At 66.6% G+C, this 57,671-nt stretch carries 50 protein-coding genes (2 of these 50 cut by a window edge); 22 read left to right on the top strand and 28 right to left on the bottom strand.

The window, feature by feature from the left end; all coding sequences use genetic code 11:
• From EU805_RS03925 to EU805_RS03915, 3 genes are all read right to left on the bottom strand, one after another.
• A protein-coding gene (locus EU805_RS03925; RefSeq protein ID WP_207208074.1) for a carbohydrate ABC transporter permease crosses the window boundary here: on the bottom strand, nt 1-375 show its 5' portion. The gene continues 474 nt to the left of window position 1, outside the view; only the first 375 of its 849 coding nucleotides appear in the window; its start codon is at nt 373-375; the stop codon falls past the left edge of the window.
• 168 nt (nt 376-543) lie between these two features.
• Nucleotides 544-1,794 (bottom strand): ABC transporter substrate-binding protein, encoded by a 1,251-nt coding sequence (locus tag EU805_RS03920; protein ID WP_242494046.1) that lies wholly within the window; start codon nt 1,792-1,794, stop codon nt 544-546.
• A 188-nt stretch (nt 1,795-1,982) separates the two neighbouring features.
• Nucleotides 1,983-3,617: a glycoside hydrolase family 43 protein gene (locus EU805_RS03915; protein WP_242494045.1), complete on the bottom strand. Its 1,635-nt coding sequence runs from the start codon at nt 3,615-3,617 to the stop codon at nt 1,983-1,985.
• A gap of 134 nt (nt 3,618-3,751) precedes the next feature.
• Here EU805_RS03915 and EU805_RS03910 point away from each other — a divergent pair, with 134 nt between their 5' ends.
• The gene (locus EU805_RS03910) at nt 3,752-4,801 is read left to right on the top strand and encodes a LacI family DNA-binding transcriptional regulator (protein WP_129762613.1); all 1,050 of its coding nucleotides are present in this window, start codon (nt 3,752-3,754) and stop codon (nt 4,799-4,801) included.
• The gene (gene xylA, locus EU805_RS03905; RefSeq protein ID WP_129762612.1) at nt 4,798-6,102 is read left to right on the top strand and encodes a xylose isomerase; all 1,305 of its coding nucleotides are present in this window, start codon (nt 4,798-4,800) and stop codon (nt 6,100-6,102) included. The genes EU805_RS03910 and xylA overlap by 4 nt, the downstream gene beginning before the upstream one ends.
• Before the next feature lie 142 nt (nt 6,103-6,244).
• Here xylA and EU805_RS03900 read toward each other — a convergent pair whose 3' ends face one another.
• A complete protein-coding gene (locus EU805_RS03900; protein ID WP_129762611.1) occupies nt 6,245-7,165 on the bottom strand; it encodes a LysR family transcriptional regulator in 921 nt (306 codons plus the stop codon).
• 126 nt (nt 7,166-7,291) lie between these two features.
• On the opposite strand from EU805_RS03900, the gene chvE reads away from it, so the two are divergent.
• The 7 genes from chvE to EU805_RS03865 all read left to right on the top strand — a co-directional run bounded on the left by chvE (nt 7,292) and on the right by EU805_RS03865 (nt 16,387).
• On the top strand, nt 7,292-8,347 hold the full coding sequence (gene chvE, locus EU805_RS03895; RefSeq protein WP_129762610.1) for a multiple monosaccharide ABC transporter substrate-binding protein: 1,056 nt from the start codon (nt 7,292-7,294) through the stop codon (nt 8,345-8,347).
• A 143-nt stretch (nt 8,348-8,490) separates the two neighbouring features.
• A complete protein-coding gene (mmsA, locus tag EU805_RS03890; protein WP_129762737.1) occupies nt 8,491-9,993 on the top strand; it encodes a multiple monosaccharide ABC transporter ATP-binding protein in 1,503 nt (500 codons plus the stop codon).
• Between the two features lie 15 nt (nt 9,994-10,008).
• A complete protein-coding gene (mmsB, locus tag EU805_RS03885) occupies nt 10,009-11,241 on the top strand; it encodes a multiple monosaccharide ABC transporter permease (RefSeq protein WP_129762609.1) in 1,233 nt (410 codons plus the stop codon).
• Between the two features lie 5 nt (nt 11,242-11,246).
• Nucleotides 11,247-12,989 carry an L-arabinonate dehydratase gene (gene araD, locus EU805_RS03880; protein ID WP_129762608.1) on the top strand — a complete coding sequence of 581 codons (1,743 nt, stop codon included), beginning with the start codon at nt 11,247-11,249 and terminating at the stop codon, nt 12,987-12,989.
• Entirely contained in the window at nt 12,989-13,912 is a 924-nt protein-coding gene (locus tag EU805_RS03875) for a Gfo/Idh/MocA family protein (RefSeq protein ID WP_129762607.1), read from the top strand. Before araD ends, EU805_RS03875 begins: the two co-directional genes overlap by 1 nt.
• 35 nt (nt 13,913-13,947) lie before the next feature.
• A complete protein-coding gene (locus EU805_RS03870) occupies nt 13,948-14,865 on the top strand; it encodes a dihydrodipicolinate synthase family protein (protein ID WP_129762606.1) in 918 nt (305 codons plus the stop codon).
• A 10-nt stretch (nt 14,866-14,875) separates the two neighbouring features.
• Complete coding sequence (locus tag EU805_RS03865; RefSeq protein WP_129762605.1) at nt 14,876-16,387, top strand: aldehyde dehydrogenase (NADP(+)); 1,512 nt, start codon at nt 14,876-14,878, stop codon at nt 16,385-16,387.
• Between the two features lie 95 nt (nt 16,388-16,482).
• Here the strand turns inward: EU805_RS03865 and EU805_RS03860 are convergent, their stop codons facing one another.
• The 7 genes from EU805_RS03860 to EU805_RS03830 form a co-directional block, all read right to left on the bottom strand.
• A complete protein-coding gene (locus EU805_RS03860) occupies nt 16,483-17,553 on the bottom strand; it encodes an ABC transporter ATP-binding protein (RefSeq protein ID WP_129762604.1) in 1,071 nt (356 codons plus the stop codon).
• Nucleotides 17,554-17,583: 30 nt separating this feature from the next.
• Entirely contained in the window at nt 17,584-18,426 is an 843-nt protein-coding gene (locus EU805_RS03855) for a carbohydrate ABC transporter permease (RefSeq protein ID WP_129762603.1), read from the bottom strand.
• Nucleotides 18,423-19,304, bottom strand: a complete 882-nt coding sequence (locus EU805_RS03850) for a carbohydrate ABC transporter permease (protein WP_129762602.1) — start codon at nt 19,302-19,304, stop codon at nt 18,423-18,425. The genes EU805_RS03855 and EU805_RS03850 overlap by 4 nt, the downstream gene beginning before the upstream one ends.
• A gap of 62 nt (nt 19,305-19,366) precedes the next feature.
• Nucleotides 19,367-20,623 carry an extracellular solute-binding protein gene (locus EU805_RS03845; protein WP_129762601.1) on the bottom strand — a complete coding sequence of 419 codons (1,257 nt, stop codon included), beginning with the start codon at nt 20,621-20,623 and terminating at the stop codon, nt 19,367-19,369.
• Nucleotides 20,624-20,733: 110 nt separating this feature from the next.
• Nucleotides 20,734-22,242, bottom strand: a complete 1,509-nt coding sequence (locus tag EU805_RS03840; protein WP_129762600.1) for an alpha-N-arabinofuranosidase — start codon at nt 22,240-22,242, stop codon at nt 20,734-20,736.
• Nucleotides 22,243-22,332: 90 nt separating this feature from the next.
• The gene (locus EU805_RS03835; RefSeq protein WP_129762599.1) at nt 22,333-23,256 is read right to left on the bottom strand and encodes a transcriptional regulator; all 924 of its coding nucleotides are present in this window, start codon (nt 23,254-23,256) and stop codon (nt 22,333-22,335) included.
• 246 nt (nt 23,257-23,502) lie between these two features.
• Nucleotides 23,503-23,901 (bottom strand): helix-turn-helix domain-containing protein, encoded by a 399-nt coding sequence (locus EU805_RS03830; RefSeq protein ID WP_129762598.1) that lies wholly within the window; start codon nt 23,899-23,901, stop codon nt 23,503-23,505.
• Between the two features lie 77 nt (nt 23,902-23,978).
• On the opposite strand from EU805_RS03830, the gene EU805_RS03825 reads away from it, so the two are divergent.
• Entirely contained in the window at nt 23,979-24,824 is an 846-nt protein-coding gene (locus tag EU805_RS03825) for an SDR family oxidoreductase (RefSeq protein WP_129762597.1), read from the top strand.
• 192 nt (nt 24,825-25,016) lie between these two features.
• On the opposite strand, the gene EU805_RS03820 is transcribed toward EU805_RS03825, so the two are convergent.
• The 10 genes from EU805_RS03820 to EU805_RS03775 all read right to left on the bottom strand — a co-directional run bounded on the left by EU805_RS03820 (nt 25,017) and on the right by EU805_RS03775 (nt 35,771).
• Nucleotides 25,017-26,168, bottom strand: a complete 1,152-nt coding sequence (locus tag EU805_RS03820; protein ID WP_129762596.1) for an ABC transporter ATP-binding protein — start codon at nt 26,166-26,168, stop codon at nt 25,017-25,019.
• 84 nt (nt 26,169-26,252) lie between these two features.
• Nucleotides 26,253-27,470, bottom strand: coding sequence for an ABC transporter substrate-binding protein (locus EU805_RS03815; protein WP_129762595.1), 1,218 nt, complete (start codon nt 27,468-27,470; stop codon nt 26,253-26,255).
• A gap of 27 nt (nt 27,471-27,497) precedes the next feature.
• A complete protein-coding gene (locus EU805_RS03810; protein ID WP_255465841.1) occupies nt 27,498-28,415 on the bottom strand; it encodes a carbohydrate ABC transporter permease in 918 nt (305 codons plus the stop codon).
• Between the two features lie 7 nt (nt 28,416-28,422).
• A complete protein-coding gene (locus tag EU805_RS03805) occupies nt 28,423-29,307 on the bottom strand; it encodes a carbohydrate ABC transporter permease (RefSeq protein WP_129762594.1) in 885 nt (294 codons plus the stop codon).
• Complete coding sequence (locus tag EU805_RS03800) at nt 29,304-30,467, bottom strand: Gfo/Idh/MocA family protein (RefSeq protein WP_129762593.1); 1,164 nt, start codon at nt 30,465-30,467, stop codon at nt 29,304-29,306. Before EU805_RS03800 ends, EU805_RS03805 begins: the two co-directional genes overlap by 4 nt.
• Before the next feature lie 155 nt (nt 30,468-30,622).
• Nucleotides 30,623-31,531 (bottom strand): ROK family protein, encoded by a 909-nt coding sequence (locus tag EU805_RS03795; RefSeq protein ID WP_129762592.1) that lies wholly within the window; start codon nt 31,529-31,531, stop codon nt 30,623-30,625.
• Entirely contained in the window at nt 31,528-32,667 is a 1,140-nt protein-coding gene (nagA, locus tag EU805_RS03790) for an N-acetylglucosamine-6-phosphate deacetylase (RefSeq protein WP_129762591.1), read from the bottom strand. The genes EU805_RS03795 and nagA overlap by 4 nt, the downstream gene beginning before the upstream one ends.
• 8 nt (nt 32,668-32,675) lie before the next feature.
• On the bottom strand, nt 32,676-33,764 hold the full coding sequence (locus EU805_RS03785; RefSeq protein ID WP_129762590.1) for a D-TA family PLP-dependent enzyme: 1,089 nt from the start codon (nt 33,762-33,764) through the stop codon (nt 32,676-32,678).
• A gap of 1 nt (nt 33,765) precedes the next feature.
• Nucleotides 33,766-35,262, bottom strand: coding sequence for a M81 family metallopeptidase (locus EU805_RS03780; protein ID WP_129762589.1), 1,497 nt, complete (start codon nt 35,260-35,262; stop codon nt 33,766-33,768).
• A gap of 2 nt (nt 35,263-35,264) precedes the next feature.
• Nucleotides 35,265-35,771, bottom strand: coding sequence for a hypothetical protein (locus EU805_RS03775; RefSeq protein WP_129762588.1), 507 nt, complete (start codon nt 35,769-35,771; stop codon nt 35,265-35,267).
• 141 nt (nt 35,772-35,912) lie between these two features.
• On the opposite strand from EU805_RS03775, the gene EU805_RS03770 reads away from it, so the two are divergent.
• From EU805_RS03770 to EU805_RS03745, 6 genes are all read left to right on the top strand, one after another.
• Nucleotides 35,913-36,827 (top strand): MurR/RpiR family transcriptional regulator, encoded by a 915-nt coding sequence (locus tag EU805_RS03770; RefSeq protein WP_129762587.1) that lies wholly within the window; start codon nt 35,913-35,915, stop codon nt 36,825-36,827.
• Nucleotides 36,828-36,896: 69 nt separating this feature from the next.
• Nucleotides 36,897-37,670, top strand: coding sequence for an SDR family oxidoreductase (locus EU805_RS03765; RefSeq protein ID WP_129762586.1), 774 nt, complete (start codon nt 36,897-36,899; stop codon nt 37,668-37,670).
• Between the two features lie 12 nt (nt 37,671-37,682).
• Nucleotides 37,683-39,584 carry a beta-N-acetylhexosaminidase gene (locus tag EU805_RS03760; RefSeq protein WP_129762585.1) on the top strand — a complete coding sequence of 634 codons (1,902 nt, stop codon included), beginning with the start codon at nt 37,683-37,685 and terminating at the stop codon, nt 39,582-39,584.
• 16 nt (nt 39,585-39,600) lie between these two features.
• A complete protein-coding gene (locus EU805_RS03755; protein ID WP_129762584.1) occupies nt 39,601-41,034 on the top strand; it encodes a M81 family metallopeptidase in 1,434 nt (477 codons plus the stop codon).
• Nucleotides 41,035-41,037: 3 nt separating this feature from the next.
• A complete protein-coding gene (locus tag EU805_RS03750) occupies nt 41,038-42,246 on the top strand; it encodes an MFS transporter (protein ID WP_129762583.1) in 1,209 nt (402 codons plus the stop codon).
• Complete coding sequence (locus EU805_RS03745; protein WP_129762582.1) at nt 42,243-42,983, top strand: copper homeostasis protein CutC; 741 nt, start codon at nt 42,243-42,245, stop codon at nt 42,981-42,983. The genes EU805_RS03750 and EU805_RS03745 overlap by 4 nt, the downstream gene beginning before the upstream one ends.
• Here the strand turns inward: EU805_RS03745 and nagB are convergent.
• The 5 genes from nagB to EU805_RS03720 all read right to left on the bottom strand — a co-directional run bounded on the left by nagB (nt 42,953) and on the right by EU805_RS03720 (nt 49,032).
• Nucleotides 42,953-43,765, bottom strand: coding sequence for a glucosamine-6-phosphate deaminase (gene nagB, locus EU805_RS03740; RefSeq protein ID WP_242494044.1), 813 nt, complete (start codon nt 43,763-43,765; stop codon nt 42,953-42,955). The two genes, EU805_RS03745 and nagB, sit on opposite strands and share 31 nt — an antisense overlap.
• Nucleotides 43,740-44,132, bottom strand: a complete 393-nt coding sequence (locus EU805_RS03735; RefSeq protein WP_129762581.1) for a RidA family protein — start codon at nt 44,130-44,132, stop codon at nt 43,740-43,742. The genes nagB and EU805_RS03735 overlap by 26 nt, the downstream gene beginning before the upstream one ends.
• Before the next feature lie 129 nt (nt 44,133-44,261).
• Nucleotides 44,262-45,968, bottom strand: coding sequence for a SulP family inorganic anion transporter (locus tag EU805_RS03730; RefSeq protein ID WP_129762580.1), 1,707 nt, complete (start codon nt 45,966-45,968; stop codon nt 44,262-44,264).
• Nucleotides 45,969-46,088: 120 nt separating this feature from the next.
• Nucleotides 46,089-47,966 carry a glucose/sorbosone family PQQ-dependent dehydrogenase gene (locus tag EU805_RS03725; RefSeq protein WP_129762579.1) on the bottom strand — a complete coding sequence of 626 codons (1,878 nt, stop codon included), beginning with the start codon at nt 47,964-47,966 and terminating at the stop codon, nt 46,089-46,091.
• Between the two features lie 190 nt (nt 47,967-48,156).
• Nucleotides 48,157-49,032, bottom strand: coding sequence for a LysR family transcriptional regulator (locus tag EU805_RS03720; protein WP_129762578.1), 876 nt, complete (start codon nt 49,030-49,032; stop codon nt 48,157-48,159).
• A gap of 138 nt (nt 49,033-49,170) precedes the next feature.
• Here EU805_RS03720 and EU805_RS03715 point away from each other — a divergent pair, with 138 nt between their 5' ends.
• The 6 genes from EU805_RS03715 to EU805_RS03690 are packed head-to-tail and all read left to right on the top strand — an operon-like array spanning nt 49,171 to nt 56,170.
• Nucleotides 49,171-50,118 (top strand): tripartite tricarboxylate transporter substrate binding protein, encoded by a 948-nt coding sequence (locus tag EU805_RS03715; protein ID WP_129762577.1) that lies wholly within the window; start codon nt 49,171-49,173, stop codon nt 50,116-50,118.
• Between the two features lie 57 nt (nt 50,119-50,175).
• Complete coding sequence (locus EU805_RS03710) at nt 50,176-50,643, top strand: tripartite tricarboxylate transporter TctB family protein (RefSeq protein WP_129762576.1); 468 nt, start codon at nt 50,176-50,178, stop codon at nt 50,641-50,643.
• 12 nt (nt 50,644-50,655) lie between these two features.
• Complete coding sequence (locus tag EU805_RS03705) at nt 50,656-52,203, top strand: tripartite tricarboxylate transporter permease (RefSeq protein WP_129762575.1); 1,548 nt, start codon at nt 50,656-50,658, stop codon at nt 52,201-52,203.
• Complete coding sequence (metC, locus tag EU805_RS03700) at nt 52,203-53,351, top strand: cystathionine beta-lyase (RefSeq protein WP_129762734.1); 1,149 nt, start codon at nt 52,203-52,205, stop codon at nt 53,349-53,351. The genes EU805_RS03705 and metC overlap by 1 nt, the downstream gene beginning before the upstream one ends.
• A 31-nt stretch (nt 53,352-53,382) precedes the next feature.
• Entirely contained in the window at nt 53,383-54,771 is a 1,389-nt protein-coding gene (gene purB, locus EU805_RS03695; RefSeq protein ID WP_207208059.1) for an adenylosuccinate lyase, read from the top strand.
• Nucleotides 54,772-54,793: 22 nt separating this feature from the next.
• The gene (locus EU805_RS03690) at nt 54,794-56,170 is read left to right on the top strand and encodes an MmgE/PrpD family protein (RefSeq protein WP_129762574.1); all 1,377 of its coding nucleotides are present in this window, start codon (nt 54,794-54,796) and stop codon (nt 56,168-56,170) included.
• 33 nt (nt 56,171-56,203) lie between these two features.
• On the opposite strand, the gene EU805_RS03685 is transcribed toward EU805_RS03690, so the two are convergent.
• Together EU805_RS03685 and EU805_RS03680 are read right to left on the bottom strand one after the other, a co-directional pair.
• The gene (locus EU805_RS03685) at nt 56,204-57,322 is read right to left on the bottom strand and encodes a TonB family protein (protein WP_129762573.1); all 1,119 of its coding nucleotides are present in this window, start codon (nt 57,320-57,322) and stop codon (nt 56,204-56,206) included.
• Nucleotides 57,319-57,671, bottom strand: the 3' portion of a protein-coding gene (locus tag EU805_RS03680; protein WP_129762572.1) for a biopolymer transporter ExbD. It continues 22 nt past the right edge of the window; the window shows 353 of its 375 coding nt (coding positions 23-375); the start codon falls outside the window, past its right edge; the stop codon is at nt 57,319-57,321. Before EU805_RS03680 ends, EU805_RS03685 begins: the two co-directional genes overlap by 4 nt.

Raw genomic sequence — 57,671 nt, 5'->3', positions numbered from 1 at the left:
GCCCTGAAGTCCGAAGTCGGGGTTCAGGATCCACTGCCACGCGAGGCCCGTCACGATGAACGACAGCGCGAACGGATAGAGGAAGATCGAGCGGAACACCGCCTCGCCGCGGATCTTGCGGTCCAGAAGGGCGGCCAGCACGAAGGCGATCACCAGCGTCAGGACCAGCGAGCAGACCCCGTAGATGGCGAGGTTCTTGATCGACACGATCCAGCGCGAGGTGGTCCAGAGCCGTTCGTATTGCGCCAACCCCACGAAGTCCGTGCGTGGCAGCAGGCTGGAACTGGTGAAGGAATAGAAGACCGTCCAGGCGGTGCCGCCGACGAAGACCACGAGGGCCGTGAAGATCATCGGGAGTGAGGCAAGCTTGGCCATCGGGTTGCGGAAGATCCGCGATGGGCGCGTCGATTTTTCGCGCCGGCCGTCCGCGGCCCCGCGCGCGCGGTCTTGTTCAATTGCAGTCATCGCGTCGGTCCCTCCCCGGATCGGCCATGCATCAGGATCGGGCCGGGGACGTTCCCCGGCCCGCCGTGTCCGAGGGGATTAATCCGCCTGGCCGACGAGGTCGGCGTAGCGCTGCTGGGCGTCGGCCGCACTCATGTCACCGGCCCAGAACTCGGCCATCAGGTCCTCGATCTGGGTCTGGATGTCGGCCGAGAAGTTGATGTCGCCCGACGGCAGGATGTTGCCATCGCCCAGGATCTCCAGTCCCTTCTGCATGCAGGCGTTGGCGGTCGACATGTCCACGTCGCCCCGCACCGGCAGGGACCCCTTGGCGAGGTTGAAGGCCACCTGCGTCTCGGGGCTCATCAGGGTGGAGGCAAGCTCCATCTGGGCTGCCTTCACGGCCTCGTCCTCGACCAGCGGGAAGTAGAAGGCGTCACCGCCGGTATCCAGCACCGCGTTCAGGCCCAGGCCGGGCAGGCATTCGTAGTCCTCGCCCGCCGTCTCTCCGGCGACGGCGAATTCACCCTGCGCCCAGTCACCCATGATCTGGGCACCGGCGCTGTCCGTGATCACCATGTTGGTGGCCTGGTTCCAGTCCTGCACGTTCGAGCCGCGAGCGAATTCGCGCGCGTTGGCCACGGCTTCCCAGACGGCGGTGTACTCGGGGCCCATCGCCACCTCGGTGTCCTTGTCGACGTTCACCGCGCGCCAAGCGTCAAGGCCAGCCACGCCGATGGCGATCGCGCCGAAGGCCAGTGACTGCTGCCAGCCCTGCTGCCCCATGGCGAGCGGTTGCAGCCCCGCTTCGCGCAGTTGCGGGGCGGTTTCGACGAATTCGTCCCAGTTGTTCGGCACGTCGAGGCCCGCGCTCTCGTAGGCATCGCGGCTGAGCCAGAGCCACTGGGCCGAGTGGATGTTCACGGGTGCGCAGTAGATGCGGCCGTCCAGCGTGCAGGCATCCAGCAACGAGGTCGGGTTCACGAAATCGCGCCAGCCTTCCTCCTCGGCCAGGTCGGTGAGGTCGGTCATCAATCCGGCCTCGATCAGCTCGGCGGCCTGCTGGCCGTGGTTGAGCTGCGTGGCCCCCATCGGATCACCGCCGATGATGCGGCTGATGATGATCGGGCGCGCGGTCCCGCCGGAACCGGCGATGGCCCCGTCGACCCAGGTGTTGTCGGTGTTGGCCTCGAACTCTTCGGCCAGGCGGCTGACGGCGGCGGCCTCGCCGCCGGAGGTCCACCAGTGCGTGACCTCGAGTTCGGTCCCGCCCTCCGATTGGGCGAAGGCTATGGAGCCCGCCAGGATCGTGGCCGTGCTGGCCATCAGGATCGTTTTCAGGTTGTTCATCTCAATTCCTCCCAGAAGCCGCATCCGCGGCAGATGATCGTGATTTCGGCCGCCCCTCCCAAGGCGACCCTTCCCTCGCCGACCGCAACGGACCGGCGAGACCCCCTGGATGTTTGCGCAAACGCAACCGCAAGTAAACGGGCATCTGCGCGGATCGGCGGGGGAACCGATGAGGTGCGCGCCGGATCCTAGCCGGGCGTCGCGCGATAACTGAAGCGGTCGAAGTCGGCGTGCCGCCCTCGACCGGATGTGTCATGGGCGCATAGACCGATGAAGGCGCCCGTGAAGTTGTTGCCTGCCCCGTCGGCCGATTCGTCCGAGATCGCGGACTGGTCGAGCGTGACGCCCGCGTCGGTCCAATCGCCGTCCTGGACGCGGTAGCGAAACCGCAGCCGCGCGCCGTCGACATCGCAGCCAAGGTCGATGGGGGCCTTGCCTGGCAGGGCAATGGGATCGATCACGCGGGTCATGGTCCGGTCCGGCCAGTCGGCAGGACAGCTGTAGACGGTCAGCACCCGTGCGCCCGCTTCGTCCGCGGTGACGGCGAGATAATGGAACTTGTGACCCGAATACCAACTGATCAGCCCCGCGAACTGCTGGTAGTCACCGGGGCTCACGTCGATCCGCGTTTCGGCCCGGCAGGACATCGCGTCCTGCCGGCGCGCGACGAGCGCGTGCTCGAACGTGGAACCCGGACTTTCACGCCCGAAGATGCGCAGATGACCAGGCCGCGCGTCGAGGGAGAATACCCGCTCAGGTTGTGGTGTGCGCAGCCACTGGAACTCCGGCGGAAGACCTGCGTCGAACGTCCGGTGACCGGAGATCGGCTCGACCGGGGCTTCCGGCAGCTCGGGTCCGTCGATCTCGGCAGCGGGGGCCACGCCGCCGTGGGCGAGGCGAGGGAACGCGCCCGGCTCCCAGACGAGCCGCTGGATCGCGGTCTCGCGCCCCAGAGGCGAGCGGCAGTGGTCTCTCTTGGCGGCCCCCACCGGCAGGTTCCGCGTCTCCGGCAGCGGGCGGGAGCACAAGTGCACCATGAAAAGGGATCCGTCGCCCATCTCGACGATGTCGGCGTGGCCCGCGCGTTGCAGCAGATGCTCCGGCCCGGTGTCCTTGGCGGTCAGCATGTGCTTGATCGGATCGGTCTCGTAAGGGCCGAACAGATCGCGCGACCGCGCCATCGTCACCGCGTGATCGAACTCGGTCCCGCCTTCGGCGGTGAGCAAATAGTAGAAGCCGTCGCGACGGTAGAGGTGCGGCCCCTCGACCAGGCCGAGATCGGTGCCGCAGTAGATGTTGCGGATTTTACCGATGAGCCGGGCTTCGCCTACATCGTATTCTTGGATCACGATGCCGCCGAAGCGGTCGGCCCCGGTCTGGTTGTGGTCCCAGATCATGTTCACCAGCCACTTGCGCCCGTCCTCGTCGTGAAAGAGCGAGGCGTCGAAGCCGCTGGCGTTCAGGTAGACAGGTTCGGACCACGGGCCTTCGACGGAGGGCGCCGTGGTAAGGTAGTTCCTGCAATCCTTGAAGGCCCCGTCGCGGCGCTTCATGTCGCTGTAGACCAGCCAGAACCGCCCGTCCGCGTAAGTCAGGCAAGGGGCCCAGACACCGCCCGAGTCGGGATTGCCCCGCATGTCCAGCAGCGAGGCCCGGTCGAGCGGCCGCGCCGCCAGTTCCCAGTTCTTGAGATCCCGCGACCGGTGGATCTGAACCCCCGGATACCACTCGAAGGTGGAGGTCGCGATGAACACTTCTTCGCCCACGCGGACGATGGACGGATCGGGGTTGAACCCCGGCAGAATCGGATTGCTGATCCTCAAGAACTGGCCCCTCCCGGTCAGTGCGTCCGCCGCCGTTCCGGTCGGAACATCGAAGGCCGCAGAAAATTGATAGACGTCTATCAAAGCTTCTGTCAACATGGTTCGACCGCAGCCGATCGCGCGATGGAGGACACATGAGACCACCGACGCTACAGGACGTCGCCGATCGGGCGGGGGTTTCCTACGCGACGGCGGACCGCGTCCTGAATGGGCGTGCCCGGGTCTCCGCTCGCAGTACCGACCGGGTTCAGGCGGCGGTCGCGGAACTGGGCTACACCCGCAACGTGGCCGCGGCGAACCTGTCGAAGGGACGGGTCTATCGGTTCGCCTTCGTGCTTCCCACGGGTCGCAATGCCTTCTTCCAGCGGATGCGCACGCTGATCGCCGCACGGGCCGCGCGCGCGGCCGCGACCAACGTGCAGCTTGAGGTGTTGGAAGTCGCGGCCTTCGATGCAGCCAGCCTGGCCGCCGGGCTCGATGCGCTGTCGCACGGGCCGGTGGACGGGATCGCCGTGGTCGGCCTCGATGGTCCGGAACTCGCAGCCCCCCTGGAGGCGCTGGCAGCACGCGGCGTTCCAGTCGTCTCGCTCGTCTCGCCCCTGCCCCGGTCCAGTGCGGCCCCTTTCGTGGGCATCGACAACGCCGTCGCCGGACGCTCCGCCGCGCGGCTCGTGGGCCTGTCGCACAGACGCGGCCCGGGCCGCGTGCTGCCGGTCGTCGGTGCGCTGAATGCCCCCGACCACGCCGAACGGCTCGCGGGTTTTCGCGCGGTCCTGGCTGACGATTTTCCCGGCGTTGCGGTGCTGCCGATCATAGAGGGACGCGACGACGCCGAAACGGTCGACAGGCGCGTGGCCCAGGCGCTCGACGCGGATCCCGGCATCACCGCCATCTACAACGCGGGCGCGGGCAACAGCGGGTTGGCCCGCGCGCTGGACCGCCGCCCGTCGCGGCCGTTCTGCATCGTGCACGAACTCGTCGCGCATTCGCGCGCGGCCCTCGAACGCGACACCTTCGACGTGGTCATCGACCAGCGCCCCGAGGTCGAGATCGCGACCGCCCTGAAACTCTTGCGCCGCATGAGCGACCGGATGGACCTTTCGCCACCGCCGCCGATCTGCCCGACGATCGTCCTGCGCGACACGCTTCCCCCAGAACACCCACCGAGAGAGAGCACTCCATGACCACCTTCTTCGACGACATCGCCCAGGTCACCTACAAGGGCCCCGAGAGCGACGACCCGCTCGCCTTCCGTCACTACGACCCCACGGAGGTCGTGATGGGCAAGACCATGGAGGAGCACCTGCGCTTTGCCGTGGCCTGGTGGCATTCCTTCGCCTGGGAAGGCGGCGACCCCTTCGGCGGCCCCACGTTCGAGCGGCCCTGGCATCCGCAGGACGACATGGGCCGGGCCAAGATGAAGGCCGATGTCGCCTTCGAGATGTTCGACATCCTGCAGGCCCCGTTCTTCTGCTGGCACGACACCGACCTGCGGCCCGACCAGGGCGATTACGCGGGCAATCTCGCCACGCTGGAAGAGATCACCGACTACATCGGCACCAAGATGGACTCCGCGCGCACCAAGCTGCTGTGGGGGACGGCCAACATGTTCTCGCACCGGCGCTGGATGGCGGGGGCCGCGACGAACCCCGATCCGGACGTCTTCGCCTTCGCCGCCGCGACCGTGAAGGGCTGTATGGACGCCACCCACAAGCTCGGCGGCCAGAACTACGTGCTCTGGGGCGGGCGTGAGGGCTACGAGACGCTTCTGAACACCGACATGGGCCGCGAGCTGGACCACATGGGCCGCTTCCTGTCGATGGTCGTGGACTACAAGCACAAGATCGGCTTCGAGGGGCAGATCCTGGTGGAGCCGAAGCCGCAGGAGCCTTCCAAGCACCAGTACGACTTCGACGCGGCCACCTGCATCGGCTTCTTGCGCAAGTACGGGCTGGAGAACGAGGTGAAGCTGAACCTCGAACAGGGGCACGCGATCCTGGCGGGCCACAGCTTCGAGCACGAGATCGCGGTCGCCTGCGCCGACGGCATGCTGGGCTCGATCGACATGAACCGCAACGACTACCAGTCGGGCTGGGACACGGACCAGTTCCCCAACAACACCCCCGAAGTGGCGCTTTGCTACTATCACATCCTCAAGGCCGGCGGTTTGGGCAAGGGCGGCACCAACTTCGACGCCAAGCTGCGGCGCCAGTCCATCGACCCGGTCGACCTGATCGCGGCGCACGCGGGCGGCATGGACATCTGCGCGCGCGGGTTGAAGGCCGCCGCCGCCATGCTCGAGGACGGCGGGCTGGAGACGGCCCTGACCGACCGCTACGCCGGTTGGGACAGCGCCGAGGCGAAGTCCATGCTGGACAGCGACCTGGGAGCGATCCAGTCGCGCGTGCTGAACGACGGCGTGAACCCCGCGCCTCGCTCCGGCGCGCAGGAACGGCTGGAAAACTGGGTCAACCGCTTCGTCTGATCCCGGCGTCCGCAACGCCCGGTTGCCTTGCCCCTCCCCCATCGGGGCGGTCTTCGCGACCGGGCCGCCGTCCAACTGGCGGGCCCCCCTGTTGGTCGACATGAAATGCGCAGAGGCACCGCGGGCCACGCGGTGCCGGACTCTACAGCCGGCGCAGCACCGCTTCCAGCAGCCGCCCGGCAATGGGGGTCAGGCTGCGGTCCGGGGCCTGCAGGACGAGGAAGGGCGAAACGGTGATCTCCTCCTCGAGCTCGATGATCCCCAGTTCCGAATTGCCGCGCGAGAGCATCTCGGCCACCTCCCGGGTCTGTGGTGCGATGGCATGCGAACTGGTGACAATGCTGAGTGCGGCCAGCAGAGAAGAGCTGTTGGTGACACGGCCCGGCATCGGCAGGCCGCTTTCCAGGAACCGCCGGTCGACCGCGGTGCGGATCGGCGATCCGGGTTCCTGGATGACGTATTCGAACGCCAACGTCTCGGCCAGCGTCACCCTTCGTCCGGCCAGCGGGTGATCGGCGCGCGCCAGAAGTCGTATCCGCTCGGCGCGGCCGGGATGGGCCCGCAGCGACCGTGGATTGCGGCCAGCCCCGATGCGGGCGAGGACGAAGTCGAAGCGGCCTTCCTCGAGCCCGCGCAGCAACACGACGGAGGGGGCGACCTCGATTGTCGGCTGGATGTCGGGGGCGCTTTCGCGCACCTCTTGCAAGGCGGGCACCAGCGCCTTGACCAGCGGCCCGGTCACCGACCCCACCCGGACCGCGCCCGCCTGACCACCCTGCAACTTGGCCAAGTTGTCCGAAAGGGCATCGACCTCCGCCAGGATCACGCGCGCGTGCCGCAGGAAGGCCACCCCGAGCGGCGTGGTGGCCATGCCTCGCGGAAGACGGTCGAAGAGCGCGCCGCCGATCTCGGTCTCGATCTCTGACAACAGGCGCGACGCCGCCGGTTGCGACATGGCCACCGTCTCGGCGGCGGTCTGAAGCTTGCCGGTGTCCTCGATGGCGCGGATCAGGCGCAGGTGACTGGGCTTGAGACGGTTTGCGAAGGGGAACGCGACGGACATGCAGGAACCATACCGACTTTGCTATGCATGTGAAGCTTTTTCGCATTGGAATGGTATGACGTGATAGATTACCCACGGCCCACGGATTTGCGGCGGAGGACGACCGCAGACATGTGGAGGAAAAACATGACCCTTAGATCAATTCTCGTGAGCACGGCGCTCGTCTCGACCCTGGCGACCGGCGCTGTCGCCGATGGCCTCGTCGGGATCGCCATGCCCACCAAGTCTTCGGCGCGCTGGATCTCGGACGGTGAATCGATGGTCCGCCAGTTCGAGGAAGCCGGCTACGACACCATCCTGCAGTACGCGGAAGACGACATCCCCAACCAGCTGGCGCAGATCGAGAACATGATCACCAACGGCGTCGACGCGCTGGTGATCGCGGCCATCGACGGCACCACCCTGTCCAACGCGCTGGAGAACGCCAGCTATGCCGGCATCGAGGTCATTGCCTACGACCGCCTGATCCGCGACAGCGAGCATGTCAGCTACTACGCCACCTTCGACAACTTCCAGGTCGGCGTGCAGCAGGCCGAGACACTGGTCGCGGGCCTCGAGGAACGCTTCCCCGATGCCGAGACCTGGAACGTCGAGCTGTTCGGCGGCTCGCCCGACGACAACAACGCCTACTTCTTCTACGACGGCGCGATGTCGGTGCTCCAGCCTCTGATCGACGACGGCAGCGTGACCATCGTTTCCGGCCAGCAGGGCATGGACACCGTGGGCACCCTGCGCTGGGACGGTGCGGTGGCACAGGCCCGCATGGATAACCTTCTGTCCGCGCATTACACCAACGAACAGGTCCACGGCGTGCTGTCGCCCTACGACGGCCTGTCCATCGGCATCCTGTCGTCGCTGAAGGGCGTGGGCTACGGCTCAGGCGACATGCCGATGCCGATCGTGACCGGGCAGGACGCGGAAGTCCCCTCGGTCAAGTCGATCCTCGCCGGTGAGCAGTACTCGACCATCTTCAAGGACACCCGCGAACTGGCCCGCGTCACCGTGGGCATGGTCGAGGCGGTGCTGGAAGACGGCGAGCCCGAGATCAACGACACCGAGACCTACGACAACGGCGTCAAGGTCGTGCCCTCCTACCTGCTGGAGCCGCTGAAGGTGACGGAAGAGAACTGGGAAGAGCGCCTGATCGACACGGGCTACTACACGATGGACCAGATCCAGTAAGACCGGACTGCGGCGCAGCCCTGCGCCGCACCCCACCGGCGGGCTGGGCCGATCGGTCGGCCCGGCCCGCCGCCCCGACGGCATGTTCGCCGTCTTTCCATGAGACAAGTCAGGATGTTGCCGTGCAGGACACTCTGCTGGAGATGCGCTCCATCACCAAGACCTTTCCGGGCGTCAAGGCGCTCGACGAGGTATCGCTCAAGGTCCGCACCGGCGAGATCCACGCGATCTGCGGGGAGAACGGCGCCGGCAAGTCGACCCTTATGAAGGTGCTGTCCGGCGTCTATCCCGCCGGCACCTACGAGGGCGAGATCCACTACGACGGCGGCCTGGCCCAATTCCGCGACATCGCCGACAGCGAGCGCAGCGGCATCATCATCATCCACCAGGAACTGGCGCTGGTCCCGCTTCTGTCGATCGCCGAAAACCTCTTTCTGGGCAACGAGAACGCCGGGCGCGGCATCATCGACTGGCACGAGACCAACCAGCGCGCCGAGGGCCTGCTGCGCAAGGTCGGCCTGTCGGACGCGCCCACCACGCTGGTCGACAAGCTGGGCGTCGGCAAGCAGCAGCTGGTCGAGATCGCCAAGGCGCTGGCCAAGGACGTGCGGCTGCTGATCCTGGACGAGCCCACCGCGGCCCTGTCGGAAAGCGATAGCCAGACGCTGCTGGACCTGATGCTAGAGCTCAAGGCGCAGGGGATGACGCAGATCATCATCAGTCACAAGCTCAACGAGATCCGCCGCATCGCCGATACCGTCACCGTGATCCGCGACGGCCAGTCGGTCTCCAGCTTCGACACGGCGGGCGATGGCATCACCGAGGACCGGATCGTGCGCGACATGGTCGGCCGGTCGATGGAAAACCGCTATCCCGCCCGCACGCCCAAGATCGGCGAGCGCATCATGAAAGTCTCCGACTGGTCGGTGCACCATCCCGAACACGCCAACCGCCGCGTGATCCACGGCGTCGACTTCGACGTCCGCGCCGGAGAGGTCGTGGGCATCGCGGGCCTGATGGGCGCGGGACGGACCGAGCTTGCGATGTCGATCTTCGGCCGGTCCTGGGGTCAGGGCATCAGCGGCCAGGTCGAGATGCGTGGCAAACCGGTCGACGTCTCGACCGTGACGCGGGCCATCGACAACGGGCTGGCCTACGTGACCGAGGACCGCAAGAGCCTGGGCCTGATCCTCGACGACACGATCCAGCGCAACATCACGCTGGCCAACCTGGGCGAGGTCTCGAACGGGGTCGTGCTGAACGAACACGCCGAAACCGCCGTGGCGGAGAAATACCGCACCGATCTCGCGATCCGCACGCCGGGGGTCTTCCAGAAGGTGGGCAACCTGTCGGGCGGCAACCAGCAGAAGGTCGTGCTGTCGAAATGGCTCTTCGCCGGGCCCGAGGTGCTAATCCTCGACGAGCCCACGCGCGGCATCGACGTCGGTGCGAAATACGAAATCTACGGCCTGATCAACGATCTGGCCGCGGCCGGAAAGGGCGTGGTCATGATCTCGTCCGAGATGCCGGAACTTCTGGGCATGTGCGACCGCATCTACGTCATGAACGAAGGCGCCTTCGTCGGCGAGATGCCGGTGGCCGAAGCCAGCCAGGAGCGGATCATGTCGCTCATCGTCAATCACTAAGGGGAGGCCCACGGCATGACCATCGCCGAAGAGAAACTGGAAAGCCCGGAACAGGGGCGTGGCGGCGTCGGTGCCTATCTGGCCGCCAACTTACGCGAATACGGGCTGCTGTTCGCGCTCATCGCCATCATGGCGTTCTTCCAGATCGTCACCGACGGCACGCTGCTGCGGCCGATCAACGTGACGAACCTTCTGTTGCAGAACAGCTATATCGTCATCATGGCGCTGGGGATGCTGATCGTCATCGTCGCAGGCCACATCGACCTGTCGGTGGGGTCGGTGATGGGCTTCGTCGGTGCTCTGGCGGCGGTCATGGTGGTGAACCTGGGCTACTCGATCGGCGTGACGATGATCGCCTCGATCGCCGTCGGCGCGCTCATCGGCGGCGCGCAGGGCTATTGGATCGCCTACTGGAAGATCCCGTCGTTCATCGTCACCCTGGCGGGCATGCTGGTGTTCCGGGGTCTGTCGCTGTGGCTGCTGGCGGGCCAATCGGTCGGCCCCTTCCCGCGCGAGTTCCAGATCATCGCCACCGGCTTCGTCCCAGACCTGCTGCCGGGCGGCGCCGCCCTGGCCGAGTTGATCGACGTGCGCAATCTCAACGTGCTGGCCTTGTGCACGGGCATCGTCGCCGCCGTCTGGGTCGTCTGGTCGGGCCTGAAGCAACGCAACCGCAACAAGTCCTACGGGATCGAGGACGAGCCCCGCGCCTTCTTCGTGGCCCGGATCGCCGTCATCTCGCTGACGCTGGTCTTCATCCTCTACAAGCTGTCCACCTTCCGCGGCCTGCCCAACGTGCTGATCACCATGGGCGTGCTGACGGTGATCTACGCCTTCCTGACCGAGCGGACCGTACTGGGCCGGCGCATCTACGCGCTGGGCGGTAACGAGAAGGCCGCGAAGCTCTCGGGCATCAAGACCGAGCGCCTGACGTTCCTGGCCTTCGTCAACATGGGCATCCTCGCGGCCATCGCGGGACTGGTCTTCGCCGCGCGCCTCAACACCGCGACACCCAAGGCGGGCTTCGCGCTTGAACTCGACGTGATCGCCGCCGTCTTCATCGGCGGGGCGTCCATGTCGGGCGGCGTGGGCAAGATCGTCGGCGCGGTCGTGGGCGCCTTCCTCATGGGCGTGCTCAACAACGGCATGTCGATCATGGGGATCGGCATCGACTACCAGCAGATGATCAAGGGCCTCGTGCTGCTCGCCGCGGTCATCTTCGACGTCTACAACAAGCAGAAGGGCTGACCGTCATGGCATTCAAACCCGCCGAATGGCCCCGAAAGCTGCGGTCGCAGGACTGGTACGAGGGCGCCAGCCGCGACACGATCTACCACCGAGGCTGGATGAAGAACCAGGGCTACCCGCACGACATGTTCGACGGGCGTCCCATCATCGGCATCCTGAACACCTGGTCGGACCTCACCCCCTGCAACGGTCACCTGCGCGAGCTGGCCGAGAAGGTGAAGACCGGTATCCTCGAAGCGGGCGGTTTCCCGGTCGAGGTCCCGGCTTTCTCGGCCTCCGAGAACACCTTCCGCCCCACCGCGATGATGTTCCGCAACCTCGCCGCCATGGCGACCGAGGAGGCGATCCGCGGTCAGCCGATGGACGGCTGCGTGCTGCTGGTGGGCTGCGACAAGACCACGCCCAGCCTGATGATGGCCGCGGCGTCCTGCGACCTGCCGTCGATCGTCGTGACTGGCGGGCCGATGCTGAACGGCTACTTCCGCGGCGAGCGGGTCGGCTCCGGCACGCACCTCTGGAAATTCTCGGAAGCCGTGAAGGCCGGCGAGATGAGCCAGGAGGACTTCCTGGAAGCCGAGGCTTCCATGTCGCGCTCGACCGGCACCTGCAACACGATGGGCACCGCCAGCACCATGGCCAGCATGGCCGAGGCGCTTGGCATGTCCCTGTCGGGCAACGCCGCCATCCCGGCCGTCGACAGCCGCCGCCGGGTGATGGCGCAGATGTCGGGGCGCCGGATCGTGCAGATGGTCAAGGACGACCTCAAGCCGTCCGATGTGATGACCAAACAGGCGTTCGAGAACGCGATCCGCACCAACGCCGCCATCGGCGGGTCGACCAACGCCGTCGTCCACCTGCTGGCCATGGCTGGCCGCGTCGGGCTCGACCTGACGCTGGACGACTGGGACCGCTGCGGGCGCGACGTGCCAACGATCGTGAACCTGATGCCGTCGGGCAAGTACCTGATGGAGGAATTCTTCTACGCGGGCGGCCTTCCGGTCGTCCTCAAGCGTCTGGGCGATGCGGAGCTTCTGCACAAGGACGCGTTGACCGTCTCGGGCGGGCCGATCTGGGACGAGGTGAAGGACGTCCAGAACCACAACGAGGACGTGATCCTGCCCGCCGACAAGGCGCTGACCCAGTCGGGCGGCATCGTCGTGGTCCGCGGCAACCTCGCCCCCAACGGCGCGGTGCTGAAACCTTCCGCCGCGACGCCCGCGCTGATGCAGCACAAGGGTCGTGCGGTCGTCTTCGAGGATATCGACGACTACAAGGCGCGCATCAACGACGACGCGCTCGACATCGACGAGACCTGCATCATGGTGCTGAAGAACTGCGGCCCCAAGGGTTATCCCGGCATGGCCGAGGTGGGCAACATGGGGCTACCGCCCAAGGTGCTCAGAAAGGGGATCACCGACATGATCCGCATCTCGGACGCGCGTATGTCGGGGACCGCCTACGGGACGGTCGTGCTGCACACCTCGCCAGAGGCGGCCGCCGGCGGCCCGCTGGCCGTGGTGCGCTCGGGCGACATGATCGAGCTCGACGTCGCGAACCGCCGCCTGCACCTGGACATTCCGGACGCGGAACTGGCCGAACGGCTGGCCGCCTGGACACCGATGCACGAGGTCGCGACCTCGGGCTACCTGATGCTGCACCAGACCCACGTCGAAGGGGCCGACACCGGCGCCGACCTCGACTTCCTCAAGGGCTGCCGCGGCGCGCCCGTCGGAAAGGACAGCCATTGATGAAGATCGCGCTCGTCGGAATCGGCAAGATCGCGCTGGATCAGCATATCCCCGCGATCTCGGACAGCTCCGCCTGGGACCTCGCCGCGACGGTCAGCCGTCACGGCTCCGTCGACGGGGTGGAGGCCTTCACCGATCTGGACCAGATGCTGGAAAAGCGGCCCGATATCCGCGTCGTCTCGCTTTGCCTGCCGCCGGTGCCCCGCTTCGCCTACGCGATGCAGGCGCTCGAGGCGGGCCGTCACGTCATGCTCGAAAAGCCGCCCGGTGCGACGCTGGCCGAATGTCACGCACTCACCGCCAGGGCGCAGGCCGACGGGCTGTCGCTTTACGCCACATGGCATTCCCGGCAGGCCGACATGGTCGGCTCGGCGAAGGCGTGGCTGGCCGACAAGCGGCTGACCCGGCTGCACATCACCTGGAAGGAGGACGTCCGTCGCTGGCACCCCGGCCAGGAATGGGTCTGGGAGCCCGGCGGGATGGGCGTCTTCGATCCCGGCATCAACGCCCTGTCCATCGTGACCGAGATCCTGCCCCACCCGATCCATGTCAGCGACGCCCTGCTCAAGGTGCCAGAAAACCGGCAGACCCCGATCGCGGCCGAACTTCGCTTCTTTCACCCGCAGGGCGCGCAGGTGTCGGCAGACTTCGACTGGCGGCAGGAGGGCGACCAGACCTGGACCATCGAGGCCGAGACCGACGCAGGCACACTCACGCTGAGCGATGGTGGGGCCACCCTGCAGATCGACGGGAAGACCTCCGGCACGGCGGCCCCCCTGGGCGGCGAATACCCCCGACTTTACGCGCAGATGTCGGAGCTCGTCGAAGGCGGCGGCATCGACATGGACCTTTCCCCGATGACACTGGTCGCCGACGCCTGCACCCTCGGCCGCAGAGAGATCGTGGCCCCCTTCCAATTCTGACCCTGGCTGATGCGGCCCGACCGCAAGGAGAGATTATGAAAAGCCCCCTGACCGGCATCCTGCCCGTCGCCCCCACGCCGTTCCACGACGACGGGGCGGTCGACAAAGACGGCATGCGCCGCGTCCTCGATTGCATGATCGACCAGGGCGTGGACGCGATCTGCATCCTGGCGAACTACTCCGAGCAGTTCGTGCTGTCGGATTCCGAACGCGAGACCCTGACGAAGCTTTCGCTGGAACACGTGGCGGGCCGGGTGCCCGTCATCGTGACCACCAGCCATTTCAGCACCCAGGTCGCCGTCGATCGGGCCCGTACGGCCCAGTCCATGGGGGCCGCGATGCTGATGATGATGCCGCCCTATCACGGCGTGGGCCTCGCACCGCCCGAGCAGGGCATCTTCGAGCACTTCGAGGCCGTCTCGAACGCGATCGACATTCCCATCATGGTGCAGGACGCGCCGCTCTCGGGTGTCACCCTGTCGGTGCCGCTGCTCGCGCGCATGGCGAAGGAGATCGAGAACGTCAGCTACTTCAAGATGGAATCCCCCTTCGCCGCCGACAAGCTGGCGCAGCTTATCGACGCGGCGGGCGATCACATCGCGGGGCCCTTCGACGGGGAAGAAGCGGTCACGCTGCTGGCCGACCTGGATGCGGGCTGCACGGGGACCATGACATCCGCCCTGCAACCGGAACTGATCCGGCCGATCGTGGTTGACTACCTTGACGGGAACATGGATGCGGCACTCGCGGGCTGGCGCGACGCCCTGCCGCTGATCAATCACGAGAACCGCCAATGCGGCCTGCGAGCCGCCAAGGTGGTGATGAAGGAAGGCGGGGTGATCGGATCCGACCACGTGCGCCATCCGCTGAAACCCATGACGGCGCGCACCCGCGAGCGGTTGCTGCAACTGGCGGCCGAACGCGACGTGATCGCACTGCGCTGGGGCAAGTAAAGGACCTGACATGACATACCAACCACACGGCAAGCACCTCATCGCGGGCGACTGGGTCGCGAGCGATCAGACATTCACCTCCCAGCCCGTGACGGGCGACGGCCAATCCTATTCCTCGGGCGGCGCGTCCGAGGTCGACCGGGCCGTCCAGGCCGCGGAAGAGGCCTTCACGACCTACGGCTGGACCACGCGCGAAGACCGCGCCGTCTTTCTGGAAACCATCGCCGACGAGATCGAGGCCCGCGGCGAGGACATCACCCGCCTCGGCACCGCCGAGACCGGCCTGCCCGAGGGGCGCCTGCAAGGCGAGCGGGGCCGCACGACCGGCCAGTTGCGCATGTTCGCGGATCACATTCGCAAGGGTGACTACCTCGACCGGCGTCACGACGAAGCGCTGCCGGATCGTGCCCCCCTGCCCCGCCCCGACCTGAAGATGGTGCAACGCCCGATCGGCCCGGTCGCGGTCTTCGGCGCGTCGAACTTCCCGCTGGCCTTCTCCACCGCGGGGGGCGACACGGCCTCGGCGCTGGCGGCCGGTTGCCCGGTCGTGGTCAAGGGCCACCCCGCGCACCCCGCCACCGGCGAGATCGTGGCCGATGCGATCCACGCGGCGATCCAGAAGTGCGGTCTGCCTGCGGGCACCTTCTCGCTGATCCAGGGCACCAGCCACGAGTTGGGCAGCGCGCTGGTCCAGCACCCGCTGATCCAGGCCGTGGGTTTCACCGGCTCGCTGGGTGCCGGCCGCGCGCTCTACGATCTGTGCGCCGCACGTCCGACGCCGATCCCCTTCTTCGGGGAGCTCGGCTCGATCAACCCGGTTTTCGCGATGCCCGCCGCGCTGTCGAACCGCGCCGCCGAAATGGGGGAAGGCTGGGCCGGGTCGCTGACCATGGGCGTTGGCCAGTTCTGCACCAACCCCGGCATCGTTGTTGCCCCGAAGGGTGCCGATCTTGACACCTTCACCAAGGCCGCCACCGACGCGCTGACGGGTTCCGATGCCGCGGTCATGCTGACCGAGGGTATCGCCGATGCCTACAGCAAGGGCGTCTCCAGGGTGGCCTCCGCCGCGGGGGTGGAGGAACTGGTGTCCGGCTCCGGCGCGGGCCGCAACGCCACACCCGCCGTCTACCGCGTCAGTGCCGAGGACTGGTTGGGCAACGAGGATCTGGCCGAGGAGGTCTTCGGTCCCATGGGCCTTATCGTCACCACCGACGGCCCCGACCAGATGCTGGAGGTCGCGCGCAAGCTGGACGGTCAGCTGACGGTCACGCTGCAGATGGACGAAGGCGACACCGACACGGCGAAACCCTTCGTCCCGGTGCTGGAGCGCAAGGCCGGCCGCCTGCTGGTCAACGGCTTCCCCACGGGTGTCGAGGTCGCGGACGCGATGGTCCACGGCGGACCCTACCCGGCCTCGACCAACTTCGGCGCGACCTCGGTCGGCACGCTGGCGATCCGCCGCTTCACGCGGCCCGTCAGCTACCAGAACATGCCGGACGCGCTTCTGCCCAGCGACCTGTAAGGCAAGCCGTCGGCAAGAATGAAAGCGCCGCCCCTCGGGGCGGCGCTTTTCGCATGGGTGGTTTGACAAGGCATGCGTCGGCCGAAACGCCAGACCTACCTGGCGTGATGCGCCATGCCGTCGTCGTCGAAGAGGTGCAGCTGACTGGTGTCGAACTTCAGGTGAACGGTGTCGCCGGGACGGACCTCGGACAGGCCGCCGTCCAATGCGATCAGTTCGGTTCCGTCGTCGAGGTGCAGATGGACCAGCGTCCGGTCGCCCAGACGCTCGACCACGGTGGCCTTGCCGGACGTGTCGGCCGGCGAGGGTGTGACCTGGATGGCTTCGGGGCGGATCCCGAGTTCATAGGCGCCCGGCGGCAGATCGACCTGCAAGGCTATTCGCGCGCCGTTGCCCAGGGTCGAGACCTGTTCGGCGCCCCGGCCCGACAGGTCTGCCTTCAGGAAGTTCATCCCAGGGCTGCCCACGAAAGCCGCCACGAAACGCGACGCGGGCTTGAGGTAGACCTCCATCGGAGATCCGATCTGTTCGATCCGGCAGTTGTTCAAGATCACGATGCGGTCGGCCAGCGTCATCGCCTCGGTCTGGTCGTGGGTCACGTAGATCATGGTCGATTTCATGTTCTGGTGCAGCTCTGCCAGCTCCACCCGCGTGCGGACCCGCAAGGCCGCGTCGAGGTTCGAAAGCGGCTCGTCGAAGAGGAAGGCGGCAGGTTCCTTGACGATCGCGCGCCCGATGGCGACCCGCTGGCGTTGCCCCCCTGACAATTGCGCAGGCCGCCGGTCCAGAAGGGCGTCCATTTCGAGGATGCGGGCGGCAGTCTGCACGCGCTCCTCGATCTTGTCCTTGTCCATCCGTATGTTCCGCAGCCCGAAGGCCATGTTGTCGCGCACGGTCATGTGCGGATAGAGCGCATAGTTCTGGAACACCATGGCCACGTCCCGCTGACCCGGTGCAAGATGCTCGGATCGTTTTCCGCCGATCGTCAGTGTGCCCTCGTCGATCGTCTCGAGCCCCGCGATCATCCGCAGCAGCGTCGACTTCCCGGACCCCGACGGCCCGAGGAAGACGACGAATTCTCCCGACTTCACCTCGAGCGAGATGCGGTCGATGACCTTCACCCCGCCGAACGACTTGGTCACGGAGTTGAGAGCGATATCAGACATGGTCTGCCCCTTTGATCGTCCTGCAGGCGGTCATCCCTTGATCCCCGCGCTCAGCGTGATGGCCTGCGTCACCTTGCGCTGGAACAGCAGGTACGCCAGCGCCACCGGGAAGCCCGCCAGAACCGCGGCCGAGAGCTGCCGGGCGTAGTAGACCCCGAAGGCATCGAAGACCTGCGTGATGCCGACGGTGATCGTCATCATCTCGGTCTTGGTGACGGCGAGGAATGGCCACAGGAAGGCGTTCCACGCCCAGATGAAGGTGACGATGGACAGGGCCGTGGTGACGCCCCAGTTCATCGGGATGTAGATCCGGAACAGCACGTTCCATTCGCTGGCGTTGTCCATGGCGGCGGCTTCCCGGAAGTCCTTGGGGACCTGGTCGAAGAACTGCTTGTAGACGATGATGATGACCGGGTGGATCAACTGCGGCAGGATGATCCCGGCCCAACTGTTCAAGAGCCCCATGTCCGCCATCAGCACGAAGTGGTTGATGATCAGCACCTGCGTGGGGACCATGAAGCTGGCCAGGATCAGCCACCACAGGATCGTCCGGCCCGGAAACCGCAATTGCGACAGCGCGTAGCCCGCGAAAAGCGACGTGGTCACCGTCACCACCGTCACCCCCAGCGACGTCACGATGGAGTTGAGATACCATGCTCCGATCTGCGTCTCGGTCAGGGCGAACCAGTAGTGCCGGAAGGTCAGCGTGTCGGGCCAAAGCTCGATGAAGGGGCGGACGACCTCGTTCTCGGGCTTGAGGGAACTGACGATGCCCCAGTAGAGCGGGAAGGCCCAGAGCACCGCGATGACCACGGTCAGGACGGTCGTGATGCCGCCGATCCAGTTCACGCGCCTGACTGTTTTCGGGGTCATTTGTTGCGCTCCGACAGTCGCATGAGCTGGAAGTTCAGGGCCGCGATGATGATGACCATGATGAACAGCACGACGGCGATGGCCGCGGCCCGCCCGCCCTGGTTGTTCACGAAGGCGCGTTGGAAGATGTAGTAGACCATCACCAGGTTGTCGTTCGGCCGCCCGCCCTGGCTGAACAGGTAGACCTGGTCGAAGATCTTGAGCTGCAGGATCAGCTGGATCGTCAGCACCAGCGCCGTGATCGGCCACAGCAGCGGCCAGGTCAGGTGGCGGAAGGTGCGCCAGCGCGAGGTGTTGTCGAGCGACGCGGCCTCGTAGATCTCTTGCGGGATCGCACGCAGGCCCGCGAGGAACAGCAGCACCGAGAAACCGCAGGTCCACCAGATCGTGACGAAGGCCACCGCCGGCATGAAGAAGGTGCTTGTCTGGAAGACGGGAACCCGTTCGAGGCCCAATGCATCGAGCAGGTGCATCGCGATGCCGAACTGGAAGTTCATCGTCCAGTCCCAGATCCGGAACACGACCGAGACGGGCAGGATGTAGGGCAGGAAGAACAGCGCCAACACAAGCGACTGCAACCGTCCCGACAGGCGCGTCACCCCCAGCGAGATGGCGAGCGCCACCAATGTGCCCGGAATGACCGTGAGCGCCACGAAATAGGCCGTGTTCCAGAAGGCGGTGTTGAAGCGGCGGTCACGCGGCAGGCGCTCGTAGTTCTCCGTTCCGACGAAGTCGCCGGTGCCGATCAACGGGGCATCCTGGAAGGACAGGATGAACATGTCGACCGTGGGATAGACGAAGATCAGCCCGTAGATCGCCACGAAGGGGGCGACGAGGATATAGGCGATCAGCCATTCCTTCTTCGTATTGCGCAGCACGACATGGCCCTCTTGCCAGGTTTGGACCGGGGCGGGCGCGGGCCCGCCCCGACCGCATCAGCTTACATGTCGTTGAGTTCGTAGGTGATCTCTTCCACCGCCTCGGACGGGTCCATTTCGCCGTTCAAGGTCGGGACGAAGTAGGTCGACATCACGTCGAAGATCGGTCCGGCGACACCGGCCAGCGGCGTCTTGGGATCGTAGATCATGTTCTCCGTCAGGGACGAGTAGGTCGCGTTGGGCTCCATCGCCTGGTATTCATCCGTGCCCTGAACGCTGTTGTTGGCCGGGATATGGCCGGCCGTCGCCCAGAACAGCGAATTGTTCGAGAACCACGACATCACCTCAAGCACCGCGGCGCGCTTTTCCTCGGACATGTCGTTGCCCGCGGGGATCGCGAAGACGTGGCTGTCGGAATAGGTCGCGGGCTGATCGAAGATGACCGGCAGTTCGACCGCGCCCCAGTTGAACAGGTTCCCCTCGGCTTCGAGGTCGATCATCGTGGGCACTTCCCAGACGCCGTTGATCATCATCCCGGCTTCGCCGTTGGTGAAGAGCGCCACGGTTGCGGGGTAGTCCGTGTAGGTCGACTGGAACCCCGCGTTGGTCCATTCCTGCAGGACGGTCAGCGCGTTCTCCAGCTTTTGGGGGTTGTCGCCGGCCAGAAATTCGCCATCGGTCATCAACTCGCCGCCCTGCTGACCCATCAGCGAATAGATCGTGCGGAACATGAAGTTGCCGTCCGCCGTGACCGAGGCGAGCGGGAAGTTGACCGAGCCGCTGTCCTGCAGCGCCTGCAGCGTCTGCGTGAAGCCTTCGCGGGAGTCGAGCCCCATCGGCAGGCCGTCCTCGGTCAGGCGACCGGCCTCTTCCAGTGCGTCCTTGTTGTAATAGAGCACGATCGGATGCGTATCGAGCGGCATGCCGTATTGCGCGCCGTCGGCCGAGACCGCGTCCCAGATCGACGGCGCGAAATCGTCCTCCCCAAGGCCCATCGTCTCGAAATCCGCGGGTGTCAGCTCCTGCAGCAAGCCCTGATCGATGGCCAAGGGGATGCGGCTGGAATGATAGGTCATGATGTCGGGGGCTTCGCCAACGGCGACGGATGTCTGCACCTTGGTGTAATAGGGAACGCCCCACTCCAGGGTGGTCGCGTCGATCACGATCTCCCCTTCGTGGGCCGCGTTGAAGTCTTCGATCATCTGCTTCATGCGCACGCCGTCGCCGCCCGCCAGGAAATCCCACCAGACCACGGTTTCCTGAGCCTGCGCGGCGGATGCCACCACGGATGCGGTCGCGATTGCCAAGAACTTGTTCATTGTAATTCCTCCAGGTTGGCGGCCCCTCCAGACCGCGTGAAAAAGGTACAGGACCAGTCGATTCGCGCCAACGAAATACTGATACGTACCCAAAAGACCGGTACGCCGTGTCAGAGGTGGACCCGGAACATCGAATAGCTGTAGGGCGGCAAGGTCAGCGTCAGCTTGCCGTCCTCCAACCGCGCCCCGTCGCCCGTCCGCGGCGACACGGTGTCAGGCGCCTCTTGCGTGTTCGTCGCCTCCAGATCGTCGTGCTTGATCAGCGTATGTTCGACCGACCCGACCGCGCCGAAGCCCTCGATCGCGACGTCGACCTCCAGCGCCTCTTCGCCGTGGCGATTGACGGCGAAGAATGTCAGCGCCCCCTCCTCCGTATCGTGCACGCCCGAGATATCGAGGTAGGAGACGTTGTCGGACACGTCGGAGCCGTAACCCGCGCAGTCCACGTCCAGCCGCAGCGCCGTGCCACGCCCGTGGGCGGATGCGAACTTGAACGGCCAGAAGATCGTCTGCCGCCAGGCGTCGCCGTTGGGTGCCGTCATGATCGGCGCGATCACGTTCACCAGCTGCGCGATGCAGGCCACGCGCACCACGTCGGAGCGGCGAATGAAGGTGTTCAGGATGCAGCCCACCTGCAGCACGTCCTCGAAATTGTAGACGTCCTCCAGCAGCGGCGGCGCGAAGGGCCAGTCCCACTTGGACAGCTTCTCCATGTCGTCCTTGCGGTTGTGGTACCAGACGTTCCACTCGTCGAAGGAGATCTTCACATCGTGCTTGGCGCGCTTCTTGCCCTTGATGAAGTCGATCGTGCCCGCGATCGTACCGATGTAGCGATCCAGTTTCTCGGGCAGGGCCAGGTATTCTGCGGTGTTCTTCTCGTAGTTCTCGAAATACATGTGCAGCGAGATCAGGTCGACGTTCTCGTAGGTGTGCTCCAGCACCGTCGCTTCCCACTGGGGATAGGTGTCCATGCCGGGGCCGGAGGAGCCGCAGACCACCAGTTCCAGGTCGCTCTGGTAGCCTCGCATGGCCTTGGCGACTTCGTTTGCAAGGTGGCCGTACTCCTCCGCCGACTTGTGGCCAACCTGCCAGGGGCCGTCCATCTCGTTGCCCAGGCACCAGGTTTTCACCCCCCAGGGCGCGGCACGACCGTTCTGCTTGCGCAGGTCCGACCAGTAGGTCCCGCCGGGATGGTTCACGTATTCCAGGAAGGCCCGCGCTTCATCCAGCCCGCGGGAGCCGAGGTTCACGGCCAGCATCATCTCGGTATTGGCCCGTTCGGCCCAATCGGCGAATTCGTGTATGCCGACCTGGTTGGATTCGCTGGTGCGCCAGGCAAGATCGAGGCGCACGGGACGGTCTTCCTTCGGGCCGATCCCGTCCTCCCAATTGTAAGCGGAGACGAAGTTGCCGCCCGGATAGCGGCAGATCGGCGTATCCAGTTCGCGGACCAGGTTCAGGACGTCCTGTCGCATGCCCGTGCCGTCGGCCGTCGGATGACCGGGCTCATGGATGCCGGTGTAGACAGCCCGCCCCATGTGTTCGAGGAACGAACCGTAAAGCCGCTTGTCGATTTCCGAAATCGTATAGCGCGCATGCGCGGTGACCTTGGCCTTCATGACCCCCTCCCCATTCGTATCCGGGTATCAGGTTCATACCGGATTTATGGGTACCGTCACGGATTGATGCCCCCCTGTCAATGGGCAAGATCACGTCCGAAGACGCATCACGATGTCCTGGTCGTAGTTGCCGAATCCTCGGCCGAAGATATTCATGCCGCCGGGATGATCGGCGTCGTCGCGCACCCCGATGCGCATGCGGATGGACCGGTGATTGTCCAGCGCCAGATCGCCCAGCGTCACCTCGGACACGCGGACCCCGTCGACGAAGCTTCCCATCCCGTTGATGCGCCAGTTCTTGAGCTTGCCGTATTGCGACCCGCTCAGCTTCCACCAGTCGGGCGTGTAGACGCCGCGCTTGTCCCCGAAGTCCCCGGGCGATGTCCAGGTGGCCACGTCGATCCCGTTGACCGCCAGCGAGATGTCGGACGGCCAGTCGGCGCTGGTCCCAGGCACCTCCGACGACAGTTCCAGGGAAAATTCGAGTGCCTTGGGCTTCTGATTCAACAACTTGAGATTGTTCGGGAACTGATATTCCACGAAGCCGCGCGTGAACCACAAGAGCCCCGCCTTCATGCGATCCGGCTCGAGGAAGGTGTCGGGCACGTCCAGAAGTCCGATGACGCCGTCGGGGCCGCACAACCCACAGGGCGCCGAAACCTCGCACCGGGTATAGAGCCCGATCGGCATGGAAACCTCCATTCCGTCGTCTTCGCCTTCGACCGGCGCATCCTTGAAGCCGATGAGGATTTCCGAAAACACCGACTCGCAGATCTTCTGACTGCCCTTGCGAGCCTTTTCGGTCCGGGTCCGGACCAGGTTCACCTTCTCGAGGATCTGCAGGTTCGAGGAGATCGTCGACTGCGGCAGATCCAGTTCTTCCGCGACCCGGTTGACGTTGAGCGGGCCCTTCGCCTCCAGCAGGCGGATGATCTGCACACGCACCTTGCTGGCCAACCCCTTGATGACATCGAGTTGGTCCAGGGGATCGACGACCAGAAATTTATTCGACATGAAACCGCCCGCAAGCTTGCTGAATGCGACATACGTATCAATAAATCGGGTATGAAAAAACCGGAATCTCCAAACGGACGCCCTGGAAGGCCGACAAATGGTGATGCTTATCCCCAAGAGGCGACCGCTTTCGGCCCATGATCAACCCAAGGGGCAAGCATCGTAATACCTTGCGCATTACTGCTGCGACCACGAATCCAGAACCCGGACCGGCGGCCCGGACCACGGCGCGTCCCTCAGCGCGCTCTAGTCGGTCGCGGTTCGGCCTTGCAGAAGGCGCGGCAGGCTCTCCTCGATCCAGTCGGCAAGAACGCCCAGCTTACCCGCCGCCTCTTCGCCCAGCGGGGTGAGGCGGTATCTCACGTGCGGCGGGACTGTCTCATGAGAGATACGCGCCACCAGACCGTCGGCGGTCAGTTGCTTCAAGGTCTGAGACAGCATCCGCTCGCTGATACCGCCGATCCTACGACGCAGGGCTCCGAACCGCTGCGGCTCCGGCCCGAGGGCGAAGAGCGTCAATCCGCCCCAGCGGCTGGTCATATGGGTCAGGATCTGCCGGGAGGGACATTTCGGCGAAAGAAGATCGCCGCGGGAAAATGCGGGCGGCTCGTCGATCCGCCCACCGGGCTTTGCACCTTTTTCCATACTTACCCTTTCGTGCGTACTTCCAAAACGGTCGCGGCTCTTTTAGCTCCGTCAGCAGACAGACGAAAGGACAAACCATGACACTCGCAATCACCGGCGCGACCGGACAACTCGGACGGCTCGTCTTGCAAAAGCTTCGCGACCGGGGCGCGCAGACGCCCGTCGTGGCGCTCGTGCGCGATACCGAGAAGGCGCAGGATCTTTCGGTCGAGACGCGCCATTTCGACTACGATAAGCCCGACACCCTGGCGCCCGCGCTCGACGGGGTCGACACGCTCCTGCTCATCTCCGGCAGCGAGATCGGCCAACGCGAAACCCAGCACCGCCACGTCATCGACGCGGCCAAGGCCGCCGGCGTACGTCACGTCATCTACACCAGCGTCCTGCATGCCGACACCTCGCCGCTGGACCTGGCCGCCGAACATCGCGCGACCGAGTCCATGCTGGCCGACAGCGGCCTGACCGTCACGCTGCTGCGCAACGGCTGGTACACCGAGAATTACACCGGATCAGTGCCTCCGGCCGTCGAGAACGGTGCCTTCATCGGGGCTGCGGGGGATGCGAAACTCTCGACCGCCAGCCGCGAGGATTTCGCCGAGGCCGCCGGCGTGGTGGCAACGGATCCCGGCCTTGAAGGCCGGACCTTCGAGCTGGCAGGCGACCGGGCCTACACCCTGACGGAACTGGCTGCAGAAATCTCGCGCCAGACCGGCAAGGATATCCCTTACGTCGACATGACGGAGGATGAATATGCAAACGCCCTGCGCGACGCCGGTCTGCCCGGGCCGGTCGCCGGGATGATCGCCGGTGCGGACACCGCGGCCGCAAAGGGCGCCTTGCACGACGAAAGCGGAACGCTCTCGCACCTCATCGGTCGCCCGACGACGCCGATGTCGGCCTCGGTCAAGGACGCATTGTCCTGACACCGAACATGGCTTGCCCCGCTTCGCGCCCGAGCGATCCAAGCGGGGCGGGCCGAAGACAGGATCTGTCTCGACAGGCCTGATATTTGCGCGTCGGCAAGACTCGGGACGACCGCCGCCGGCACCTGCGATGACCGGGAATACCGGCACGCGTTCGTCTTGAAAGGCGGGGCGGCAGGCCCAGCCCTCTACTCAGGCCGTCGGGCGCTCGATCTGAAGCGCCGGGGCCCCGAGGTCCGCCGTATTCGCACGCCGCGGCAGCGCCCGGCCGTCGGAATCGAAGAGGTGGCAATCGGCGGTCGAGAAGGTCACGTCGATCGGGGTTTCCGCCGGAACGGTTTGCGTGCCCGGCAGGACGAAGCAGAACGTCTCCTCCCGGTCGGGCAGCGGTGCGTAGCCGATGGTATTCTGACCGAGATATTCCATCACCGAGGGGGTTACGGTCATCGACGCGTTCCCGCCGCCGAGGGTGATATGCTCTGGCCGGACGCCCAGCGTAAGCGGCGCACCGGCAAGCTGCGACCGCCGGCTGGGCGGGGCCTCGACCTCGACATGCAGGCGTTGGCCGTTGAAATCGACCGTCACGCCCGTGTCCGTCACCTCCTTGCAGGTGACGGGCAGGAAATTCATGCGCGGGTTGCCGATGAAGCCCGCGACGAAGGTGTTCTGCGGCTTGTGGTAAAGCTCGAGCGGCGCACCGACCTGGGCGATGTCGCCTGCGTTCAGCACGACGATGCGGTTGGCCATCGTCATCGCCTCGATCTGGTCGTGCGTGACGTAGATCATCGTGGCGCCAAGCTGCTTGTGCAGGCGTGTAAGCTCGATGCGCATGTCGGCGCGCAGGGCCGCGTCGAGGTTCGACAATGGCTCGTCGAACAGGAAGATCTCTGGTTCGCGCACGATGGCCCGGCCGATCGCGACCCGCTGACGCTGGCCACCCGACAGGTTGCCGGGGCGCTGGTCGAGCCGGTTCTCCAGGTGCAGGATTTGGGCCGCGGATTCGACCTTGGACTTGATCTCGGACGCGGGCGCGCCTTCGACGCGGAGGGGAAAGGCGATGTTCTCGAAGACGGACATGTGCGGGTAGAGCGCGTAGGACTGGAACACCATGGCGATGCCGCGGTCGACGGGCGCCAGGTCGTTGACCCGCTTGCCGTCGATGACGATGTCGCCGTCCGTGGTGTGTTCCAGCCCCGCGATCATGCGCAACAAGGTGGACTTGCCGCAACCCGACGGCCCGACGAAGACCATGAATTCACCTTCGTGGACGTCAAGCGACACGTCCTTCACGACCTCGAAGGTCCCGAACGTCTTCGTGATCTGCTTGAGGGATAGCTGGCCCAAGGCGGGTCTCCTGCGAAATTCTGGGTATGGCCGCGATGGGCAGTTGAAGGCGTGCCCGACCCCGGGGGCCGGGCACGCTTGGTCTTACTTGTACTCTTCGAGTTCCCCGGCGGCGTCGGACAACGCCTCCTGCGGCTCGGCCGCGCCGGTCACGACCGATTGCACCATCTCGATCATGACATTCTGGAAGCCCTTGTAGTCGGTGAACAGCGGCTCGGGTCCGCCAAACTCGATGCCGTCGATGAACGGCTGCCAGTACGGCCCGGCCGCCAGCATGTCGTCCACGGCCTGACCCGGACGCAGCGGCGTCAGACTGGCCGCACCGCCCGCTTCATAAGCTTCCTGTACTTCGGGCGAGGTGATGAACTTGGCGAATTCGATCGCCTTGTCCTCGACCCCGGTGCCGTCGAAGATCGCGAGGCTGTCGGTGATCAACAGCGTGCCCGGACCTTCGGCATCGGGGCCCAGCGGCAGATCGGCCACACCCCAGTCGATGTCGGTGTCCTCCAGCAGGAAGGCCGCCCCGACGGAGGTCTGGATCATGCCCACGGACCCGTCGAGGAAGATGGCACGCATCTCGTTCTGCTCGTAGGCGGTGGCGCCTTCGACCGAATAGGGCGTGATGTCCTGGTAGGCCTCAAGGGCGGCCAGCACTTCGGGGCTGTCCATGACGATGTTGCCGTCGGCGTCGATGATCTGACCGTTGTTGGTGTACACCCAATGCAGGAACTGGTGCATGGTGTTGTCCATTGTCTTCGCCGGAAGACCGTAACCCGCCTTGTCGGTGTTCTCGGTGATCTGACGGGCGAAGTCGATCGTCTCTTCCCAGGTGGCGGGCGGCGTTTCGGGGTCGAGGCCGGCTTCCTCGAAGATGCCCTTGTTCCAGTAGAACGCCTTGGTCGAGAAGGCGATCGGCACGCCCCACTGGGTGCCTTCGAAGGTCACCGTCTCGACGATGTTGGGGTAGTACTCAGCCTGCTCCTCCTCGGACATCGGCACCGGCACGATCAGCTCGTTCAGGGCGAATTCCTTGAGCGTGCGCGAGCCCACGTAGGCCATGGCGACGGGGCTGCCCGCGGCGGCCAGCGTGGTGGCCTTGTCCTGGCACTGGGCCCAGCCGACGACCTCGGGGGTGACGGTCCAGCCTTCGTTCTCGGCTTCCCATTCGGCGATGTACTGCTCGTGCACCGGGTCGATGCTGTCGCCGCAGTAGATCCAGCTGATGTCCTCGGCGAAGGCGGGCAGCGCCGTCGTCGAGGCCAGCATCACGCCGATCAGGCTTTTCTGGACGGGTGTGGTCATGTCGAACTCTCCTTGTTGGATGGTTTGTTATTTTATCGCCCCGGCGGTCAGCCCGCCGACGAGATAGCGTTGCAGGAAGAAGATGATGACCAGCGCGGGGGCGATCCCCACGAAGCTGGCCGCCATCAATTCGTTCCAGACGACCTCCTGCCGGCCGAAGAAGGCGAAGAGCCCCACCGGCAACGGCATGAATTCCGTTTTCGAGTTGAACGTCAGCGCGAAGATGAACTGCTGCGCATAGGCGCCGATGAAGGTCATGATCGCCACCACGATGATGCCCGGGCGCGCCAGAGGCAGGATCACCCGGCGGAAGGTGTAGAACTGCGACGCGCCGTCCATGTAGGCCGCCTCGTTCAGCTCGGGCGGGATCCGCATCATGTAGGTGCGCAACAGCCAGATCGCCGAGGGGATCAGGAAGGCCGCCCCGGGGATGATCATCGCCCAGTAGGTGTTCAGGATCCCCAGCGTGCGCATCAGCCGGAAGAGCGGGATCAGCAGCACCGCGCCCGAGAACATCGACACCGCGAGGAACGCCCCCAGCAACAGCGGCATGCCCTTGAAGCTGAACCGCGCGAAGGCATAGGCCGCCGGCACCACGAGGACCAGCACGATGAGCGTCGCCGCCGTCGCGATCAGCAGCGAGTTGAAGATGTAGAGCGCGAAGTAGGGGATCCGATCCCACATGGTCACATAGGCCTCGAACGAGGCGTTCTCCGGCCAGAAGTTGTAGGGCGTGGAGAAGAGCTGCGACAGCGGCTTGAGGCTGACCAGGAACCCTTCGACGAAGGGGGCCAGCATGAAGGCCAGGAAGACGAAGATCCCAAGGTAGATCAGCACGACCTCGAACCAGGTGTAGCGGTCCATCATGGCGCTCGTCCGGGTCCGCTTCGAGAAGGGATTGGCCAGTGTCAGGATGCGGGTGGCACGGCGGGCTGGGTTCATCATGGCGGGCTCAGACCTTTTCCTGGCGGGACAGTTTGCGGGTCATGCGGAAGTAGGCGATGCAGAACAGCGACAGGAAGATGCAGATCACGACGGCCCGTGCGGCGCCCTGCCCGTATTTCTTCGACCCGATCGCGGTCTGGTAGGTGTCGATGATCATCGTCGTGGTCGATCCCGAGGGGCCGCCCTGCGTGAGGATCCAGATGATGTCGAAACTGTTGAACGTGGCGATCAGCGACAACATCGACATGGTGATGATCGCGGGCGCCATCAGTGGCAGCGTGATCCGGCGGAAGCGGTACCAGCGGCTTGCTCCATCAGTCCAGGCGGCCTCGTAGAGGTCGCGGGGAATGGCCTGGATCGCGGCCAGGAAATAGATCGTGACCATCGGCACGCCGATCCAGACATCGGTAACGATCGTCGCCCAGTAGGCGGTGTTGCCGTAGGCTAGGAAGGCCACGGGTCCGTCGACGAAGCCGAACCGCTGCAACAGGCCGGAGATCATCCCGAACTGGCCGTTGTACATCCAGCCCCACATGAAGATGCCGATCGCCATGGGCACGATCCACGGCGGCATCGTCAGGATCCGAAAGAGGTTCCGCCCCGGCACCGCGCAGTTCAGCAAGACCGCGCCGAACATGCCGATCACCATCTTCAGCAGGACCGAGAAGAACGTCCAGGTGAAGGTGCGCAGGATGATCTCCGCGAAGTCGCGGTCGAAGATCCGGGTGTAGTTCTCCCATCCGACGTAATTCACCGTCTTGCGCAACGAGGCATCGGTGAACGACAGCCGGACGGTCTCGACCAGCGGCCAGGCCACAATGACCAGCACGTAGAGGATCGCCGGCGCCAGAAGCGCCCAGGCGAAATACCATGCGGCGCGCGATTGGGTCATGCGACGGCTCCCTTGCGGGTCAGCGCCTCGTCGTAGCGGTCCCAGATCGGGCGCATGTCGATCACCTGCCGGCTGCGCCGCGCATCGTCCATCGTCAGCGCGAGGATACCGGCCTCGAGCGCGTCGAGCGGCGAGACCGGCAGCGGTCCATCCTTCATGACGTGTGCCACGACCTCGGCGGCCATCGTCTCGTCCGCGCCGTAGTGCTGGGAAAGGGCGGTGGCCTGGTAGGTCTTGTCGATGGTGGTCGCCTCCGTCAGAACATCGGTGACCTTGAAGTCCGCCCTGATGAAGTCGCCTTCCGCCTGGCCCTTGGTGCCGAAGACGGCGAAGCGGCGAAACTGGTCGGGCGCATTCAGGTTGGTGTGGAAGTTCATGCCGACACCATTGGCGTATTCGATGATCGCCACCTGGTAGTCGATGATGTCCCCGTCATTGTCGAAGACCTTGTCCGACCCGTTCCAGCCCGAAGGTTTGCGGTGGAAAAGGCTCATGTCGTTGACGCCCTCGGACCGCGGATCGTTTTCCGGCACGAAGGTCTTGCGCCCGCCGAAGCTGGCCACCCGTTCGGGCCGCGCGCCGATCAGACCGTTGTAGAGGTCGAGGTCATGGCAGCATTTTTCCAGCATGAAGCTGCCGGACCATTTCTCGTAGCGGCGCCAGTCGCGCATGAAGAAGGCGCCGTGATAGGGATAGATGTGCTCCGCCGCCTCGACAGAGACGATCTTGCCCAGCAACCCGTCGTCGCGCGCCTTGATCAGGTCGCGGTAGAGCGGCGCGTAGCGCAGCACCAGCCCCACGAGCAGACGTTCCGGTCCGTGTTTCGCCATGAGCTCGGCCAGGGCGAAGGTCTGCTCGATGGTCGAGACGATGGGCTTCTCGCTGAAGATCTTGTTGCCCGCCTCCAGCCCCAGCCGGATGTGATCGAGGTGCAGGTGATTTGGCGAGCCGATCATCAGCAGGTCGTATCCGCCCGCCTTCACCAGCTCTTCGGGCGAGGCGTGCTGCAGTCCCGGGCTGATGCCGTGTTCGTCCAGAACGGTCATTCCGGCCGGTTCGGGGTCGTGAAACCCGACGATTTCGAAGTCGGGATCCATCTCGTTGAAGACGTGACCGAGGTATCCCAGGCGATACCCCAAACCGATGATGGCGACCTTCATGCCACGACTCCACAAACGAAATTCATTTTCTGATGTTGGCCGTTACATGGCGTTTACGTCAAGTTATTTCCGCATATTTTTTCAATCAGCCGGGAACCCTGTAATTCATTTTCACAAATGTTGCCCTTTTTTGCCTCAGGACAAATCCTGATGCGTTAACGGGATGCCAGTGACAGACCCAGGATCGCGGCCCCGATCAGTCCCGGTTCGACGATGCATTGCGCCGGCACGACCAGGGGCCTGTCGAACCGCCGGAGAATCTTTGCGCGCACCGCGACGTCGAGGGCCGCGATCAGGTCGGGTGCAGTGGACAGCCCGCCGCCGACCGCGATGATCCCGGCCCCAAGTACGTTCTCGACCATGGCAAGCGGGCCGGACAGGACCTCCAGCCAGGCGGCAATGGTGAGGCCCGCGTCCGGCTCCCCGGCCTGCCAGCCCGCGACGATCTCGCGGCTGTCTGCCGCCCGCCCGTGCAGGTGAAGGTGCAGGCGCTCCATTCCGCGGGCGGAGCAGACGACGTCGAGACACCCCGTCAATCCGCAACCGCAGGGAATGGCAGGCAAGGTGACGCCAAGGTCGTCGAGGATCCGCGCCGCCACCGGACCGTGCCCGATCTCGCCCGCGAACCCGGCCCCGTTTACCAGTTGCCCCCGCACGACGACGCCACCGCCGACACCGGTGCCCAGAATCAGGCCGAAGACGACCTCATGTCCCCGACCGGCGCCAAGCTCCGCCTCGGCCAGCGCGAAACAATCCGCATCGTTCGCCAGTATCACCGGCAGCCCGAGGGCCGCGGTGAGATCATCCTCGAGCCGTCGACCGGTCAGGCAGGGAATGTTGGCCATCGTGGCCACCCCCGTGCCCGGCTCGACGACACCGGCGAGAGAGAAGGCGATCGCCGCGGGCGGCGCGGATGCCGCGGCGATGGCGTCGCGCAGCACCTTGACGAAGGCATCGAAGTCCTGCGTGGGCGTCGGAATGCGCGCCTTCAGGACCAGATCATCGGGACTCCGCGCCTCGGCCAGCTTGATGGCGGTTCCGCCGATGTCGCAGCACAGGATCATGCCGCGGCGTCCGCGCGGCGGCCCGCGATCCACGTTCCAACGGCCTCGATCCCCGGCGTAAGACAGGTGAAATCGGCACGCGCCCCGGGCCGCAGATGACCGCGATCACTCAGCCCCATCGCCGCCGCCGGCGCGGCGGAGGCCAGCGTGACCGCCTCCCCCAGCGCGACGCCGAGGGTCAGGTGAAGGTAACGTACCGCATCGACCAGCGCGATGTCGGCGCCCGCGAGCGTGCCGTCTTCAAGCGTCAGCCGACCGCCCTTTCGCAGGATGCGCCGGTCGTTCAGGATCAGCTCGCTGGCGTCGGTCCCCACGGTCGACATGGCATCGGACACTAGGAACAGACCCGCCGGCCCCGCCTTCGCCCGCAAGGCGATGCGCAGCGCCGTGGGGTCGACGTGAAAGCCATCGGCGATCAGCCCGGCCCAAAGCCGCCCGTCGTCCAGCGCCGCACCGACGAGGTTCGGGGACCGGTGCCCCAGCTGGCTCATCGCGTTGAAAAGGTGCGTGACCATCGTGGCACCAGCATCGGCGGCGGCCCGGGCCACGCCCATGTCGCAATCCGAATGACCGAGGCTCACAACCACGCCGGCTTTCGCCAGCGTCGCGATCTGCGCGGGCGTGACCGTTTCGGGTGCCACGGTGGAGATCATCCGGTCCAGCCCCTGCGCCGCATCCGTCAGCACCTGCAGATCCTCCGGATCCATCGGACGGATGAGGGCCGGATCGTGCGTACCCTTGCGGGACAGGGCAAGGTGCGGCCCTTCGAGGTGCAGGCCGAGGAAGCCGGGGTGGCGGGCGGCGCGCGCCGCCGCGACGGCCCGGCCCGTGACCTCTGCGGTGTCGGTGATCAGGGTGACCATGGTCGAGGTGGTGCCGAAGCGGGCATGCGCATCGCAGATCGCGGCGATCCCGTCAGTGGAGGGGGTGTTGTTGAACAGCACGCCGCCGCCGCCGTTGACCTGAAGATCGACGAACCCCGGCACCAACGGATGCTCCAGCACCTCGCCCTCCGGCGCCTCGGCCCGCGGAACGATCCCCGTGACGCACCCGTCCGCGACAAGAAGCGCGGCCTCGTCGTGCCATTCGGTCCCGTCGAAGATGCGTGGCGCGTGATAGGCGGTCGTCATGGTCATGGGGTCGGTTACCACACCGTGCCGCGCGCCGCGACGGGCAGCACCCGCGTGACGATACCGTCGCGATGAAAGACCATGCGGTCGAACAGGTTCGACACCACGCAGGCGTGGTTCGGCACGATCCGAATCTGAGCGCCGACGCCTGGGCGATCCGCCCCGCAGTCCGTCAGGTCGACCACCGCGTGCTCTTCCGACAGAGAGACGATCCGCGCACCCGGCAGCGCCGGGATCGTGCCGTGATCCTCGAACCCCAGCAGGTCGGAGGTCAGCGCCTTCGAGCCCGAATCGAGCACGGCCCGGTCGGCCGTCGGACGCGAGACGACGGTGGCGAGGATTTCCATCGCCATGTCCTGTGCACCGCATTCGCCCGCCCGCAGCATCGCGCGGTCGTTGTAGACGTAAGTTCCCGCACGGTGCTCGGTGGCGCTCGGCACGAGGTGCGCCGCGAAGAGGTCCGGCGAGCCGCCGTTCGACCGCACGGGACAGTCGAGGCCCACCGCCGCGAGCCGTGCCATCGCGTCCTGCAGGAAGGCCTCGACCTCTGCCGCGCCGCCGATGGCGGGGTAGGTCATCAGCCCGTCGAACCGAAGTCCGGGGGCCGCCGCGATCCGCTGCGCCAGCGCCACCGCCGCCTCGGCCCCCTGCACGCCGCAGCGTCCGCCGCCGGTGTCGCATTCCACCAGCACGCGCAGGGGCTTGCCCTGCCCCACGGCCTTCGACAGGCCCGCCACGGTGACCGCGCTGTCGGCGACCACCCGAAGGGTCGTCACCCGGTCGTTCAGCGCCACCAGTCTCGCAAGCCGCGCGGGGCCGAGGATATTGTAGGTGATCAGGATGTCGTCGAAGCCCGCATCTGCAAAGACCTCGGCCTCGCTCACCTTCTGGCAGTTGATGCCGATGGCCCCGGCCTCCACCTGCTGGCGCGCGACCTGGGGGATCTTGTGCGTCTTGATGTGCGGGCGGAACGGCAGGTCGTGCGATGTCATGTAGTCCTGCGCCCGGGCGATGTTCGCAGCCAGCCGATCCTCGTCGATCACGGGCATGGGGGTCAGGACATCGGACAGCGGCGTGCCCGCATCGGGCCAGGGGAAGTCCATCTCAGGCTCCAGTCGCAAAGGGATCGGCCACGCGGGGCCAGATGTCGGGCCGCACAAAGCGGTAAGGGTTCGTCGCGGGATCGTTGGGATAGGGCTTGCCGGCAGAGCAATAGAGGATCTTCGCCGCGATCGGCGCGAAGGCCGCGTAGAAGTGGTTGGTGGATTTCAGCACCAGGATCTTCTGCGCCGTGGGATCGATGCCCATGGCCGTGAAGAGCGAGGGGTCGTAGCTTTGCGCGCGCACCGTGTTCAGGATCACCTGGACGCCCGTGTCCTGTCCCGTCGCATCGAGCAGGGCGATGAGCGCCGCCGGGCCGAAGGGGACCACGCTTTCGCCGAAGACCATCGCGGCCTCTGGCTCGACCGCCTCGACGCGGACCAGCGCATCGACCGGCTCGCCGGTGTCGGGCGCGGATTTCGCACCGAAGCGCAACGGCATGACGCCACCCACCCCCGCGGCGGTGCACAGGCCGACGGCGATCGGGTCCCAGATCGTGCCGACGGCGACGCCGGTCGCCCCGCGCGCCATCAGCGCCTTCAGGACCACCGTTGCATCGCCCGCGGTGCCGCCGCCGGGGTTGTCCCAGATGTCGGCGATCACGACCGGAAAGACCTCTGCCGCCATGGCCTGCGCCACCGCCTCCTCGCCACTCAGGACCGGCATCATGTGACGGCCCCGGTTGGCGAAGAGCTCCTGCCCCAACCGTTCCGCAAGCTCGGCTCCAAGCGCCGCGTCGCCGTCGGTCACGGCGATCATCTTGGTCCCCATCTCGGGCACGTCGCCCGCCATGAAGCCATGAATGGCGGAGAGCGACAGCACGCGGGCATCCTCGGCCTCGATCCGCATCATCCGATCGACGAAGCCGCGCATGGGCTGGCGCGAGGTGGGGAAGATGTCGATCATCCGGCAGTCGTAGGTCGACATGACGGGCCGGACGCGCCCATGCAGCGTGTCCACGACGATCCGCCAGAGATCCTCGGCCCGGTCGACGAAATCCGTGTGGGGAAATTCCTTGAACACCACGAAGAAATCCGCCGCCGCGACACGCTTCGCGGTCAGGTGACTGTGCGGATCGAGCTCCGCGCAGACCAGGACTTCCGGACCCACGATCTCGCGAACGCGGGCCAGAAGATCGCCCTCCGGATCGTCGCAGCCCTGCGCCACCATGGCCCCGTGCAGGCCCAGCACGACGGCATCCACCGGCAACGCCGCGCGCAGCTGGTCCAGGATTTCGTCCCGCAGGCCGACATGCGCGGGCCCCGAGACGAGGCCCGCCGGATCGGCCCAGGCGGCACTGCCCTCGATCAGCTCCCAGCCTTCCGCCGCGCAGAACCGCCGGCCGACGGGGATGGGGGCCGTGCAAAGCGTCGCGGTCTCGGGGTGCGCGCCGGGGGCGGCGTAGAACGACTCCTCGAAGGCGCGGCGATCGATCGCGATGGGCGAAAAGGTGTTCGTCTCCGTCGCCATGGCGGCGGTGAAGATGCGCTTTGCCGCCATCCTTACGCGTCCCGGACGTGCGGCAGGTAGCCGACGAAGCCCGCGATCTTCCACCGGCCGCCGACCTTGCGGCACCAGTAGAGCGTCTGCCAGTTCATCCGCTCCGAGGTGCCGTCCGCCCGCGGCAGCGCGCCGTCGAACTTCTTGCGCACCAGGGCCGCCTCGCCCGAAATCTCGATCTCCTCCAGCCGGGTCGCGTGGAAGATGCCGCGGCGGGGATCGCCTGCATAGACCCCGGCGTCGCGCTGGTCGACGAAGTCCCGCGCCTGTCTGAGCCAGTCGTCGCGGTAGGCCTCCAGATCGGGGTAGGCCATGTCGAAACCGTCGGGGTCGGACTGGAAATGCCCGCTGATCGCCGTGAAGTTGTCGGTGATGAAATCATCCGCCACCGCCGACCAATCGGCCGAGACGAAGGCGTCGATATCGCGGGGGACCAGCATCTCCCAGATCGCGGCGCGGTCGGGGTCGTCTGCACCAAAGGGGTTCTCGAAGGGGTCTCGTGCCGTCATGTTTTCATCGCCTTATGAAATTCATTTCGACTTTGCGATATAATCACTGGAAAAATCCAGTCGAATATGCCCCAATACCGCAAAATGACGAAAATGAATTTCTTGAGCGGCCCGGATCAGGGCCTTGCAACAGGATAGCCCATGACCAACGATCCAGACACCTCTCCCATCGCCGGGCTGCCCGGCGCCACCGATCTGATCGTGGGCCTTGCGGACGAGGACGGCAAGCTGTCGACGCTGGAAAAGAAGCTGGCGGCCTTCGTGCTGGCGGACGTGCATTATGCGACCACGGCCTCGATCTCGGACATCGCCTCGGGGGCGGGCGTGTCACCGCCGACCGTGACGCGATTCTGCCGCCGCCTGGGCTGCACCTCGTTCTCGGACTTCAAGGTGCAACTGGCCAAGAGCCCTTACGTCGGCCTGCGCTACCTCAAGCCCGAATCCGTCACCAACACCGCCGAAGAGGTGGCCGAGGACATCGTCACCAAGGCGCAGAACGCCCTGTTCGAGATGCACCGCACCCTCGACCTGCCCCGCGTCGAGGAGGCCGTGACGCTGCTCACGGGGGCGCAGATGATCTACGCCTTCGGCTCTGGCGGCAATTCCTCGATGATCGCGAGCGAGATGCAGAACCGCCTGTTCCGGCTGGGCGCGCGGATCACCGCGTCGAGCGACCAATCGATGAACCTGATGCTCTGCGCCTCGGCGGAACCGGGGACGGTGGTCTTTGGGTCGTCCTTCACCGGGCGCAACAAGGAACTGGTCCACGCCTTCGATCTGTTGCGCAGCCGCGGCATCCCGACGATCGCGCTGACGCAGGACGGCTCTCCGCTGGCGGAAGTGGCCGACGTCGTCGTCGCGGTGAACCTGCCCGAGGGGCAAAACATCTTCCGCGCCACATCCACTCGCTTCGCATCGCTCGCGGTGGTGGACATCATCGCGAACCTCTTCGCCTACGCCGATCGGGCCCGGTCCACGCGCCTTCTGCGCGGCATCAAGGAAGAGTTGATCCGCCACCGCGACGAAGGTGACGACAGCCAGATGCTGGGCGACTGACCCCTTCCCGCCGGTGCGTTGGCGGACGCATCGGCGGGATTTCACAACGCCGCCAAGGGAACTTCGAACATGGCAGAAACAGTCGCCATCGTCACCGGCGGCAGCGGTGATATCGGCCAGGCCATCGCGCGCCGCCTGCTGCGCGAGCACGACCGCGTCGTCCTTGCGGACCGCGACATCGCCGGAGCCGAGGCCGCCGCGACCGAGATCGGCGCGGGCTGCACCGCATTCGAGATGGACGTGACCGACGCCGCCTCCTGCGCGGCGCTGGCGTCGCACGCAAAGGGGCTGGGCGATCTTCGCACGCTTGTGAACAACGCAGGCGCCGCCCGGGCGGTCAGCCTGCAGGCAACGACGCTGGACGATTGGCAGGCGGACCGGGCGCTGAACCTCGACGCGAGCTTCCTGACCTTCAAGGCGGTGGCCGAGCAGTTGATCGCCGTGCGCGGATCGGTGGTCAACATCTCCTCGGTCAACGGGATGGGGGTCTTCGGCCACCCGGCCTATTCCGCCGCCAAGGCCGGGATGATGCATCTGACGCGCCTGATCGCGGTGGAATACGGAAAGTTCGGCGTCCGGGCCAATGCCGTGGCCCCCGGCACCGTCCGCACCCGTGCCTGGGAAGCCCGCGCCGAGGCTAATCCGGGCGTCTTCGACGAGGCCGCGGCCCATTATGCCTTGGGCCGGATCGTCCGCCCCGAGGACGTGGCCGAGGCGGTGGGTTTCCTCGCCTCCGACATCGCCGCGGCGATCACCGGCACCTGCCTTCCCGTGGATTGCGGCCTGACGGCCGGCATCCCCGCCCTGGCCGCCACCTTCAGCCAATCCGACGATTACCGATAACAGGACCGACCGATGACCTATTTCCTCGAGAACGCATGGCTGCCCGACCCGGCCCCCGCAGGCACCTGGCAGATCACCCTGACGAACCTGTCGGACGAACCGCTGTCGGACTTCAAGCTGTCGCTGACCTCGATCACGCGCATCATGCCGGAGCATCAGATCACCGGCGCTACCTTCCACAAGCGCGCCGCCAACTTCCACGAATTCGCCCCAGAGGACGCCGCTCCGCTGGCCAGCGGCGACAGCTGGAGCTTCTCGGTCGAGGGGTTGAACCGCTCGCCGTTCCATCGCAACGACGCGGCCAAGACGGCCTGGATCACCACCTCTGACGGCACCCATCATGACGTGGTCGTGGGCGATCTGACCCACGCGGGCATGACCCCCGTCCTGCCGCAGCCACGCCTGCCCGAAGGGCGGCTGACGCTCCCCTTCGCCCTTCTGCCCTGGCCCAACGAGATCGACGCCGAACCGGGAGAGGCCCCCGTGCTGCTGCACGCGGCCGGTGCCTCCACCGCCGATCTGCGACTGATGATCTCGGTCGATGCGCTGCACGGCCGCCTTTTCCCGCAGGCCCGCCGGCTGTTCCAGCTGTCCACCGTGCCGGGCAGCCGCGCGCTGCGCTTCGCCACCGACGAAAGCCTGCCCGCCGAAGGCTACCGGCTCGATTTCGGCGACGCGGTCACGCTGACCGCGGCGGGCGAGGCCGGTCGCCGCTACGGGCTGATCGCGCTGGCGCAGATGCTGCACGGCGCCTTCAGCGATCCCGACTACAAGTTCCCCGCAACGGGTCACATCACCGACGCGCCGCGCTACGACTGGCGCGGCTGTCACCTCGATGTCTCGCGCCACTTCTGGCAGATCGACGACGTCGCGCGGGTGGTCGATATCCTTGCCTGGCAGAAGCTGAACATCTTCCATTGGCACCTGACCGACGACGAAGGCTGGCGGGCCGAGATCAAGGCCCTGCCCCAGCTGACCGACGCCGGCGCGACCCGCGGGGCCGAGTTGTCCGAAATGCTGCCGCAACTGGGCGACGGCCCGGAGCCCAAACGGCAGTATTACACCCAAGGCGAAATGCGCGACATCGTGGCCCATGCCGCAAGCCTCGGCATCGAGGTCATGCCCGAGATCGAGACGCCGGGCCACGCGATCTGCGTACTGGCCGCGATGCCCGAGTTGAAGGACCCCGACGAGGAGCCCGATTCCTATTATTCCGTCCAAGGCTTCTTCAACAACGCGCTGAACCCGGCGATGCCGGCCGTCTACGAGATGCTGGAAAAGGTCTTCGACGAGATCGTCGAGATCTTTCCGTCGCGCTACATCCACATCGGCGGCGACGAGGTCGCGCCGAATGCCTGGCTCGGCTCGCCCCGCGCGCGCGAGTTGATGGAGCAGGAAGACCTCGACGGCACATTCGAGCTGCAAAGCTGGTTCATGCACAAGATCAAGGCGATGCTGGACGCGCGCGGCAAGGTCATGGTCGGCTGGAACGAGATCGCCCACGGCGGCGGCGTCCCGCCCGAGGACACGATCGTCATGGCCTGGGAAAATCCCGCCGTCGGGATCGAACTTGCCCGGGACGGCTACGGCGTCGTGATGACGCCCGGACAGGCCTACTACCTCGACATGGTGCAATCCGACGACTGGCTGGACAACGGCGCGGGCTGGGCCGGATCGGTCTCCCCCGAACAAAGCTACACCTTCGAGGCGGAAGGCGATTTCCCCGAGGACCTGCGCGACCGGATGCGCGGGATCCAGGCCTGCATCTGGTGCGAGCATTACACCACCAAAGCCTGGTTCAACGACCTCGTCTTCCCGCGCCTCGGCGCGATGGCAGAGGCCGCCTGGACCCACAAGGACCACAAGGACTGGCAGCGGTTCGCGCGCCAGGTCCGCCTGCACCCCTCCCTTTGATTCGAAAGTGATCCCCATGCGTATCGCCGTCGGCGGCATTCATACCGAATGCTCGACCTATTCGCCCGTCCTGATGCAACCAGAGGATTTCCGCGTCGTCCGCGGGGACGAGTTGCCGGCGTCCCCGCACTTCGACTTCCTCAAGGCCTTCGATGCCGACTTCGTACCGCTGGTTCATGCCCGCGCCGTCGCGGGCGGGCCGCTTGCCCGGTCGACCTATGATCTCTTCAAGGCGGAGTTCCTGGATCGGCTGGACGCGGCCCAGCCGGTCGATGCCGTCTACCTCGCGATGCACGGGGCCATGCATGTCGACGGCATGTGGGACGCCGAGGGCGACTGGATCGCCGCCGTGCGCGAGGCGGTCGGCCCGGACATGCTGATCGCCTGCAGCTACGACCTGCACGGCAACGTGTCGCAAAAGATCGTCGACCAGATCGACATCTTCGCGGCCTACCGCACGGCCCCGCATATCGACATCGCCGAGACGATGACCGCCTCCGTCGAGATGCTGACGCGCGCGCTGAAGGACGGGACCCGTCCGGGCGTCGTCCGCGTGCCGGTCCCGCATCTTCTGCCCGGCGAACGGTCCTCGACCGAGGACGAACCGGCCCGCAGGCTCTACGCCGATCTTCCGAAGCTAGAAAGCGACGACGTCTGGCGGACAGATCTGATGATCGGCTACGTCTGGGCGGACGAGCCGCGCGCCACCGCCTGCGCCGTCGTGACCGGTACGGACAAGAAGGCGGCGACCCGCGCCGGGGAACGCATCGCGCAGGATTTCTGGGACGCGCGGGACGACTTCCGCTTCGGCCCCACCACCGGCCCGCTGGACGAGATGCTGGACATCGCGGCCAAGGCCACGACAGGCCCCGTGATCCTGGCCGACAGCGGCGACAACCCGACCGGCGGTGGCGTGGGCGACCGCGGCGACGTGCTGGCCGCCCTGATCGCCGCCGGTTGGCAAGATGCGCTGGTGGCCGGGATCACCGACCGGGCGGCGGTCGAGCAGTGCTTCGCCGCCGGGGAAGGCGCGACGCTGGCCTTGAAGATCGGCGGCACGCTCGACCCCGCCGGCGTCACGGTCGAGACGACCGCCCGCGTCGTGACACTGCTTGACGACACCGACCCTGCGGAACGGCAGACGGTCGTGCGCATAGACGGCATCACCCTCGTCCTGGCCGCGCGGCGGCGCCCCTATCACAACATCTCGGACTTCGAGATCCTGGGGCTCGACCCGGCGGCCGTATCGCTGCTGGTCGTGAAATCCGGCTACCTGTCGCCCGAACTTGCGCCGCTGGCCGACCCCAGCCTGATGGCGCTGACCGACGGGGTCATCAACCAGGACATTCCGCGCCTGCCCAACCGGTTGCGCGCCAAGGGCACCCTGCCCTTCGAGGACCGCGCGCACTACACGCCGAAGGCCGAGGTTTCCGCCCGGTTCACCGGCTGATCCGTGAACGCCTGGCTCTCCATCCTGCGCGATCGTGCGGTCGTGCGCGCCTCGGCGGCGGCGATCTTCCTCTACGGGTTCGCCGGGGCGGCCACCTCGCCCTACCAGTCGGTCATCGGCATCCGGGAGTTGGGCCTGTCCGACGCCGCCTACGCGGCGGTGGCCCTGGTCGGCGCCGTGTTCCAGGTGCTGATCGCGGTCGGAACCGGCTACCTGTCGGATCGCGCGCAAAGCTACCGCACCCCGCTCATCGTCATGGCGAGCTTCGGCTTCGTGGGCTACGGCATGGTCTGGCTCTACCCGTCGCAAGCGACCTTCGCCATCGCGCTCATCGGGCCGCTGGCGCTGTTCCATGCCACGAACTCGCTGCTTTTCGGCAACGTCCGCGCGCAGACCTCCGACTTCGCCCCGGACGAGGCGGCCATAGCCAACGCGCTGATGCGCATGATGATCTCGCTGTCCTGGGTGCTGGTTCCCGGCATCGTCGGCCTCTACCTTGCCCGCCGGGAGAGCATGATCGACGCCTACGGGATCGCAGCCCTCGTGGGGCTGGCCTGCGTGCTGACGATCCTGCTTGGCGTGAAATCCGACACCGAACCCAAGGCCGGGCCCGCGCAGGCCCCTGGCCCGCGTCCGGCGATGCTGCCGGATTTGATCAGCGTGCTGTCCTGGGGCATGACCCTGCGCATCGCGGGTATCGCGCTGATCACGCAGGTGCTGACCGTCAACGCCACCGTCCTGCCGTTGATCGTGACCGGGCGGGCGAACGGTGCGGCCTCCGACATCGGCTTTCTGGTGGGGCTCGTCGCGGTGCTCGAGGTCATCTTCATGATCGCCTGGGCCAGTGCCGTGCGCCGTATCCACCTGACGACGGCGCTGGCCATCTCGGCTTTGCTCTATCTCGTCTATCTCGCGGCGATCGCCATGGCTTCGGCCCCATGGCACGTCTACGCGGCGAGCGTCGTCGCGGGCATCGCGGCAGCGGGGATCATCTCTCTGCCCATCAGCTACCTGCTCGATCTGATCGCCAACCGGCCGGGCCTGTCGGCTTCGCTCATCGCGGTGAACATGTTCCTCGGGGCGGCACTGGGGTCGGGGATCTTCGCGCTCGGCACGGCGGTGGGCGGCTACGGCACCGCATCGGTTCTGGGCGGCATCGCCGGGGTCGCCGGGGCGGCGTTGCTGCTCGCGCTGGAAAGACGCACCGGATGATCGCGCTGGAAGTCTGCGTCGACGACCCCGCCGGGATCGCGGCCGCGGTGGACGGCGGGGCCGACCGGCTGGAGCTCTGCGCGGCGCTGGGCCTCGGCGGGCTGTCGCCCAGCGCGGGGTTGATCGCCCTCGCCGCCCGGTGCGGCAGGCCCGTGATGGCAATGATCCGCCCCCGCGCGGGCGACTTCGTCTGGTCAGCGGAGGAACGAGACGCCATGCTGGCCGAGATCGCAGCCGTGCGCGACGCCGGCCTTTCCGGCGTGGTCATGGGGGCCTCCCTGCCCGACGGGCGTCTCGATCCGGTGACGCTCGCATCGCTCGCCGAGGCGGCCCGAGGTCTCGACATCACGCTGCACCGCGCCATCGACCTTACCCCCGACCCGGCGGAGGCGCTGGCGCTGTGCCAGGCGCTCGGCATCCGCCGGGTGCTGTCGTCCGGCGGAGCGAGAAGTGCCGCACAAGGCCTCGACCGGCTGGCGATGATGCAGGCCGCGGCCCCCGAAATGACGGTCATGCCGGGCGGTGGCGTCTCGGTCGCCACGCTTCCACTGCTGGCAAGCCGCCTGACCCTGACGGAGGTCCACGCCTCCTGCAGCCTGCCCGCGCCGCCGCCATCCCACCCGGGCGTCGCGGACTTCGGCTTCCAGCCCCCCGGCGCGCGGACGACCGACCGCGATACGGTCGCAGCCCTGCGCCGCGCGCTGGATCAGCTCGAGGCGTTTTCCACCCGCGGGTGAACCTGTTCGTAGTAGTCGCGCAACTCCAGTGCGCTCGCCGCGGCCTCGTCCAGCACAATCGTCACCTTGCGGTGCATCTGCAGCGCCGAGGCAGGGCAAGCCGCCGCCACCGGCCCCTCGATCATGCGGGCCACGACATCCGCCTTCTCGGCACCATAGGCCAGCAGGACGACCTCCTGCGCGCGCAGGATCGTTCCGATCCCCATGGTGATCGCCAGCCGTGGCACGTCCTTTGGATCATCGAAGAAGCGGGCGTTGGCCTCCCGCGTCGAGCGCGTCAGCGTCTTGATCCGGGTGAGCGACGACAGGCTTGACGTGGGCTCGTTGAAGCCGATGTGCCCGTTCAATCCAAGGCCCAGCAGTTGCAGACCGATGTCGCCCGCCGCCGCGATCGCGGCCTCGTAGCGCGCGGCCTCGACCTCCGCATCGGGCGCGTCGCCTTGCGGAAGGAAGGCGCGCGCGGGATCCATGTCCACGTGGTCGAACAGCTTTTCACGCATGTAATGCCGGTAGGAACAGCGATGCGTACCCGCCAGCCCGACATATTCGTCGAGGTTGAACGACGTCGCCTGCGCGAAACTGACCTTCCCCGCCCGGTGGCGCGCGATGAGGTCGGCATAGACCATCTCCATCGTGCCGCCCGTGGCCAGTCCCAGGACCGTGTCCGGTTGCCGGTTCAGGCGCGCGGCGATCAGGCTGGCGGCGCAGTCGGTCGCAAGCGCCCTGGTCTGGTGGATCAGGATCTTCATGGCGGGCTCAGACAGGCTTCCAGGCGAGGACATCGATTTCCACCTTCGCATCGACCATCAGGCGCGATTCCACCGTCGAGCGCGCCGGTGGGTTCGGCCCGAAATGCTTGGCGAAGACCGCGTTGAAGGACGAGAAGTCCCGCGCGTCGTCGAGCCAGCAGTTCACCTTGACCACGTCTTCCAAGCCGCAGTCGGCCAGCGCCAGCACCTCGATGATGTTGGCCATGACCTGTTCGGTCTGCGCCACGATCCCGCCGGTCACGACCTCTCCGTCGACCGTCGGCACCTGGCCGGAGACGTGGACGTAGTCGCCCGCCCGGACCGCCTTGGCGAAGGGGCGCTTCTGCCCGCCCGCCTGCGCATCTGCGGTATCGTAACGGATCAGACGTTGTTGTGACATGACGGGACCTTCTGCCTTGTATTGCTGCGTTCAAGGTCCCATGCCGCGACGCGGGATACAAGCGCAGACGGCCGTTTTGGCCCCCGGAAGACGGCTGTTCCGGCAGTCGTGCGACCGCGACCGGTGCACTCACCTGTCGTCCGAGCGTAGATCGGTGACCGCCGCGCCGACGGTGTCGTAATGGGCGCAGCGCCGGATGTGTTTCTGGCCCGACAGCGCCTCGCGCAGGGGGGTCTGCAACGAGGCGAAGACCACCCGCAGCTTCATGTCCTCGATCCCGTCCAGAAGCCGTGTCAGCATCCGCAAACCGGTGGCATCGACATCCGTCACGGCGCGCATGTCCAGAACGAGCGTCTTCGCCTTCGGGTGTGCGGCGACGATCCGGCCGACCTGTTCCTCGGCGTAGCCGGTGTTGCCGAAATAGAGCGGCCGGTCGATACGCAGCACCAGCAGATCGCCCGTATCGGTCTCCACCGCGTCGCGGTCGATCGAGCGGTAGATGTCGGGACCCGCGTTCGGGTCCCGCCCTTCGCGGGTGATCCGCGGCAGGGAGGAGGACCACAAGAAGCTGAAGATCCCCGCCACGGCGCCGGCCAGCAGGCCCCAGGTCACACCCAGGACGATCGTGGCCAGGAAAGTCGCTCCGATCACCAGGCTCTCCAACCGGCTGTGGCGCGCGACCTCGCGGATGTCGCGCTCCCGCACGAGGCCGACGACGGCGCTGATGACCAGTGCCGAGAGGACCGCGACGGGCAATTGCGCCAGGAGCGCCCCGCCGAAAAGCGTCACCGGCACCACGATCAGCGCCGCCATCGCGGAGGACAACGGCGAGCGCGCGCCCACGTCGTGTACCAGCGCGGACCGCGACAGGCTGACCCCGGGCGCGTATCCCCCGGTGACACCGCAGGCGATGCTCGCGACCCCGATCGCCGCCGCCTCGGCGTTGGAACTGAAGGCCTGCCTGCGCCGCGCCGACAGCGACTTGGCCACGGCGGTTCCGGTGACGAAGACGACGATCGCCACGGTCAGGCTGGGCAGCAGCAGGCCGATCCAGACCGACGGCGGGGCCATCGGCAGAACGAGTTGCGGCAAGGCGCTTTCGGGGGCGGTGATCCGCGACACCTCCGGCAGCGCCAAGGCCGCGATCGAGGCCAGCACGATGACCACCAGCGTGGCCGATTTCATCACCGCCAACCGCGCCGTCCCGGTCAGTCGCAACACCAGTGCCAGGCGCCGCATAAGCGGCTCGCCCAGCACGAACCCGGCGAGCGCGCCAAGACCCAGAAGCAAGGTCGGCAAATGCGGATCCCCCGCGCGCCAAAGGCCGTGAAGCGTGTCCTGCAGGGTGCCCGCCCGGGCCGCCTCGATCCCCGAAAGGCCGCCCAGCTGGCTGCCCGCGATCAAAACCGCCGCGGCGGCGGTGAAGCCCAGAAGGGCCGGTTCGCTGATGAAGTTGACCAGCCGTCCCATGCGGAAGAGCGCCAGGAGCGCCAGCATCGCCCCGGCCTCGATCGCGACGATCGCCACCGCGGCGGAGAGGCCGACGTCGAAGTCCGTTACCGCGTCGGCCACCAGGAGCGAGGCCAGCGCCACGGGCCCCATCGAGACCGACGCGCTGCGCCCGATGGCCGCGTAGATGAGCGGTGCCACCATCGCCGTCAGCAACCCGACCCCGGGGCTGAGGCCGGCAAGCTGTGCGTAGGCCATGGCCTGCGGAATGAGCAGAATGCTCAGGACCGCCCCGGCAAGCGCATCCCGCCCGAAGGCCGACCCGTCGTAGCCCGAAAGCCAGGCGGGCCGCAAAGCATCGGTGATCCTGGAAAGCCGTCCGCTCATTCTGGGCAGTCTACCCGGAAACGGCGGAAGGGCGAGAGGGCAATGCAGACCGCGGCGGGTTGTATCACCTTGCGACGACACGACCCCCGGACGGTCACGCCCGGGGGTCGGTGGTCAGGTTCAGCGCGCCTGGGCGACGTCCTCGTCCGTCAGCAGACCGTGGTCGTTGCCCCAGCTGTTGCGGATGTAGGTGCCGATCTCGGCGATTTCTGTGTCGGTCAGTTGCGACCCGAAGGCGGGCATGTAACCGAACCCGTGCACCAGCGTGGAGGCCACGTAGTCGACGGAGCCGAGCTTCTCGTTCTCGGCCAGGACCGCGGCAGAGGCATTCTCGCCGTTGGGGCCATGGCAGGTGGCACAGGTCTGCGCATAGAGCGGTGCACCGCGGGCCGCGACCTCGGTCACGTCGTCACTGGCGGTCACGCCGACATCCGGCTCCGCATCGGCGACCTTGCCGGTGTTCGGATCCTCGAACTCCTGCGGTGTATCGTCCGACACGCCCCCGGCGCGGGCTTCGTCCACGGTCTGCGGTGCGGGCGTCGCGCTCATGTCGGAGCCGCCGCCTTCGCCGTAGGTGAACAGCAGGATCGAGCCCGGGTTGTGCAGGATCGAGGTGTTCAGACCGTCGCCGAATTTCTGCGCGGCCGACCCGAAGGCGTCGGTCGCGATGAAGACGCGGTTGTCGTCGGGCGCGACCAGCACGTCGCGATAGCGGTTCTGGGTCGACAGCCAAGCCACCGGATCACCTTCGGCCTGCAACCCGTCCTCCGACAGCTGCTGGACGTAGAGCGTGCCATGCTTGAGCGTCGGCAGAAGGACGGAGTTGTCCCACTCCGCGATGCCGTTCTCGCCCGCCTGGTAGGGCAGGACCGAGGAAGGCGCGATGGTCGGATCGCAGATGTAGCCGCAGATCTCGCCGATGGGGTAGTCGTCAGCCACGGTGAAATAGGTCGCAAGCGGCGGGATCGTGTCCTGCTCGTAGCTGTCTTCCTCGAATTGCGGGACCGAATCCGGCAGCGGATCGGTGTTCTGGTCGACGTCCTCGGGGGCTTCGCTCCAGTTGATGTAGACGTAGTTCTCGTTGTCCTGACGGCCCGCGATACGCGGCCAGCCGTAGTTGCCGCCGGCCTCGATGACGTTGAGCTCGTCGTCGGTCGCGGGGCCGTGCTCGGATTCGTAGAGCGTGCCGTTTTCGCCGAAGGCAAGGCCTTGCGGGTTGCGGTGACCGTAGCTGTAAATGTGGCTGCGGACACCCTCGATCTCGGGGTTGTCCTCGGGGATCGACCCGTCGAGGTTCAACCGCAGGATCTTGCCCGAGTAGGTGCGCCAGTTCTGCGCCTCGATCTCTTCCGAGGTCGGCAGCACGAGGGCGAGGTTCGGCTTGCGCAGGTTGCGCCCGAAGTTGTGACCCTGCTCGCCGATGGAATAGTAGAGCTTGTCGTCGGGGCCGAAGACCACGCGGCCGGCGTTGTGGTCGTTGCCCGCGGGCATGCCTTCGACGAGGATCGTCTTATCGACCAGCTGCTGCAGATCCGGATCGTAGGTGAAGCGCACGATCTGCGCCGCCGGGTCGGGTTCGTCAGCACTGCCGTTGTTCACGGTGTAGCCGATGTAGACGTAATCGTTGCCGGTGTCCTGCATCAGTTCGGGGTGCAGGGCGAGACCCAGAAGACCTTCGTGCTGCGGGCCGGTGTAGACGTCGTCAAGCGTCAGCAGAACCTGCTGCTCGCCCGAGGTCGGATCGACGCGGGTGACTTCGCCCGCTGTCCGCTCGGTCAGCCAGATCATGTCGTCGGGGCCCCAGCGCATGGCCCAGGGATTATCGAGCCCCACGGCCAGCACGCGGCTGGAGAAGAGGCCGTTGTCGCCGGTTTCGATCTCGACCGGTGTGACCTGGGCGGAGGCCATGCCGGCACCGAGGGCCAAGGCCGCGACGAGTGTGCCGCCAAGGACACCGCCGGTGGCGGCGCGGGGGCGGAGGAAGGAGGGGGAGGTCATCGGAAGTCTCCGTGATGTCGGTATTTGAATGTCGCGGGGGCGGTATGCCACGGGCGTCACCAGAGCAACCGCCACGGTGGAGGGACTGTTCCATAAGTTTACGATCTTTGATCCGACGACAGGTCATGTTCCCGCTTGCCCCCGGTCGTTTGAGGCCGAACGACCTGCCGAGCGCCAAGGCGGGCCAGGCTCAATCGGTTGCCGGGTCCCGGCCGGTCAGCTCGTGGTTTCCCATGATCTCGTGAAGATCGTCGACCTGACGGCTTCCCGGCGTGATCGCGCGATGCAGGTAGTAGGATACCCGCGGCAATGACGGCAGCCCCACCTCCGGCCCCAGGATCTGAACGTCCGCACGGAAGGCGCTCAGCGTGCGTGGCGTGATGCCAAGCCCCGCTTCCACGGCGAAGCGGACACCGGCGGGGCTGTGCGTGGTCAGCCGCTCGTAATGGGGCATCCCCGCGAGGTCGAGCGCGTTCAGCCCGATCCTGCGGAACATGCTGGGCTCGTCGGTCAGGACCAGCGGAAGCGGTTCGTTCCGGGGCAGGACCCAGTCCTTCGCCGCGATCCAGTGCACGCGGAGCAGCTTGAGAAGCGTGCCCTCCCGGCTGCCCATCCGCCAGGTGCTCAGGCTCAGGTCGAGCCCGCCGTCCTCCAGCAGCTCCATCAGCCTGCGACTGCGGTCGATGGTCAGGACGATTCGGCTGGATGGCCAGATCCGGGCGTATTCGCGCATGATTCCGGGCAGGATCGCGTTCGCGATCTCGAGTGGCGCGCCCAGCCGCACGATGCCGGTTCCGTGACTGCGCTCTGCCGCGGCGACCGCGTGGCTGCACATCGCGATGATTTCCTGGGCATGCACAAGCAAGGCGCGACCCGCGTCGGTGAATTGCCGGGTGCGCCCGACGGTCATGAAGATCGGCCGGCCCACCGCTTCTTCGAGCGCCTGCATTTGCTGCGTTATCGCCGATTGCGACCGACCGAGCTTGCTGGCGGCGGCGGTGAAGCTGCCATGCTGGTCGATGGCGATCAGGGTCTTGAGCTGGGAAATCTGCAGGTCGGGGCGCATGAGACTGACAATGGTTCAGCTTACCTTATCAATGCAACAAAATTATTAATTATCGCAATGGCTACAGATTGGGTATCCCGACTTGAAAACGAACCCTTTTCTCAAGAAGGGCGCATGCAACCGACATAGGAGTCACCGATGAAACACCTCCGCTTTACCGCAATCGCAGCGACCATGGTCGCCGCCGCGCCGGTCCTCGCCCAATCCTACCCCGAGGGCGATATCGACCTCGTCGTTCCCTTCGATCCCGGCGGGTCGGTGGACGTCACCTCGCGCATCATCGCCGAAACCGCCAATACCCTCCTCGACGGGGCGACCATCAACGTGGTCAACCGCGCGGGCGGTGGCGGCGTCGTGGGCCAGACGGCCGTGTCGATGGCCCAGCCCGACGGCTACACCGTCCTTGCCATGACCAGCTCGGTCGTGACCAACCCGCAGATGAAGGGCGCCACCTACGCGGTCTCCGACTTCCGTCCGGTCGCGCTTTATAACCTCGATCCCGAGGTGATCGCGGTTCCGGCGAATTCGCCCTACCAGACGGCCGAGGAATTCCTGGCCGCGGCCGAGGAGCAGACGATGAACGTCGTCGTCGCGGGCATCGCGACCTCGCACCACATGTCGGGCCTGGCCATCGAACGTGTCACCGACATCGACTTCAATTACATCCCGACCAAGGGCTTCGGCGGTCAGCTGCAGGCGATCGCGGGCGGCCATGCCGACGCGGCTCTCTGGCCGATGGGCGAAGCTGCGGGCCAGGTTGGCGCCGGCGTGCGCATCCTGGCCGTCGCCTCCGAAGAGCGCGACGAGAATTTCCCGGACGTGCCCACCTTCGAGGAGGCCGGCATCGACATCCCGATCTGGGCCACCTTCCGCGGCTGGGCCGTTCCAGAAGGCACCTCTGACGAGGTCGTGCAGGAACTGTCCGACCTGATGCAGGCCGTCTACGAAACACCCGCCTACATCGAGAAGATGGAAGCCGCGGGTTACGATCCGGTCTTTCGCGACGCGGCCAGCTTCGAGACCGTGGTGAACAGCTACGCCGAGCAGACCTCCGCCATCATCGAGGAAGCGGGCCTCGGCCAGTAACCTTACTCGGGCCCCCTGCTTCCGGCAGGGGGCCCTGCCGCTTTTCGGGACGGTGACATGACACGACCCACGACACCCAAGGGCATCCTTGCCCACAGCGATACATGGATCGGGATCGCACTGGTGATCTTCGCAGGGGCGGCGGCCACGCGCGCCGCCGCGTTCGACCCCATCTCCCGCAGCTACCCGCTGGTGCTCGCGGTCCTGCTGGGCGTCTTCGGCGCCGGACTGATCATCCGGGTCGCGGCCTCCTCCGCCCCCAAGCACGTTCCCTTCGCCTTGCCTGCGAAGGTCGCAGCCCTTGCGACGGTGTGCATCGTGCTGTGGATCTATGCGCTGGCGAGCGGGCTGGGTTTCGTCGTCCCGACGATGCTGCTGCAGCTTGCCTTCCTGACGCTGTGCGGCGTGCGCCCGCTTGCAAGAAGCGCGCTCTACGCCGCGCTGATCACCGCGGGGGGATACCTCGCATTCGTCGAAGGCCTGGGCGTGCGCCTGCCCCAGACGATCGCACCCTGGGTGCTGTAAGGGGGCGATGAAATGGAATTGATCGCACTGGGGTTCCAGACGCTCGCCAATCCGGTGGTCGTGCTGATGTTGCTGATCGGGGTCTTCGCCGGAATGGTGGTCGGCTCGATCCCGGGCATCAACGACAACATCGCCTTCGCCGTCTTCATCCCCTTCTCGTTCTCGATGCCGACCGATCAGGCCCTTGCGCTCATGGTGGGCGTCTACTGCGCCGCGGCGACCGGTGGTGCGATCCCCGCGATCGTCATCAAGGTCCCGGGCACGGCGTCGTCGCTGCTGACGGCCGAGGACGGCAACGCCATGGCACGCAAGGGATTCGCCGGACAGGCGCTGTCCATCGCGATCACCTCCTCCGTCGTGGGCGGGTTGCTCAGTTCCATCGTCCTGCTTCTCTTTGCGCCGTCGCTCGCGATGGTGGCGCTGCGCTTCGGCTACGTCGAGAACTTCGCGCTCGCCGTCCTGGGGATCTCCAGCGTCGTGGGCCTGCTGCGGGGCAACGTGCTCAAGGGATGCATCGCGGCCCTGATCGGCCTGTTGATCGCGACCGTGGGCTTCAGCCCGATGACCGGGGCGCCCCGCTACGTCTTCGGCAACGTGAACCTGATCGAGGGCATCCCCTTCGTGCCGTTGCTCGTCGGCCTCTTCGGCATCGCCGCCATGCTGGATCTGATGGCGGACATCCTGCAATCGCGGTCCGAGGACGAGACCCCCACGGCCCTGCCCGCGATCGGATCGCTGAAGATCTCGGGCCGCATGATGCGCCGGCTCGCCCCGGTCTGGGGGCAAAGCTCTCTAATCGGAAACCTGATCGGCATGCTGCCCGGGGCCGGCATGCTCATGGCGATCTTCTTGGCCTACGACCAGGCCGCCCGCCGCTTCCGCCGCCTGTTCCGCGGGCGTGAGGGCGAATCCGAATGGGGCGAAGGCGCCCCCGAAGGAATCGCAGCCCCCGAGGCCGCCAACAACGCCGTGACCGCCAGTTCCATGGTGCCGCTCCTGTCGCTCGGCATTCCCGGCAACTCGACCTCAGCGCTGTTCATCGGCGCGCTGGCGCTGCACGGCATGGTGCCCGGCCCGCTCTTGTTCACCCAGCACGGCGACATCGCCTGGATGATCATCGTGGCCTTCCTGGTGGCCAACCTCTTCATGTGGCCGGTCGCATGGGTCGTGCTGCGCACCGTTTCGCGCTCGATCTTCGCGATCCGCAAGGAGGCCATGGTCGGCGTCATCGCCCTGCTCTGCCTGCTGGGCGCCTATTCGGACGGCGCCAACATCTTCAACATGTGGGTGGCCCTCGTCGCGGGGGTCGTGGCCTACGTCATGCGACTGGCCAGCATCCCACTCGGCCCCGCGATCCTGGGACTGGTGCTGGGTCCGCAACTCGAGACATCGCTCAACAACTCGCTCGTCATATCGCAGGGCAACTGGCTGGTCTTCGTCGACGTGGTCAACCACCCGATCAGCGCGGGCATGATCGCGGTCTCTGCCCTGCTCTGGGTCGTGCCGGTCCTGATGGGACTGCGCGAACGGGCCCGTACGAACGCAACGGAAGAGACGTGATGAAACGCGAAACGAAACTGGCCCACTACGGGCGGATGGCCATGCCCGGCCCGGCGAACCCGCCGATCGTCCGCGCCTCGACCATCCTGCACGACACCGTGGGCTCCTACCGCGCGACCAAGGCCGCGCGAGAGACCGACGATGCCGTCCTGTCCTACGGGCGGCGCGGCACGACGACGGCCCACCAGCTTGCCGCCGCGGTCTGCGACCTCGAAGGGGGCGACGCCTGTTTCCTGTTCCCCACGGGCGTCGCGGCGGTGGCCGGGGGGCTGACCCCCTACCTCTCGGCGGGGGATCACCTGCTGGTCGTCGACACGATCTTTCCGGCCACCCGCAGCTATTGCGAGACGGTCCTGCGCCGCCAGGGCGTCGAGGTCGACTACTTCCCCTGGGACACGACCGACCTTGCGGGTTGGGCGCGGCCGAACACCCGCATGGTGATGGTCGAAAGCCCCGCGTCGCAGACATTCGAGGTGATGGACCTGCCCGCGCTTTGCCGCGATGCCCACGACCGGGGGCTGATCGTGGCCGCCGATAACACCTACGGGTCGGGCTGGCTCTATCGCCCGCTGGAGCTTGGCTGCGATCTGTCCATCGTGGCGGGCACGAAATACATCGGCGGCCATGCGGACGCCATGATGGGGGCCGTCGTGGCCCGCGGTGCGGTGGTCGACGCCTTGCGCCGGCACACCGCCACGACCGGCCAGACGCTGGGGCCGGACGATGCCTACGCCTGCCTGCGCGGGTTGCGCACCCTGGGCCTGCGGCTGGAGCGCCACGACGCGAACGGCCTGGCCCTCGCGATCTGGTTCAAGGGACGGCCCGAGGTGACGGAGGTGCTGCATCCGGGTCTGCCCGGCCATCCCGGCGCCGAGATCTGGGCCCGCGACGCGACCGGGTGCAACGGGCTCTTCAGCGTGCTGTTCCGCGACGGTTTCGATGCCGAAGGCTTCATCGACCGGCTCGCCCTCTTCTCGGTCGGCAGTTCCTGGGGCGGATTCGAAAGCCTCGCGATGCCGGCCTCCGGCGATGCCGGGCGCCTCTTTCCCGCCGAGGGCAGGGGCGGTCCAATGATCCGCTTTCACGCGGGCCTCGAACACGTGGACGACCTGATCGACGACCTCGACGCGTCCTTCGGGCGGGCCTGACACAACCGACGACCGCGCGCCCCCGCGCGACATGACAAGACCACAGGAGAACGACACCATGGGCACGAGCGTCTTTGACTCGGAACTTTTGAAGAATGCATGGTCCACGCAGGAGATGCGCGACGTCTTCGGCGACCGCGCGCGGATGCAGGCCTGGCTCGACGTGGAGGCCGCCCTGGCGCTCGTGCAGGGCGACCTTGGCATGATCCCAGCCGAGGCCGCCCGGGAAATTGCGGCGAAGTCGCAGTACGACGCGATCGACAAGGATCTCGTGCTGCACCACCTCAAGATCACGAAGCACCCGCTTGTGCCCACGGTGCGTGCGCTGGAACACGCCTGCGAAAACGGTGCGGGCGAATTCGTCCACTTCGGCGTCACCACCCAGGACATCATGGACACCGGACTGATCCTGCAGTTGCGCACCGCGACGCAGATCCTGCGCCGCGACCTCGAGACCATCGCCGGCGACCTGCTGCGCCTGAGCGAGGAGCATCGCAACACGCCGATGATGGGCCGGACGCTGTCGCTTCAGGCGATCCCGATCACCTTCGGCTTCAAGACCGCGATCTGGCTGGCGGAGATCGGCCGCCACCTCGAACGGCTCGACGACATGGAGAAGCGCGTCTTCGTGGGCTCCATCGTCGGCGCGGTCGGCACCAAGGCCTCCTTCGGTCCCAAGGCCGACGAGATGGAGAAGGCCGTCAACGACCGGCTGGGGCTCGGCACGCCGGACATCTCCTGGCAGGCGGCGCGCGACGGTCTGTTCGAGTTCGGCTCTGTCATGGGCGGGATCAACGCCACGCTCAACAAGATCGGCAACCAGCTTCTGTTGCTGGCCCACAACGAGATCGACGAGATCGCCGAGCCCTTCGGCAAGGGTCAGGTCGGCTCTTCCACCATGCCGCACAAGCGCAACCCGGCGGTGACCGAGAACTCCGTCACGGTGAGCAACACGTTGAAGTCCAACATCAACATGCTGTCCGACATCATGCGCCACGAGCACGAACGCGACGGCGCGGTCTGGAAGATGGAATGGAAGATCCTGCCCGAGATCTGCCTGATGCTGTCGGTGGTCACCGACAACCTCAAGTTCGTGCTGGCCGACCTGGAGGTCAAGAAAGGCAGCATGGACCGGAACCTGAACCTGCTGCGCGGCTATGCCCTGGCCGAACGGGTGATGTTCGCGCTGTCCGACAAGATGGGCAAGCAGACCGCCCACGAGGAAGTCTACGACGCCGCCATGCACGGGATCGAGACCGACATCGACTTCCGCGAGGCCTTGCTGGCCAACGACAAGATCCGCGCCGCGGTGGGCGAGACGGAACTCGACGCGCTTCTCGATCCCACGACCTACGTGGGCGACGCGCCGAACCTGGTCGACCGGGCGGTGCATTCGGTCCGTTCGAAAGGGCGCCTGTGACGGCGGCGACGGGGGAACGCACGTGACCTACTCCCGCAAGCTGGCCGACTTCGTCTGCGCCCTGACCTACGACGCGGTGCCCGACGCGACGCGCGCGCGGGCGCGCCAGCTGATGACCGATACGCTGGGAGTGGGGCTTTCGGGCAGCCGGCATCCCAACTTCCGGACCGCTCTGGAAGGGATCGCCGCGATACCCGGAACCACGGGCGATCATCCGGTGATCGGCAGCCGGGTCCGCCTTTCGGCCCCCTACGCCGCGCTGGCGAACGGGGTGGCGTGCCACGTGCTCGACTTCGACGACACGCATACGGCCTCCATCGTTCACGGCAGTGCCATCCTGACCCCGCTGGTGCTGGCCCTGGGCGAAGAGCTGGGCCTGGGCGGGCGCGACGTGTTGACCGCCTTCGTCGCGGGGTGGGAGGTCGCGGCGCGGATCGGCATCGCCTCCGGCAACAGCTTTCACAGCCGGGGCTTCCACTCGACGGCCATCGCCGGTGTCTTTGGCGCGACCGCCGCCGCGGGACGGCTGATGGGACTGACGCCGGAACAGATGACCAACGCATTGGGCCTGTGCGGAAGCCAGGCCGCGGGGATCACCGAATTCCTGACCAACAACTCCTCCTCCAAGGGCTACCACGTCGGTTGGGCCGCCCGGACCGCGGTGGAACTGGCCTATCTCGCCCGGGCGGGGGCGACGGGCCCCGAGACGGTGTTCGAAGGGCGCAACGGGCTGATGAACACCCATGGTCTTGTCGCGGCCCATACGCCCCAGGCGCTCACCGCCGATCTCGGTACCCGCTGGGAGACGGAACGCGTGTCGATCAAACCCTATCCCTGTTGCCACTTCGCGCATGGGGCCATCGACTGCGCCATCGCCCTGCGCGCGGACGGGGTCACGCCCGACCGGATCGAGGGCATCCACGCTATCGTCGACGAGGTCGCAGCCGGTTTCATCTGCAAGCCGATCGACGCGAAATACGTGCCCTCGAACGCCTACGGGGCCAAGTTCAGCCTGCCCTACCTCGTGGCGCTCGGGCTGATCGACGGGACCGTTGATCAAAGCTCGTTCAGCGATAGCGCCATCCGTCGCGATGACCTGCTCGCCCTTGCGCGAAAGCTCACCTACGAGGACGCCGAGAAAGGCACCACCGGCTTTCCGAAGTATTTCCCCGGTCACCTGATCGTGCACCTGACCGACGGGCGCACCGTCGAAAAGCGGGTGCCGATCAACCGCGGCAATCCTGACGCCCCCCTGACGGACGAGGACGTCGCCGAGAAGTTCCGCGTCAACGTCGAAGGCATCGTGCCCGAGGCGCGCGCGAAGGCCATCGTGGACAAGATTGCCTCCCTGGAAAGCCTGGAAGACATCTCGGGCCTGACCCGCGAGCTGGTCGCCTAGCGGCGCGCGAGCCTCACGCGCAGATGCGCGCCCTTACTGACCGCGCACGGGCACGGTGAAGTTTCGTTGCGCGCCCGCCGGCGGCGGCGGGAACGGGGCCGCGCGACGCACGAGGTCCAACGCCGCATCGTCCAGCCGCCGGTCGCCCGACGATTGCGCGAGCCCGAGACCGGCAAGACCGCCGCCGGTGGCGACGGAGAAATTGACGTGCACCGTGCCGCGTGAGGACACACGCGGCATCCGCTGGCGGGCGATCTGCTGGTAGACCTGGCCCGGGTAGTTCGAGGCGGCCGCGTTGCCCGCCGCCTGCGTCTGCGACTGGCCGGACCGCGCGGCGGTTCCCGACGACTGCCCCCCCGCGCTGCCGCGCCGCGCATCGGTGGCGGCATTTCCCTGCGGCTGCGCCGCGGCACGCTGCTGCGCCGCCTGTTCCTCTGCCGCCGCCGCGCGTTGGCGGTCCTGCTCACGCTGCTGCTTAAGTTCACGCGCGCGGTCCCGCTCCGCCTGCTGTCGTGCGGCCAGTTCCGTGGCGCGGGCTTGCAATCCGTTGGGCCGGGCCGGTGGCCTGGCGGTGACGAGGACGCCGTCGTGTTCGACCCGCGCGGTGATGGTCTCGGTCGGCACCCTGGGGCTGGTCGCACGCTCCGGCACGGAGGGCGTGGCCGCGACGGGCGGCACCGTCTCCGCGGGCGGGGTTGGCCGGACGCCCACCACAGGTGCGTTCGCGATGGGCGCCGCAGGCTCGAGAACCGCCTGCGCCGTCGTCACCGGTGTGGCGGCCTCGGCCGCCGGGGTTTCGGGCGTCACGGCAGGTTGGCCTGCCTCCGCCGCCTCGGTGGCCGGGGCTTCCACGGGCCGTGTCGGGGCGGCCGGCGGGACGGACGCCTCCGCCAGCGGTTGCGCGACGGCGCTGTCCGGGGTGGTCTGTGCCACGGGGGCGTCCGGTGTGGGTGGCGCGACGGGGGCCGCGACACCGGCCGCGAGATCCTGCAGGGCCACGCCCTGGGCCGCGATGGCCTGTCCGCCGCCGCCTTCGACCTCGGCGTCGGGAACGGGCGGACGAAAAGCCAGGCCCGCGCCATGCACGGCGAGCGAACCGGCCAGCGCCAGCCCCGCGACCGCCGCAGAGACGGGGATGCGATCAGCGCTCATTCGAGCCCCCGTTCGGCCACCACCATCACGCGGTCCGCCCCGGCGGCGCGCAGCATCAGCGTCACCTCCATCAGGCGGTTCGCCGGCACATCGCGGTCGGGGACGATCCGCACGGTGGCATCGTCGGTGTCCGGGGGCAAAACGGTCGGATCGACCGGCACGCCGCGGAACCGGAGGCTACCGTCGGCGGACAGGACGAGCGCATCGGGCGGCTCGCGCCCTTCGAGGTCGTCCGCGTTCACCAGCGACAGGTCGGGATCCAGCGGGGGTGCGACGGTGCCCGCGACCAGGAAGAAGACCAGCATCAGGAAGACGACGTTGATGAGCGCTATGGTCGGCTCCGGCTTGC

The sequence above is a fragment of the Salipiger sp. IMCC34102 genome, from assembly GCF_004145405.1.
Lineage (GTDB): Bacteria > Pseudomonadota > Alphaproteobacteria > Rhodobacterales > Rhodobacteraceae > Loktanella.
The sequence above is the reverse complement of the archived record's forward strand: the minus strand, read 5'-3'. Positions and strand labels throughout refer to the sequence as shown.

Bases quoted from the DNA above. Each gene is read 5' to 3' on its own strand.
- EU805_RS03920 (WP_242494046.1), bottom strand. From the start codon at position 1,794: ATGAACAACCTGAAAACGATCCTGATGGCCAGCACGGCCACGATCCTG.
- EU805_RS03910 (WP_129762613.1), top strand. From the start codon at position 3,752: ATGAGACCACCGACGCTACAGGACGTCGCCGATCGGGCGGGGGTTTCC.
- xylA (WP_129762612.1), top strand. From the start codon at position 4,798: ATGACCACCTTCTTCGACGACATCGCCCAGGTCACCTACAAGGGCCCC.
- EU805_RS03900 (WP_129762611.1), bottom strand. From the start codon at position 7,165: ATGTCCGTCGCGTTCCCCTTCGCAAACCGTCTCAAGCCCAGTCACCTG.
- chvE (WP_129762610.1), top strand. From the start codon at position 7,292: ATGACCCTTAGATCAATTCTCGTGAGCACGGCGCTCGTCTCGACCCTG.
- mmsA (WP_129762737.1), top strand. From the start codon at position 8,491: ATGCGCTCCATCACCAAGACCTTTCCGGGCGTCAAGGCGCTCGACGAG.
- mmsB (WP_129762609.1), top strand. From the start codon at position 10,009: ATGACCATCGCCGAAGAGAAACTGGAAAGCCCGGAACAGGGGCGTGGC.
- araD (WP_129762608.1), top strand. From the start codon at position 11,247: ATGGCATTCAAACCCGCCGAATGGCCCCGAAAGCTGCGGTCGCAGGAC.
- EU805_RS03875 (WP_129762607.1), top strand. From the start codon at position 12,989: ATGAAGATCGCGCTCGTCGGAATCGGCAAGATCGCGCTGGATCAGCAT.
- EU805_RS03870 (WP_129762606.1), top strand. From the start codon at position 13,948: ATGAAAAGCCCCCTGACCGGCATCCTGCCCGTCGCCCCCACGCCGTTC.
- EU805_RS03865 (WP_129762605.1), top strand. From the start codon at position 14,876: ATGACATACCAACCACACGGCAAGCACCTCATCGCGGGCGACTGGGTC.
- EU805_RS03860 (WP_129762604.1), bottom strand. From the start codon at position 17,553: ATGTCTGATATCGCTCTCAACTCCGTGACCAAGTCGTTCGGCGGGGTG.
- EU805_RS03855 (WP_129762603.1), bottom strand. From the start codon at position 18,426: ATGACCCCGAAAACAGTCAGGCGCGTGAACTGGATCGGCGGCATCACG.
- EU805_RS03845 (WP_129762601.1), bottom strand. From the start codon at position 20,623: ATGAACAAGTTCTTGGCAATCGCGACCGCATCCGTGGTGGCATCCGCC.
- EU805_RS03840 (WP_129762600.1), bottom strand. From the start codon at position 22,242: ATGAAGGCCAAGGTCACCGCGCATGCGCGCTATACGATTTCGGAAATC.
- EU805_RS03835 (WP_129762599.1), bottom strand. From the start codon at position 23,256: ATGTCGAATAAATTTCTGGTCGTCGATCCCCTGGACCAACTCGATGTC.
- EU805_RS03830 (WP_129762598.1), bottom strand. From the start codon at position 23,901: ATGGAAAAAGGTGCAAAGCCCGGTGGGCGGATCGACGAGCCGCCCGCA.
- EU805_RS03825 (WP_129762597.1), top strand. From the start codon at position 23,979: ATGACACTCGCAATCACCGGCGCGACCGGACAACTCGGACGGCTCGTC.
- EU805_RS03815 (WP_129762595.1), bottom strand. From the start codon at position 27,470: ATGACCACACCCGTCCAGAAAAGCCTGATCGGCGTGATGCTGGCCTCG.
- EU805_RS03810 (WP_255465841.1), bottom strand. From the start codon at position 28,415: ATGATGAACCCAGCCCGCCGTGCCACCCGCATCCTGACACTGGCCAAT.
- EU805_RS03805 (WP_129762594.1), bottom strand. From the start codon at position 29,307: ATGACCCAATCGCGCGCCGCATGGTATTTCGCCTGGGCGCTTCTGGCG.
- EU805_RS03800 (WP_129762593.1), bottom strand. From the start codon at position 30,467: ATGAAGGTCGCCATCATCGGTTTGGGGTATCGCCTGGGATACCTCGGT.
- EU805_RS03795 (WP_129762592.1), bottom strand. From the start codon at position 31,531: ATGATCCTGTGCTGCGACATCGGCGGAACCGCCATCAAGCTGGCCGAG.
- nagA (WP_129762591.1), bottom strand. From the start codon at position 32,667: ATGACCATGACGACCGCCTATCACGCGCCACGCATCTTCGACGGGACC.
- EU805_RS03785 (WP_129762590.1), bottom strand. From the start codon at position 33,764: ATGGACTTCCCCTGGCCCGATGCGGGCACGCCGCTGTCCGATGTCCTG.
- EU805_RS03780 (WP_129762589.1), bottom strand. From the start codon at position 35,262: ATGGCGGCAAAGCGCATCTTCACCGCCGCCATGGCGACGGAGACGAAC.
- EU805_RS03775 (WP_129762588.1), bottom strand. From the start codon at position 35,771: ATGACGGCACGAGACCCCTTCGAGAACCCCTTTGGTGCAGACGACCCC.
- EU805_RS03770 (WP_129762587.1), top strand. From the start codon at position 35,913: ATGACCAACGATCCAGACACCTCTCCCATCGCCGGGCTGCCCGGCGCC.
- EU805_RS03765 (WP_129762586.1), top strand. From the start codon at position 36,897: ATGGCAGAAACAGTCGCCATCGTCACCGGCGGCAGCGGTGATATCGGC.
- EU805_RS03760 (WP_129762585.1), top strand. From the start codon at position 37,683: ATGACCTATTTCCTCGAGAACGCATGGCTGCCCGACCCGGCCCCCGCA.
- EU805_RS03755 (WP_129762584.1), top strand. From the start codon at position 39,601: ATGCGTATCGCCGTCGGCGGCATTCATACCGAATGCTCGACCTATTCG.
- EU805_RS03745 (WP_129762582.1), top strand. From the start codon at position 42,243: ATGATCGCGCTGGAAGTCTGCGTCGACGACCCCGCCGGGATCGCGGCC.
- nagB (WP_242494044.1), bottom strand. From the start codon at position 43,765: ATGTCCTCGCCTGGAAGCCTGTCTGAGCCCGCCATGAAGATCCTGATC.
- EU805_RS03735 (WP_129762581.1), bottom strand. From the start codon at position 44,132: ATGTCACAACAACGTCTGATCCGTTACGATACCGCAGATGCGCAGGCG.
- EU805_RS03730 (WP_129762580.1), bottom strand. From the start codon at position 45,968: ATGAGCGGACGGCTTTCCAGGATCACCGATGCTTTGCGGCCCGCCTGG.
- EU805_RS03725 (WP_129762579.1), bottom strand. From the start codon at position 47,966: ATGACCTCCCCCTCCTTCCTCCGCCCCCGCGCCGCCACCGGCGGTGTC.
- EU805_RS03720 (WP_129762578.1), bottom strand. From the start codon at position 49,032: ATGCGCCCCGACCTGCAGATTTCCCAGCTCAAGACCCTGATCGCCATC.
- EU805_RS03715 (WP_129762577.1), top strand. From the start codon at position 49,171: ATGAAACACCTCCGCTTTACCGCAATCGCAGCGACCATGGTCGCCGCC.
- EU805_RS03710 (WP_129762576.1), top strand. From the start codon at position 50,176: ATGACACGACCCACGACACCCAAGGGCATCCTTGCCCACAGCGATACA.
- EU805_RS03705 (WP_129762575.1), top strand. From the start codon at position 50,656: ATGGAATTGATCGCACTGGGGTTCCAGACGCTCGCCAATCCGGTGGTC.
- metC (WP_129762734.1), top strand. From the start codon at position 52,203: ATGAAACGCGAAACGAAACTGGCCCACTACGGGCGGATGGCCATGCCC.
- purB (WP_207208059.1), top strand. From the start codon at position 53,383: ATGACAAGACCACAGGAGAACGACACCATGGGCACGAGCGTCTTTGAC.
- EU805_RS03685 (WP_129762573.1), bottom strand. From the start codon at position 57,322: ATGAGCGCTGATCGCATCCCCGTCTCTGCGGCGGTCGCGGGGCTGGCG.